General features: G+C 48.4%; 52 protein-coding genes and 1 tRNA gene (2 of these 53 running past the window's edge). 38 read left to right on the plus strand and 15 right to left on the minus strand.

Translation table 11 applies throughout. The features are described 5' to 3' along the window. From tig to ACES2G_RS17235, 3 genes are all read left to right on the plus strand, one after another. Positions 1–221, plus strand: the final stretch of a protein-coding gene (gene tig, locus ACES2G_RS17225; protein WP_374000859.1) for a trigger factor. Its footprint begins 1,093 nt before the window's first position; the window shows 221 of its 1,314 coding nt (coding positions 1,094–1,314); the start codon falls outside the window, past its left edge; it ends in the stop codon at positions 219–221. Positions 222–287: 66 nt separating this feature from the next. Next, positions 288–1,181 carry a DUF72 domain-containing protein gene (locus ACES2G_RS17230; RefSeq protein ID WP_374000860.1) on the plus strand — a complete coding sequence of 298 codons (894 nt, stop codon included), beginning with the start codon at positions 288–290 and terminating at the stop codon, positions 1,179–1,181. 135 nt (positions 1,182–1,316) lie between these two features. Then, positions 1,317–3,053 carry a diguanylate cyclase gene (locus tag ACES2G_RS17235; RefSeq protein ID WP_374000861.1) on the plus strand — a complete coding sequence of 579 codons (1,737 nt, stop codon included), beginning with the start codon at positions 1,317–1,319 and terminating at the stop codon, positions 3,051–3,053. Between the two features lie 11 nt (positions 3,054–3,064). On the opposite strand, the gene ACES2G_RS17240 is transcribed toward ACES2G_RS17235, so the two are convergent. The 7 genes from ACES2G_RS17240 to ACES2G_RS17270 form a co-directional block, all read right to left on the minus strand. Continuing rightward, positions 3,065–3,637, minus strand: a complete 573-nt coding sequence (locus tag ACES2G_RS17240) for a hypothetical protein (RefSeq protein WP_347355918.1) — start codon at positions 3,635–3,637, stop codon at positions 3,065–3,067. A 63-nt stretch (positions 3,638–3,700) separates the two neighbouring features. Beyond that, a complete protein-coding gene (locus ACES2G_RS17245) occupies positions 3,701–5,080 on the minus strand; it encodes a S41 family peptidase (protein ID WP_347355916.1) in 1,380 nt (459 codons plus the stop codon). A gap of 4 nt (positions 5,081–5,084) precedes the next feature. Next, on the minus strand, positions 5,085–5,468 hold the full coding sequence (locus ACES2G_RS17250) for a murein hydrolase activator EnvC (RefSeq protein ID WP_374000862.1): 384 nt from the start codon (positions 5,466–5,468) through the stop codon (positions 5,085–5,087). A 28-nt stretch (positions 5,469–5,496) separates the two neighbouring features. Continuing rightward, positions 5,497–6,201, minus strand: coding sequence for a murein hydrolase activator EnvC (locus tag ACES2G_RS17255; RefSeq protein ID WP_374000863.1), 705 nt, complete (start codon positions 6,199–6,201; stop codon positions 5,497–5,499). 1 nt (position 6,202) lies between these two features. Next, entirely contained in the window at positions 6,203–7,099 is an 897-nt protein-coding gene (locus tag ACES2G_RS17260; protein WP_347355913.1) for a permease-like cell division protein FtsX, read from the minus strand. Next, complete coding sequence (gene ftsE / locus ACES2G_RS17265) at positions 7,096–7,758, minus strand: cell division ATP-binding protein FtsE (protein WP_374000864.1); 663 nt, start codon at positions 7,756–7,758, stop codon at positions 7,096–7,098. The genes ACES2G_RS17260 and ftsE overlap by 4 nt, the downstream gene beginning before the upstream one ends. Before the next feature lie 82 nt (positions 7,759–7,840). Continuing rightward, the gene (locus ACES2G_RS17270; protein WP_347355910.1) at positions 7,841–8,101 is read right to left on the minus strand and encodes a hypothetical protein; all 261 of its coding nucleotides are present in this window, start codon (positions 8,099–8,101) and stop codon (positions 7,841–7,843) included. Positions 8,102–8,214: 113 nt separating this feature from the next. On the opposite strand from ACES2G_RS17270, the gene ACES2G_RS17275 reads away from it, so the two are divergent. The 13 genes from ACES2G_RS17275 to ACES2G_RS17335 all read left to right on the plus strand — a co-directional run bounded on the left by ACES2G_RS17275 (position 8,215) and on the right by ACES2G_RS17335 (position 25,555). Then, positions 8,215–8,928 carry a DUF481 domain-containing protein gene (locus tag ACES2G_RS17275; RefSeq protein WP_347355908.1) on the plus strand — a complete coding sequence of 238 codons (714 nt, stop codon included), beginning with the start codon at positions 8,215–8,217 and terminating at the stop codon, positions 8,926–8,928. A 14-nt stretch (positions 8,929–8,942) separates the two neighbouring features. Then, the gene (gene mscL / locus ACES2G_RS17280) at positions 8,943–9,374 is read left to right on the plus strand and encodes a large conductance mechanosensitive channel protein MscL (RefSeq protein ID WP_347355906.1); all 432 of its coding nucleotides are present in this window, start codon (positions 8,943–8,945) and stop codon (positions 9,372–9,374) included. Between the two features lie 121 nt (positions 9,375–9,495). Further along, positions 9,496–10,893: a hypothetical protein gene (locus tag ACES2G_RS17285; protein ID WP_347355904.1), complete on the plus strand. Its 1,398-nt coding sequence runs from the start codon at positions 9,496–9,498 to the stop codon at positions 10,891–10,893. 74 nt (positions 10,894–10,967) lie between these two features. Next, positions 10,968–11,141, plus strand: a complete 174-nt coding sequence (locus ACES2G_RS17290) for a hypothetical protein (RefSeq protein WP_374000865.1) — start codon at positions 10,968–10,970, stop codon at positions 11,139–11,141. Further along, positions 11,113–13,653, plus strand: a complete 2,541-nt coding sequence (locus ACES2G_RS17295; RefSeq protein ID WP_374000866.1) for a penicillin-binding protein 1A — start codon at positions 11,113–11,115, stop codon at positions 13,651–13,653. The genes ACES2G_RS17290 and ACES2G_RS17295 overlap by 29 nt, the downstream gene beginning before the upstream one ends. Next, complete coding sequence (gene uvrA, locus ACES2G_RS17300) at positions 13,650–16,601, plus strand: excinuclease ABC subunit UvrA (RefSeq protein WP_374000867.1); 2,952 nt, start codon at positions 13,650–13,652, stop codon at positions 16,599–16,601. The genes ACES2G_RS17295 and uvrA overlap by 4 nt, the downstream gene beginning before the upstream one ends. 14 nt (positions 16,602–16,615) lie before the next feature. Further along, positions 16,616–18,334 carry an ABC transporter ATP-binding protein gene (locus ACES2G_RS17305; protein WP_347355899.1) on the plus strand — a complete coding sequence of 573 codons (1,719 nt, stop codon included), beginning with the start codon at positions 16,616–16,618 and terminating at the stop codon, positions 18,332–18,334. 20 nt (positions 18,335–18,354) lie between these two features. Beyond that, entirely contained in the window at positions 18,355–19,545 is a 1,191-nt protein-coding gene (locus ACES2G_RS17310) for a mechanosensitive ion channel family protein (protein ID WP_347355897.1), read from the plus strand. A 127-nt stretch (positions 19,546–19,672) separates the two neighbouring features. Next, complete coding sequence (locus tag ACES2G_RS17315) at positions 19,673–21,229, plus strand: sigma 54-interacting transcriptional regulator (protein WP_374000868.1); 1,557 nt, start codon at positions 19,673–19,675, stop codon at positions 21,227–21,229. A 189-nt stretch (positions 21,230–21,418) separates the two neighbouring features. Continuing rightward, complete coding sequence (locus ACES2G_RS17320; protein ID WP_347355894.1) at positions 21,419–22,288, plus strand: hypothetical protein; 870 nt, start codon at positions 21,419–21,421, stop codon at positions 22,286–22,288. Between the two features lie 40 nt (positions 22,289–22,328). Further along, positions 22,329–23,363 (plus strand): phosphotransferase, encoded by a 1,035-nt coding sequence (locus ACES2G_RS17325; RefSeq protein WP_347355892.1) that lies wholly within the window; start codon positions 22,329–22,331, stop codon positions 23,361–23,363. Beyond that, positions 23,360–24,349 (plus strand): sugar phosphate nucleotidyltransferase, encoded by a 990-nt coding sequence (locus ACES2G_RS17330; RefSeq protein ID WP_347355890.1) that lies wholly within the window; start codon positions 23,360–23,362, stop codon positions 24,347–24,349. Before ACES2G_RS17325 ends, ACES2G_RS17330 begins: the two co-directional genes overlap by 4 nt. Before the next feature lie 12 nt (positions 24,350–24,361). Continuing rightward, positions 24,362–25,555, plus strand: coding sequence for an exo-beta-N-acetylmuramidase NamZ domain-containing protein (locus tag ACES2G_RS17335; RefSeq protein ID WP_374000869.1), 1,194 nt, complete (start codon positions 24,362–24,364; stop codon positions 25,553–25,555). A gap of 45 nt (positions 25,556–25,600) precedes the next feature. Here ACES2G_RS17335 and ACES2G_RS17340 read toward each other — a convergent pair whose 3' ends face one another. From ACES2G_RS17340 to ACES2G_RS17350, 3 genes are all read right to left on the minus strand, one after another. Further along, complete coding sequence (locus tag ACES2G_RS17340; protein ID WP_374000870.1) at positions 25,601–26,605, minus strand: hypothetical protein; 1,005 nt, start codon at positions 26,603–26,605, stop codon at positions 25,601–25,603. An 11-nt stretch (positions 26,606–26,616) separates the two neighbouring features. Next, on the minus strand, positions 26,617–28,206 hold the full coding sequence (locus ACES2G_RS17345) for a hypothetical protein (RefSeq protein ID WP_374000872.1): 1,590 nt from the start codon (positions 28,204–28,206) through the stop codon (positions 26,617–26,619). 93 nt (positions 28,207–28,299) lie between these two features. Further along, entirely contained in the window at positions 28,300–30,483 is a 2,184-nt protein-coding gene (locus ACES2G_RS17350) for a Tad domain-containing protein (RefSeq protein ID WP_374000873.1), read from the minus strand. Positions 30,484–30,605: 122 nt separating this feature from the next. Between ACES2G_RS17350 and ACES2G_RS17355 the strand changes: the two genes are divergently transcribed. The 3 genes from ACES2G_RS17355 (at position 30,606) to ACES2G_RS17365 (ending at position 34,096) form a co-directional block, all read left to right on the plus strand. Further along, positions 30,606–31,487, plus strand: a complete 882-nt coding sequence (locus tag ACES2G_RS17355) for a hypothetical protein (RefSeq protein ID WP_347355883.1) — start codon at positions 30,606–30,608, stop codon at positions 31,485–31,487. 3 nt (positions 31,488–31,490) lie between these two features. Further along, the gene (gene nagZ / locus ACES2G_RS17360; protein ID WP_347355881.1) at positions 31,491–32,603 is read left to right on the plus strand and encodes a beta-N-acetylhexosaminidase; all 1,113 of its coding nucleotides are present in this window, start codon (positions 31,491–31,493) and stop codon (positions 32,601–32,603) included. A gap of 125 nt (positions 32,604–32,728) precedes the next feature. Then, positions 32,729–34,096 (plus strand): energy transducer TonB, encoded by a 1,368-nt coding sequence (locus ACES2G_RS17365; RefSeq protein ID WP_347355879.1) that lies wholly within the window; start codon positions 32,729–32,731, stop codon positions 34,094–34,096. Positions 34,097–34,353: 257 nt separating this feature from the next. On the opposite strand, the gene ACES2G_RS17370 is transcribed toward ACES2G_RS17365, so the two are convergent. Beyond that, positions 34,354–35,163, minus strand: coding sequence for a hypothetical protein (locus ACES2G_RS17370; RefSeq protein WP_374000875.1), 810 nt, complete (start codon positions 35,161–35,163; stop codon positions 34,354–34,356). 10 nt (positions 35,164–35,173) lie between these two features. Here ACES2G_RS17370 and ACES2G_RS17375 point away from each other — a divergent pair, with 10 nt between their 5' ends. Beyond that, positions 35,174–36,280, plus strand: a complete 1,107-nt coding sequence (locus ACES2G_RS17375; RefSeq protein ID WP_374000876.1) for a M23 family metallopeptidase — start codon at positions 35,174–35,176, stop codon at positions 36,278–36,280. On the opposite strand, the gene ACES2G_RS17380 is transcribed toward ACES2G_RS17375, so the two are convergent. After that, a complete protein-coding gene (locus ACES2G_RS17380) occupies positions 36,277–37,533 on the minus strand; it encodes a hypothetical protein (protein ID WP_347355871.1) in 1,257 nt (418 codons plus the stop codon). The genes ACES2G_RS17375 and ACES2G_RS17380 overlap by 4 nt on opposite strands. 130 nt (positions 37,534–37,663) lie before the next feature. On the opposite strand from ACES2G_RS17380, the gene galU reads away from it, so the two are divergent. From galU to ACES2G_RS17405, 5 genes are read left to right on the plus strand one after another with little or no spacing between them, the layout of a single operon-like run. Next, complete coding sequence (gene galU / locus ACES2G_RS17385) at positions 37,664–38,548, plus strand: UTP--glucose-1-phosphate uridylyltransferase GalU (RefSeq protein ID WP_347355869.1); 885 nt, start codon at positions 37,664–37,666, stop codon at positions 38,546–38,548. Positions 38,549–38,557: 9 nt separating this feature from the next. Beyond that, entirely contained in the window at positions 38,558–39,412 is an 855-nt protein-coding gene (locus ACES2G_RS17390) for a hypothetical protein (protein WP_347355867.1), read from the plus strand. Continuing rightward, positions 39,409–41,457, plus strand: a complete 2,049-nt coding sequence (gene priA, locus ACES2G_RS17395) for a primosomal protein N' (protein WP_347355865.1) — start codon at positions 39,409–39,411, stop codon at positions 41,455–41,457. The genes ACES2G_RS17390 and priA overlap by 4 nt, the downstream gene beginning before the upstream one ends. A 41-nt stretch (positions 41,458–41,498) precedes the next feature. Further along, entirely contained in the window at positions 41,499–42,335 is an 837-nt protein-coding gene (locus ACES2G_RS17400; protein WP_347355863.1) for a CFI-box-CTERM domain-containing protein, read from the plus strand. Between the two features lie 54 nt (positions 42,336–42,389). Further along, on the plus strand, positions 42,390–43,532 hold the full coding sequence (locus ACES2G_RS17405) for an FAD/NAD(P)-binding protein (RefSeq protein WP_347355861.1): 1,143 nt from the start codon (positions 42,390–42,392) through the stop codon (positions 43,530–43,532). 53 nt (positions 43,533–43,585) lie between these two features. Here ACES2G_RS17405 and ACES2G_RS17410 read toward each other — a convergent pair whose 3' ends face one another. Beyond that, positions 43,586–44,926 (minus strand): ATP-binding protein, encoded by a 1,341-nt coding sequence (locus tag ACES2G_RS17410; RefSeq protein ID WP_347355860.1) that lies wholly within the window; start codon positions 44,924–44,926, stop codon positions 43,586–43,588. Positions 44,927–45,216: 290 nt separating this feature from the next. Here ACES2G_RS17410 and rpsB point away from each other — a divergent pair, with 290 nt between their 5' ends. The 13 genes from rpsB (at position 45,217) to ACES2G_RS17475 (ending at position 56,567) form a co-directional block, all read left to right on the plus strand. After that, entirely contained in the window at positions 45,217–46,149 is a 933-nt protein-coding gene (gene rpsB / locus ACES2G_RS17415; protein WP_374000878.1) for a 30S ribosomal protein S2, read from the plus strand. Positions 46,150–46,270: 121 nt separating this feature from the next. Continuing rightward, positions 46,271–47,200, plus strand: a complete 930-nt coding sequence (tsf, locus tag ACES2G_RS17420; protein WP_374000879.1) for a translation elongation factor Ts — start codon at positions 46,271–46,273, stop codon at positions 47,198–47,200. 1 nt (position 47,201) lies between these two features. Further along, positions 47,202–47,915: a UMP kinase gene (pyrH, locus tag ACES2G_RS17425; RefSeq protein WP_347355856.1), complete on the plus strand. Its 714-nt coding sequence runs from the start codon at positions 47,202–47,204 to the stop codon at positions 47,913–47,915. Positions 47,916–47,955: 40 nt separating this feature from the next. Then, a complete protein-coding gene (frr, locus tag ACES2G_RS17430; RefSeq protein WP_347355854.1) occupies positions 47,956–48,516 on the plus strand; it encodes a ribosome recycling factor in 561 nt (186 codons plus the stop codon). A gap of 15 nt (positions 48,517–48,531) precedes the next feature. Beyond that, the gene (locus ACES2G_RS17435; RefSeq protein ID WP_347355852.1) at positions 48,532–49,263 is read left to right on the plus strand and encodes an isoprenyl transferase; all 732 of its coding nucleotides are present in this window, start codon (positions 48,532–48,534) and stop codon (positions 49,261–49,263) included. Beyond that, positions 49,235–50,068 carry a phosphatidate cytidylyltransferase gene (locus ACES2G_RS17440; protein WP_374000880.1) on the plus strand — a complete coding sequence of 278 codons (834 nt, stop codon included), beginning with the start codon at positions 49,235–49,237 and terminating at the stop codon, positions 50,066–50,068. Before ACES2G_RS17435 ends, ACES2G_RS17440 begins: the two co-directional genes overlap by 29 nt. A 76-nt stretch (positions 50,069–50,144) precedes the next feature. Then, positions 50,145–51,818, plus strand: a complete 1,674-nt coding sequence (gene rseP, locus ACES2G_RS17445) for an RIP metalloprotease RseP (protein WP_347355848.1) — start codon at positions 50,145–50,147, stop codon at positions 51,816–51,818. Then, positions 51,815–52,519, plus strand: a complete 705-nt coding sequence (gene tsaB / locus ACES2G_RS17450) for a tRNA (adenosine(37)-N6)-threonylcarbamoyltransferase complex dimerization subunit type 1 TsaB (protein WP_347355846.1) — start codon at positions 51,815–51,817, stop codon at positions 52,517–52,519. Before rseP ends, tsaB begins: the two co-directional genes overlap by 4 nt. Before the next feature lie 18 nt (positions 52,520–52,537). After that, positions 52,538–53,491 carry a P-loop NTPase gene (locus tag ACES2G_RS17455; RefSeq protein ID WP_347355844.1) on the plus strand — a complete coding sequence of 318 codons (954 nt, stop codon included), beginning with the start codon at positions 52,538–52,540 and terminating at the stop codon, positions 53,489–53,491. A gap of 8 nt (positions 53,492–53,499) precedes the next feature. Beyond that, on the plus strand, positions 53,500–54,126 hold the full coding sequence (locus tag ACES2G_RS17460; protein WP_347355842.1) for a helix-turn-helix domain-containing protein: 627 nt from the start codon (positions 53,500–53,502) through the stop codon (positions 54,124–54,126). Next, the gene (locus ACES2G_RS17465; RefSeq protein WP_347355840.1) at positions 54,116–55,126 is read left to right on the plus strand and encodes an RluA family pseudouridine synthase; all 1,011 of its coding nucleotides are present in this window, start codon (positions 54,116–54,118) and stop codon (positions 55,124–55,126) included. Before ACES2G_RS17460 ends, ACES2G_RS17465 begins: the two co-directional genes overlap by 11 nt. Beyond that, positions 55,123–55,821: a polyphenol oxidase family protein gene (locus ACES2G_RS17470; protein WP_347355838.1), complete on the plus strand. Its 699-nt coding sequence runs from the start codon at positions 55,123–55,125 to the stop codon at positions 55,819–55,821. Before ACES2G_RS17465 ends, ACES2G_RS17470 begins: the two co-directional genes overlap by 4 nt. A 119-nt stretch (positions 55,822–55,940) precedes the next feature. Then, positions 55,941–56,567, plus strand: a complete 627-nt coding sequence (locus ACES2G_RS17475) for a hemolysin III family protein (RefSeq protein WP_347355836.1) — start codon at positions 55,941–55,943, stop codon at positions 56,565–56,567. Positions 56,568–56,650: 83 nt separating this feature from the next. Here the strand turns inward: ACES2G_RS17475 and ACES2G_RS17480 are convergent. Both ACES2G_RS17480 and ACES2G_RS17485 read right to left on the minus strand, forming a co-directional pair. Further along, positions 56,651–56,726 (minus strand) — tRNA-Phe (locus ACES2G_RS17480). Positions 56,727–56,780: 54 nt separating this feature from the next. Then, positions 56,781–57,671: the 3' portion of a cystathionine gamma-synthase gene (locus ACES2G_RS17485; protein ID WP_347355835.1), read on the minus strand. Its footprint extends 273 nt past the window's final position; only the last 891 of its 1,164 coding nucleotides appear in the window; its start codon lies off the right edge, out of view; it ends in the stop codon at positions 56,781–56,783.

The following is a 57,671-nucleotide window of genomic DNA, read 5'->3' on the forward strand; positions in this document are numbered from 1 at the left end:
ACGATTTGTTCTGCAAAAAAGAAGATTTGGATGCGAAATTTGCTGAGTACGCTCAACAAACTGGTATCGAAGAATCCCGCATCAAGGAATTCTACGGCCGTCCAGAGCAGGCTTCCCGCCTTACTTACATGCTCACTGAAGAGAAAGTGATCGCTTTCCTGAACAAGTCCGTGAAAGTGAAAGAAGTTCCAGCGGGTTCTTTGAAAGAAGAAAACCACTAATTTCTGATTGAACATAGGCCCGTCAGGCATTTGTCTGGCGGGCTTTTTTTTGCCCGGAATTTACTTATGGAGTTTGGAAAGCTTTCCTCTATCGCGAATGTTGATTGGTCCCTGCCACCGGACGATGGCGCATCTCTGGCCTATTTAAATAAGCTTCCACACACTGATACACCCACACGTTTTCTTCTGGGCACCCCGGCCTGGGGGCATAAGGAATGGGTCGGCAAGATCTATCCCGAAAAAACCAAGGCTGCTGATTTCCTGACCCACTACGCACATAACTACGACACCATCGAACTGAACACGTCCCACTATCGCATTCCGACTCATGAACAAGTTCTTAAATGGCGCGAACAAGTCACCCCACAGTTTCAGTTTTGTCCGAAGCTGTTTCAGGGTCTTTCACACTCTGAACAAGGCATGCTCGATAATTCTTTACTCAAAGAATGGCTGCGCTTCGTGGAAAGTCTGCAAGAACATCGTGGGCCGTGCTTTGTGCAGTTTCCTCCGCATTTTGATTATTCCCGCAAAGCTGCTTTGTTTTACTTTCTACAGCAGTGGCCTCAGGAGTTTGAACTGGCCCTGGAGTTCCGCCACCCCAGTTGGTTTAAAGACCGTCAGATTCTTCCCGCATTAACCCAATACCTGCAAGGCCGCGGCTTGGGCCTTGTCATCACTGATGTGGCCGGTCGTCGCGATGTTTTACACACCTCCATCAGCGCGCCTTTTACCATGTTAAGGATCATCGGCAATGATCTGGATCCCAGCGATTACACCCGCTCGCAGGAGTGGTCCCGTCGCCTGAATCACTGGAGTCAGGCCGGCCTGCAACGGGTTTATTATTTCGTGCATGAGCCTGACGACATCAAAAGTCCCGAAATGACTCAAGCCCTGATTCAGTATCTAAACGAAGAGTGCGACGCAGGTCTTTCCCCCTTAAAGTGGTGCGCGACTCTTTAGCAGTTTCACTTTAGTCCATACTCCGTTTTTCCGAAAAGTATCCCAATGCGAGCCTCAGCTATTGCGTGTCTTATTTTGGGAATCTGCTGCCAATCCCCCGTCTTTGCCTCTTCATCGAAGGGACAAGATTTGCTATTGGAAGCACAAGACTTGGCTGGTGCTGATCCTCGCAAAGCTTTTGAGCTGATCCAGAAGATTGAATCCACCGTTCCCGTCACAGAAACCCGCATTCATCTGGAAAAAGATCTTTTGAAATGTGAAATCCTGGTGGACAACAACGATCCGACAGAAGCCATCAAGCTGACGCAGAAATATGCGCATGCCGAAAACCTGAACGAAGAACTGCGACTGAAAATCGAGCTTTGTCACTATGCTGCCCTGGAAGCCACGGGCGAATCCAAAGCCGCACTGGATGGACTGATGAGTGTCCTTGAAGCCAGTCGGCGCGAAAAGCTGCCTGAACCAGAAGCCAAGGCATTATTGAATTTGGGCCAACTGCTGTCTTATCAGAATCAATTTTCGGAAAGTCTGAGAAGTCTTCTGGCCGCGCGGGAAATGTTTGCTGTCCAAAAGAATACCAACATGGAGCGCATCACTTTGAATTCCATTGCGGTTCTTTATGGACGCATGGGCGAGAACAAAAAAGCTCTGGAGTATTTCGAAGAAGTGCTGGCAAAAAACCGGGCCCTGAATAAGCAACGAAACATCGCCGTGGTTCTGAATAATATGGGCCGCCGCTATGAAGATCTGGGTGACTACAAATCCGCTCTTAGCCATCTGCAAGAATCACTGAGCATTCATAAAAGCCTGGGGAACGTAAAGAGTCAGGCGGTCGTAGAGCGCGCCTTGGGCTCCCTTTACAACAACATGGACCAACCCGACAAAGCCCTTTCCCATTTGCAAAGTGCCATCCATACATTGAAAGACATGAATCTTCCAAAGTCCTTGGGACAATCCTATCTGGAGCTGGGCCGAGCGTATCTGAAGCTGGGCAACAATAAGCTGGCTCTTGAAAATCTGAAGAAGGCTGCGGATCTGAACATCGAGCCATCCTCGGTTCAACTGGCCATGGAAATCCGTCAGGAAGAAGCCCGCCTTTATGAGGGCACCGGACTGTGGAAAGAAGCCTATCTTTCAATGCAAGAGTTTAAAAAGCATTCTGATCGCCTTCACAAGATCAAAGCTGACGAACAACTGCGCCAGATGAATTTCAAGTTCGATCTTAGCAAAAAGGAAGAAGACAACCGCATGCTCAAAGCCAAGAACGAGGCTCAGCTTGTCATTCTTCTTCTGATAAGTTTGCTTTTGGGGCTCACAGCACTATTTACAATTCGTCAAATTCGGGCGGCCCGCCACATGCGCGAACTGGCTCTGACCGACGAACTGACTCGCATCCCCAATCGACGTCACATTCTGGATTTCGGAGAACAATCCCTGAGCACCTGCCTGCGCCAGAAGCATTCTTTGGCGGTGATTATCTTTGATATCGATCACTTTAAAAAAATCAACGATACCTATGGGCATGCCGTCGGCGATGAGGTGATCAAACGCGTTGCCAAGATCGGCGCCCAGAGCCTGCGTCGCGGTGATATGATTGGAAGAATCGGTGGCGAAGAGTTTCTGGCCATTCTACCTTTTACAAATCCAGTGGCAGGACGGGACATTGCCGAGCGCATTCGCTTGGAAATTCTGAATTGTGATATGTCGGATCTGGCACCGGGTCTGCGCGTGACAGTCAGTGCGGGCATTGCCTGTAACTCTGGATCGGAATGGACTGGAAACATGGACAGTCTGATTCATCAGGCTGACGAAGCTCTTTACCACGTCAAGAAAAACGGGCGCAACGCCGTCAGCCTGTCCATCGCCTCTTAGGGCTCACTAAATTACTGGCAGTTATTGAATTCGCGGAAGTAACGTTGGCAGACCGAGTACTGAGAGCTGCAATCGTTGATATCCGTGGACTGATAGGTCGTTGGAGGGCACTCTTTCTGTGCACCTTTATTAACGATCGCCGTGAAAGTTCCTTCTGCATAAACAGTATTACTTCCCAACAATCGATAATTCACTTTGTTCACTCCATTTTCCAGAAGTGGCTTTTGGAATAACGTCGAGATCCACAAGTTGAATGCATTATCACTGCGCCCGCGAGAGCCCTGATAGTCTTCTGTTTTACTGCGATTGGATCCATCTTGATGGAATGCTGTCAGCTCCACCTTCGTGGCTCTTCCATCACGAGGCCCGACAAAGTTGTCGTAAGCATTGGGAAACAAAACCAGATCACGACAAGTATAAACTGCGGATCCACTTCCGTTAAATCCACCACACATAACTCGAACTTGTCCTTGAATTGGCGTGGCCGTGAGGACGTTACCCTTTTCAAAACCAACATGCTGAGCTTGAGAAACAGAGCCCACGAGCATGCCTAAGGCTATGATAAATTTGGTCTTTTTAAACATGAAAGGCCCCCTCTGCCTTGCTTGTGGCGGTAGAGTAGGGCCTCTAAATTCCTTAATCAATAACTAGCGCGTCAAAGCTTTCAGGGTGTCCCAAGCCTTCAGATAGCTAAATGCTTGATATGCCTGATAGTCTGTCTTGAACAGTTTGTCGCGTGGCGAAAGCTTGTCTTCTTTTTTTGATCCCACGTCTTTCCACCAAGCTAACGCACCCTCTTCCGCACCTTGTTTTACGTCAAGTTTTTCCGCGGCTTTTTCACGATCACCCTTCAAGTGACCGGCGATATCACCCTCGCGGGTGGTCACAGATTTTACAACCGCTTTAGAGAAGGCATCTGTATCAACATCTTCGATTTCAATATCAGGATGAATACCTTCCGCCTGGATGGAAACCCCGTTTGGCGTGTAGTAGCGGGCCACTGTCAGCTTCAAACCACTGCCGTCACCCAGCTTGATCACAGATTGCACTGAACCTTTTCCGAATGTTCTTTGACCTACAATCAAAGCACGTTTGTTATCTTGCAAAGCCCCGGACACAATTTCGCTGGCGCTGGCTGTGTATTCATTCACCAAAATCACAATAGGGAAATTGGTGTACTGTCCTTTTTTAGTCGCCGTTGCGATTTCTTTTTCATTTTTGTTACGACCAATCGTGCTGACGATCGTGCCATCTTTCAGGAACATATCACTGACTTTGATTGCTTGATCCAGCAAACCACCCGGATTTCTTCTCATGTCGATAAGCAATCCAGACATTTGATTTTTATTGTTCTTCATGTGATTTTCAACAGCCTTCTGCAGATCTTTGGCTGTGTTTTCGATGAAGCTTGTGATTTTCACGTATGCAAAGCCATCGCCCAGATCCGTGTACTTCACAGATTTAATTTTCACACTTCCACGAACAACCGTGATATCACGCGGCTTTTCTTCCCCATCACGAACCACTCGCAACACAATCTTGCTGCCCTTTTTTCCACGCATCATCTGGGATGCTTCCACCAAACTCATACCCTTGGTGCTGGTCCCATCGATACCCACAACTTTATCCCCAGCCTTGATACCCGCTTCCCAAGCCGGTGCATCTTCAATCGGGGATATGATGGTCAGAATGCTGTTTTGGATGGAAATCTCAATCCCCAAGCCGCCGAACTCTCCACTGGTTTCAGTTTCAAAGTCCTTGAACATTTCTGGTGGCATAAAGTTCGTATGTGGATCCAGCTCCCGCAGCATCCCTTTGATGGCGCCGTAAACCAGCTTCTTGGTATTTACTTCTTCCACATAGTACTGCTGAATCAGATTCAAAACTTTACTGAAGTTCTGAAGATCCGCGTACCTTTCCTGTGCGAAGGCTCTAACTTGAAAACCTGTTTCTGCCATGATGAACAAAACCAGCAGAAGGGCACCACCCAGTATATAGGTTTTCCAGTAGCGTTTGAGTGATTGCATAGTGTTAGAGTCCTTTCATCCACTGTTGCGGGTCGTAGGGTTCGGAAAAATGTCTAATTTCAAAGTACAGTCCAGAGGAGCCATCCAATGGAGCCTCGCCCACCTGAGCAAGAACTTGTGATCCAGTGACCTCATCACCGGTATTCACCTTCACATCCTGAGTGTGAGAATAAACGCTGTAGTAGTGATCGCCATGATCCACAATCAACGTCGTCCCAAATCCGGGAATGTGCCCCACATAGGAAATCTTTCCATCAAACACGGCTTTGACATTGCTGCCTTTGGCCGCCGCGATGAAGATACCTTTGTGTGATAAAGTATAGGGGTGTTCCTGACCTTTCATAAGTCCAAATTTATGGATGACCACACCTTCCAAAGGAACCGGCAAATTGCCTTTTTGGTCCGCAAAGGACGGCTTAAAAAAGCAGGTCGAAAAGTCCGGCATCTTCAATATTGTACTGAAGGGACTTTTCCCGAAGGCCATTGATCTTATTCAGGGCAAACATTTTATTCTTGCGGATGCCATCCAGAAGCTTGCCTTTAAGGTCCTGCTCTTTACGCAGAACCTTCTCCTGATTGGCAATCTTAAGCTCAACAGCCTTCAGGCCCTCAAGCTTCTGCGCCAGACTTTTCCTTTTTGATTCCAGCTCCTTAAGGTCCTTGGAGTAGTTCTTGATCAGCTCCAGATCGCGAGCGGCCACCACGCCCAGAATTTTCAAATTTCGTTCTAGGGAAACAGAGCTGTTCGAAGAAAAGAGGAATCGCGCAATCGAAGGTCCGCCCAGTTTGTACATGGCACGCAGACGTTCGGCCAGCATCAGACGTTGCTGCTTGGATTTTCGATCCAGTTCTTCCACTTTAACGGTCAGATTGCGAACACTGACTTCCAAAAAGGCCCGGTCCTGGGACAGCTCCCCTTTTTCCGTCACAATCTTTTTGATTTTCTTATTAAGTTGATAAAGCGCCGATAAAACCTGACGCTGCTTCATCTCTTCATCTTCAAGCTTCTTTTTGGTGGCCTCAAAATCCTTGGCAAGACTGTCCACGTCCGTCGGAGCCGATGCTTTCGCCCCCACAGACAATATCAGACACAATGCCAAAAGAATTCGTGACCAAATCAAACTATGTCCCCTGACTTCCGGCAAATCCGTCGTTAATACTGCGCACGCAAAGATAGGAACCAAAAGCTCCCAAAGCCGTACCGACACAAACAAAAGCCACCAGAACAATAGGCCCTAGGAATTCGATATGCTGCCCTAATTGCAGAAAGCTTAGTTTTGTTGTCAGCAGATTCTTGATCCCCACATAAACCACAAAACACAAAACCATCGCCATCAAAGAAGACAAAACCCCCAGGAAGGCGCCCTCTATCAAAAAGGGTTTGCGAATCATCGACGGGGTCGCGCCGATCATTTCCAAAACAACAATTTCATCTTTACGAGACTGAATCGAGGCGCGAATCGCGTTGGACATAACAAACAAAGAGGCCAGCAGGATCACCAGGCAAAGCGCCCGCAAAGTGATTTCAATGGCACTGACCAGTGCCGCATATTTCTCCACCCAGTCCTGCCCGTAGCTGACCTCTTCGACTCCTTGAAGACCCTTCACCTGCTCGGCGAGCTTTTGCAACACCGGCATTTGATCAGCCGTCGCCACCGAAGAGCTCAACTGCACCTGAAAGCTGGCCGGAATCAGTCGCAACAGCTCTTCATCCTGCGAAATGTCCGGAGCATAACTTGCCATTTGCAAGCGGAAGTCCCCGAGCGCCTTTTCCTGAGAAATAAACTTCACGGCCCCCACTTCGTCGTTTTCCTTAAGGCGAGCCTGAATGTTCTCGCGACCAGAGTCAGAAAGATCCTGCGCCAGATAGACTGTCATCTGCACATCTTCGCCCCACAAGGTCAGGATATTTCGGAAGTTCTGTGAAATAAGAAGGGCGGCCCCCATCACGACAAAGCAAGCCGTCACGACGACCAAGGTGGAAAGCTTTAATGCCCAGTTCTTTCTTGGAGGTCTCACTTGGTGTCCCCCACAATCATTCCATCCTGAAGCTGTAGTGTGCGTTTGTTACGGCGCTTGACCATCTCATGATCATGGGTTGCCACAAAAACTGTTGTGCCTCGCGAACACACCCGCTCCAAAAGATCCATGATCTCTTCACTTAAACGCGGATCGAGATTTCCTGTTGGCTCATCGGCAATCAAGACACCCGGCTGGTGAATGATGGCCCGGGCAATGGCGGTGCGCTGTTGTTCTCCCCCGGATACAAAGTCAGGGTATTGATCATGTTTGTGTGCCAGCCCCACCTGTTCAAGCACCTCATAAACCCGGCGTTGAATGGCAGGGGTTTTGTCCCCGCGAACCTGCAACGGCAAGGCTACATTTTCAAAGATGGTGCGGTCCTTCAGAAGTTTGAAGTCCTGGAAGATCACTCCGATCTTTCTGCGAAAGAAGGGAATCTGAGAATCACGAATTGTCAGCAGATCGTGCCCTGCCACCTTCACATCTCCGGAAGTGGCGACATCATAGGCCGAAATCATTTTGAAAAGAGTGGTCTTCCCCGCCCCACTGGGACCTGTAAGAAATACGAATTCACCCTTGTCGATTCGCAAATCAACATTCTTCAGGGCATGAACCGGGCCGGGGTAAGTCTTATAGACGTGAGAGAATTCAATCATCCCTTCATCTTATGAAAGATGAAGGCTGATGAGTACTCGCCACAAGTCGAGGTTTTAGAGTGAAAACCCCTTTTTTAGGAAGTTAAGGCATGCTCCCCGCCATCAAAGTATCGATGACGGTACTGTGTTGGCGACGCAGCGCCAGCTTAATAGCTTCTTCTGACTGAGTTGATCCCAGCTTCAAGACGGTATCGTAAGGTGTTTTGATGGTCTTAAGAACCGCACCATTGCAGAAAATTCTGCTTACCAAATAGGGATTTTGAACTCCCCAATCCTCTGTCTGAATGTGGTACTTCTGCCCACGCACCGTAATGTCCGAATTAAAACCCTTTTGCACCGTCACAAACCTCGAACAAAAAATAACAGATTTTGCTGTGTTTCTCACCACATTTTTCTTGGATGACTGTCGAAAAAAAATTAGAGTCAAAACCTGTCTAAATAAAAGGAGATTTTGCTATGAAACTGTTCTCATTGTCGGCAAGTGTTTTCGCTTTGCTTTGTTCTCTTTCTGCTGTGGCAGCTGAGCCTTTTACTGGTGAAGCAGAGGCGGGTGCGGTTGTTGTCAGCGGCAACAGTGAGTCCCAAAGTTATGCTGCAAAAGGAAAAGCTGTCTACACACACGAAAAAAACGTTTACTCAGCTTTCGGTCGCTACCTGAAAACTGATTCTAACGGTGTTGAAAGTGCACGCAACTGGGAAGCCGGTGCTCGTTATGAGCGTGAATTGACAGACTATCTGGGCGTGTTTGCCGGTCAAAAAGCGGAAAGTGACGTATTCAATGGATACGTACAAAGGGATTCCACGGATCTTGGTTTGAAGTATTCCTTGATCAAAAGTGATGAAATGAACTGGTTCTTCGAGGTCGGTTATCGCTATCAAAAAACTCTGTCTACAGCAGGGACTGTTGCCAACGACAACATGGGCCGTGTGTATTCTGAGTTCAACAAAGCCCTGGATAAAACTTTGTCCTTCAAGTACTGGGCGGAGTATTTGCCAAACTTCACAGAGAAGGATGCTTACTTGTTCAACACTGAAGCTTCTTTGAACATTATGTTGAATTCCGTCTTCTCTCTGAAATTGGCTTACCTATTACAATATCAGAATGAAGTACCCGTTAATGGCAAGTACACAACAACTACGACTACAATGAACCTTGTTGCGAAGTTCTAAGAAAGGAACCCACTATGGTTAAAGAGTTCAAAACGTTTATTATGCGCGGCAATGTCCTGGACATGGCCGTTGGTATCATTATCGGTGCCGCTTTTGGTAAGATTGTTTCATCATTCGTTGCTGACATCCTGACTCCCGTTTTGAGTTTGGGATTGGGCAAAGTTGATTTCTCCAACTTGTTTGTCGCTTTGAACGGCGAATCTTATGCAACGCTGGATGCAGCCAAGCAAGCCGGTGTGGCGACACTTAACTATGGTATTTTCCTGAACTTCGTTTTGGACTTCTTGATCGTGGCCTTTGCCATCTTCCTGATCGTAAAAGCGGCCAATAAGATGCAAAAAGCTCCTGAAGCTGCTCCGGCATCCACTAAAGAATGTCCGGAATGCTGCTCTCAGATCCCGGTCAAAGCCCGCAAGTGCCCTAACTGCACAAGTGCAGTGGCTTAAAACTTACCAAAGCCCGGTGCCCACCGGGCTTTTCTCATTCTGAGACGTAAACTTTTTGGTCGCCCCTGCCGATAATTGGTACTGCACTTGCATCAGTAACCATCATCGGGGAGGAAATCAAATGAGTACGATTTCAAACTCTAAAAAGAGATCAGCTGTCAAATTAGTCATCAATATTCTGAGTGCGGCATCCCTTGTGGTCCCTGCAGTGTCTTATGCTCAACCAGCGGCACCCGGGGTTTCCGTGCAGATATCTCCAGAAGCCTACGAAAATACGATGAAGAAACAGGAGTGCAACAACGGCCGTGACAAAATTGCCGAAGCCGAGAGAGCCATCGGTGCCGCCTGCCGTAAAGCTGGGCTGGGCGCTGGCTCAAACTGTGTGGCAAAAGCGGAATCCTGTGCCGACACTGTCGGCAGTGAAGAGTTTAGTACTACAGATGCTATCGGGACAGTTCTGGGCCTTCCAATGAATTCAAATTTGGGATCTGCCTGCCCTCAAATGAATGGACGAGACTACTTTGACGAGATCAAACGCCTGAATCAGGAAGTCAAAGACACGGAAAAAGATATCGCTGATCTTGGACAGGAAAAAGCGGATATCGAAAAAGAATTCAACGAAAAGATCGCTGAACTTCAACAGGCATTGACCGATGCGCAGCAGGAGCTGGAAAAATCCAAAGAGGATCTTGATGCTGAAGAGCGTGAAGCCCTTGCCAGCTTTCAGCAGGCTCAAAACTCCAATAAAGAACAACTGCGTGCGAAAGGCAGCGAGTTGATTTCCCTGCGCAGTGCACGCACGACAGCTTTGCGCAACAAGCAAACCAAAATGCTGGAACTGACGGCAGAAACCAGTAAATACACCTGCAATGGCGAGTACCTGAAAGCTGCCAAAGAATATGGTGGCGTCAGCGGCACTTCCAGCAAAAACCATATCACCAAAGCCAAAGCTCAGAAAGCGGCCGCTTTGGATGCCTTCCAAAAGTGCATGAACCGCTTCCAACAAGCACGTCTTAAAGTCGGCGAAGAAACCCAGGCTGAAATTGAAACTCTGGACGATAAAATCCGTTCTGCTGAAGCCAGCATGGATGAGCTGCATGATACGTTGTCTCTGGCTTCAACCCAGCTTCAACAAATGAAAGATTCCACGACAAAAAAGAAAACTGCTGCTGAAAAGAAAGTCACAGATCTGATGACTTTGACCCAGCAAAAGATGACTGCGGCTCAACAGGAGCTGCAAACACGACTTCAGGCTTTGTCCACCCGTCAGGCCAGTTTGCAAAAAGCCCTCACAACTGCTTCCAATGAGCTGATGGTTCTTAAAAGCTCTCCAGCTCCAAAGAAAAGTGCGGAGTACACGGCGGACGAGGCTTCCTCTGAAATATCCGGCGAACTTGCCAAGATCAACGGTGTTATTGCCACGTCAGACCCAGACTGCAATCTGGAAAGCTCAATGGCTTCAGCCAAGTCAAAAAGGTCTGCTCGCGAGAGTAAGAAAACCAAAGGGACACGCAACTAGCCTTCGGGCCAGTGTCCCTAGACCCTACCCTTGCACACTGCTAGAATGGGGGCTTATTAAAGGAGCCCCCCACAGTGTTAAAAAAGATCCTGCTATTCTTCATCGCCCTCGGTCTTATTGGCATCCTCAGTGCGTATCTAATTATCCAATCTGTAAAATCCGGTCTGCCTCAACTGATCACGGTCAAAGACTATCAGCCACTGCTGGTCAGTCAGGTCTATGATCGCAACAACAAAAAAAATCGGTGAGTTCTTCCGCGAACGAAGAACATTGGTTCCTTACGACAAGATTCCCAAAAATCTGATCAACGCCTTTCTGGCGGCCGAAGATGATCAATTCTTCTCGCACAAGGGGATTAATCCTCAGGCTATTTTCCGTGCGGCCTTGGCCAACCTTCGCGCCGGGCGCTCTGTGCAGGGTGGATCCACGATCACTCAGCAGGTGGCTAAAACTTTGTTGCTGTCTTCAGAAAAAACTCTGACTCGTAAGTTGCGCGATATTCTTTTGGCGATGGAGATGGAGCGCAACCTGAGCAAGGAAGATATTCTGTTCCTGTACCTGAATCAGATTTACTTCGGTCAAGGTGCTTATGGTGTTGAACAAGCTGCGCAGACTTACTATCGCAAACCCGTTGCCAAGCTGACACTTTCCGAAATGGCGATTCTGGCGGGGCTTCCTCAGGCGCCTTCCCGCTACAGTCCGGTTAGCAATCCACTGCGCGCTAAAGAAAGACAGATCTATGTTCTGCGCCGCATGGCCGATGTAGGATTTGTCACCAAAGACGAAGCTGAAGCCGCCATTCAAGAGCCGGTCAAAGTTTATGTGCGCGAGAACTATGAAGAGTTTGCGCCCTTCTATCTGGAAACCGTCCGCCAACTTCTTGTTACACAATTAGGTGAAGACCTTGTTTTGGATAAAGGACTTCGTATCTATACAAGCCTTGATCTGACCAAACAACTGGCTGCCCAAGAGTCCGTCAAAGAGGGCTTAAAATCTTTGGACAAGCGCCAGGGCTATCGCGGTCCTCAGAAAAATATCTCAGACAACAGTGATATCGAAGATTTCCTGAAAGAGGCCCAAAAGAAGCTGATCTCTGACTTCACTCCTGAGCGCATCATTATGCCGGACGGGAAGTTTGCAGATATCGTCCCCGTAAAGACGGCTCAAGATGCAAAAGAGCATCCCCTGCTGCCTCCATATATCAAACTGAAAGACACTGTCAGCGGTGTGGTTGAAAAAATCGACGACGCTCAAGGGCTGGTCTATGTACGCCTGCCTGAAACATTTGGTTTGATTGATATCGACACGATGACCTGGGCCCGCAAGCCGGACTCTGATCAGCGCTGGGATTTGGCCTCTATCAAAAAACCATCCGAAGCCTTGAAAAAAGGCGACGTCATTCTTGTTAAAGTCGTCGCTGATCAATTCACATCCAGTCGCCTGCAGGGTGCGGCTAAGAAGAAAGGCGTTGCCACAACCGGACCCGCGGACTTGAGCAAGTTTGTAGGACTGGAACTGGATCAAGAGCCTCTGGTTGAGGGCGCTCTGATTTCCTTTGACCAGCAGAATCAAGACGTTCTTGCGATGGTCGGCGGTTCAAGCTTTGCAAAAAGTGAGTTCAATCGCGCCATTCAAGCCCCTCGCCAGACGGGCTCTGCGTTCAAAGCTATCGTCTATGCTTCCGCTCTGGAAAAAGGCTACAACCCTGCAACACCCGTCATGGATGCTCCGATTGTTTACGAAGAAGGTGGCGCTGCCGCTGACGACTCTGAAGGCCAGGGCGACTTGAAAGTCTGGAAGCCTTCGAATCACTCTAAGAGCTTCGGTGGTGACATTCTGTTCCGCAATGCTTTGGTGAAGTCTTTAAATATCCCAACCGTTAAAATCATTGAAGATGTCGGAGTTCCTTGGGCAACTGATTATGCCCGACGCCTGGGAATCTACAGTCCCTTAAATCCAGACTTCACGCTGGCTCTGGGTTCCAGCAGTGTGACTTTGTATGAAATGACCAAGGTGTTTTCTGAGTTTGGTCGATTGGGAAAAAGGCTTTCACCGCTACTGATTCACAGAGTTGATGATGCCAATGGAAAAAATCTGTTGAAAACAGTGTCCCTGGATACCCGCTTTGATAAAGAGATCAAGTCTATCAATGACGGATTTGAAGAACGTCGCAAAACGTTCCTGGAATCAATCAATGCCGCAAACAAAGAGGAAGAGACACAAAAGAAGGACCCCAAAAAGGCCAAGTTGGATGACAGCATCTTCTTCCAGGACCCGGATCAACTGATCCGCCCGTCCACTGCTTATGTGATGACAACTCTGTTAAAAGGCGTGGTTGAAGACGCTGGTGGTACTGGTGGACGCGCTCGCGCTGTCGGCCGTGAAGTCGCCGGGAAAACAGGCTCCACCAATAATTACTATGACGCGTGGTTTATCGGATACAGCCCTCAGATCTCGACTGGTGTGTGGGTGGGCTTTGACAAGGAAAAGAGTCTTGGCAAAGGCGAAGTCGGCGGACGCTCTGCTTTACCGATCTGGGTAGACTACATGAAAGCGGCTCACGAAGGACTTCCTCAGATGACTTTCCCCGTGCCCGACGGTATTGTGTTTGCTAATATCGATAGCGAAACTGGCAAATTGGCTTCTGCCTCTACCAAAAAAATTATCCGTCAGGCATTCGTCGAAGGCACTGAGCCAACAGCTGCCTCGAACAAGGCTGAAGAAGCCACTGACTTTTACAAACAGGATTTCTCTGAATGAAGGATATTCACCTCTGGGGGGTGAAACAAAACAATCTTAAGAACATTGAGGTCAAGATTCCCGTCGGTTCAATGACAGTGATCTGTGGCCCCAGTGGTTCCGGGAAATCCTCCCTGGCCTTCGAAACGCTTTTCGCCGAAGGACAGCGTCGCTTTATCGAAAGCATGTCGAACTATGCCCGACAGTTTTTGAATAAAGCCCCCAAGCCGGATATCGAGGGGATCAACAACATCCCCCCGGCCATCTCTATCGAACAGAAAAACACTGTTAAAAGCTCGCGCTCGACCGTGGGTACGACGACAGAGATCATCGACTATCTGCGCCTGCTTTATGAAAAGATCGGCAAGTCTTATTGTCCGACCCACCACTGTCCCACCGAAAAAGAAAGTGTGACCGAAGCCACCGACAAGGTCCTAAAGAACTTTGCCGGAAAACGCGGTTATCTGCTGGTGGAAATCAACGCCGAAGGCCGTGTAGCAGAAGGTAAAAAACTTCACTCTCTGCTTTTGCAAGACGGCTATCTGCGCATTTATATTCCCAAGATCACAGAGCAACCTAAAAAAGCGACGCCCGCCAAAGCTGCCGGGAAAAAGAAGGTTGCCAAGAAGGCTTCCAAAAAACTTGAACCTGAAGCTGTCCCAGCTCCAAGTTCACCAAGTGGAACCACAACAGAAGAAATGGGCACCGTCGTGGAAATCGGCGATGCCGCTGCTATCAAAAAAGGACTTCCCAAAGAAACATTCTATCTGGTGATCGACCGCATGAGCTTCAATGAAGACGAACGCGGTCGCATTGCTGATTCTTTGACTCAGGCCTATGATGCCAGCATCAAGTACAATACAAATCTGATCACTCGCAGAGCCACGATCCTTTCCACGGACGGGCAGCGTCTGCAAGTCAGTGAAGAGGCTTCTTGTCCAGTGTGTGGCTACACTCCACCGCCACTGAGTTCCAAACTTTTCAGCTTCAATTCTCCGATTGGCGCGTGCCAAACCTGTAAGGGCTTTGGAAATATTCTTGATATTGATGAAGAAAAAGTGATTCCGAATCCAGCTTTGAGCTTGGCGCAGGGAGCTTTGAGTCCCTTCTGGATGCCCAGTGCGGCTCACGAAAAGAAGCAGCTACTGGCCTATTGCAAGAAAGCCAAGATTGATCCTCACACTCCTTGGAAAGATCTTCCCAAGGTTGAACGTGATGTGATTTGGAATGGAAACAAAGACTTCTTCGGCGTACGTGGTTTGTTTGAGTATCTGGATCAGATCAAATACAAGATGCATGTTCGCGTCTTTATCTCCCGCTTCCGCAGTCCGTTCCAGTGCCCGACTTGCAAAGGGGCCCGATTACGCCCGGAAGCCAATCACGTTTTAATTTCAAGTGCGAACATCAATGAACTGTCCAACCTGACCATCGAAGACCTCAACACCTTCTTCCAAAAGCTGGAGCTGACCGCTTATCAGCAGGAGGTCGCTGGCGAGGTTCTTAAACAAATCCGCTCGCGCTTGGAATTCCTGATGCGCGTGGGGGTTCACTATCTTTCCCTGGGACGTGAAACTCGCACGCTTTCCGGTGGGGAATACCAGCGCCTGATCTTGGCCAATCAATTGGGAATGGGTCTGTCGCAAGCTCTCTATGTTCTGGATGAACCAACTGTCGGCCTTCACCCCCGCGACAATGACCGTCTGATCTCAATTCTGAAAGACCTTAAAGATCTGGGAAATACTCTTGTGATCGTTGAACACGATCACGATGTTATCAAAGCCAGCGAAAACATCATCGAGATGGGGCCCGGTTCGGGCTATCTCGGCGGTGAGGTCGTCTATTCCGGACCAACTGATAAGTTCTATAGCTTTGAAAAGTCCAACACTGTTCCTTATCTGAAGCCCTCGAAAAGTGGTCTGCCACTCAGAGCTGTTCGTCCGGTGGATGTGGATAACTACAAGGTAAAAATAGAACTGAAAGGCGCTAAAGGCCACAACCTTAAAAATCTGGATGTGGTCATTCCACTCAATCGTCTGGTCACTGTCACTGGTGTCAGCGGTTCGGGAAAATCAACGTTGATTTCCAAAACTCTGTACCCGGCTTTGGCGCGCGCACTGGATATCGAATACCTTCCGTCTCAAGAATATTCCGGCCTGGATGGAGTTGAGAACATCAAGAACGTCCTGCTTATTGACCAGTCCCCGATTGGTAAATCCGCACGAAGTTCACCGATCACCTATTTGAAGGCCTTTGATGCAATTCGCTCCATCATGGCGACGACACCTGAATCCCAATCCCGTGGTTACACCGCTGGAACATTCAGCTTGAACGTCGATGGTGGTCGTTGTCCGGCCTGCAAAGGAACGGGCTATGAAGAAATCGATATGATGTTCATGGATAACGTCGTGATTCCATGTGACGTCTGTGATGGGAAAAAGTACCGTCCGGAGATTCTGGAAATTCAGTACAAAAACAAGAATATCTACGAAATTCTTTCAATGACCGTGAATGAGGCCATGAACTTCTTTGTGGCGCATCCGAATATTCGTAAGCCGTTAAGTGTTCTGAAAGAAGTCGGTCTGGATTATCTGCAACTGGGTCAACCTGCCAGCTCCCTGAGTGGTGGTGAGTCTCAGCGTCTTAAAATCGCCAAAGAACTGTCTCAGGTCCAACAGAAATCAACCTTGTACATTCTGGATGAACCGACAACCGGTCTGCACTTCCGCGAAGTCGAACTGCTTATGAAGGTTTTGAGTAAATTGATCGAAACCGGTGGCAGTGTCGTCGTGGTTGAGCATAATTTAGACGTCATTCGTGGGTCTGATTATGTTATTGACCTCGGCCCCGAAGCGGGTAAAAAAGGCGGAAACATCGTGGCAACGGGCACCCCAGATGACCTCATGAAAGTGAAAAAGAGTCTGACAGGGCAATACCTCAAACGTTATATCGAAAGCCACCAAACCTCGTAATCTGGAAACAACGTATGGCACCTGAAATCAAAAAGCTCCTGGGTGAACTTAAGCCGTTTAAAAGCACCCTTTATATCGTCGCCATCACCGGGATTCTAAACGCGCTGGCCACCACTCAGTTGGCCTTTATGATCAAAGGATTGTTTGACGGTCTTTCTGCAAACCAACAACAAGCTATGGCTACTTTAGTGCCGATGGCTCTGGGGCTGGCACTGGTGCAGGCCACTTCTCGTTACTATCATATCTATCTGATGAACTACACCGCAGAACGTGTGGTGCAGGGGCTGCGCCAAAAACTTCAGCAAAAGTTCATGCGCCTGAATCTGTCCTTCCATAACAACTATGCCGCAGGCTCCGGCGGCCTGATCAGTCGTATTCTGAACGATATTCGTATCATTCAGGATGGCTTGCGCGTGGTCGCCGACATTTTCCTTTACCCGTTAATGCTCGTGGGTTTGCTGGTGAATCTGATCCGCATTGACTGGAAGCTGACTTTGGCGACCTTCCTGATCGCGCCAGTGATTGCGCTGATTTTGAAAAACATCGCCCGCAGCATGCGCAAATACATCCCTCAAGAACGCGACGTCATGGAATACATGACCTCCACCATCAAAGAAAGTCTTGATGGCGTTCGCATCATTCAGTCCTTCAATCTGGAAAAGGACATGGGTAACCGCCTGGTGCAGGAATCTGAAAAGTATCTGGATATCCGCAAAACAATCTACAAACGCCAGGAAGCCAGCGGGCCAGTGACCGAATTTTTGGCCACCGCCATTGTTCTGTGTGTGTTCCTTTATGTAAGTTATGAAATCGCTGCCGGTCGCAGCACGCCCGGAACTTTCGTGGGCTTTGTGGCCTCCTTGCTCATGATCAATCAGCCGATCAAGCGTGTGCAGGAAGCCTATGTGCGCATTCAGGAAGTGACCATTTCCCTGCGCCGTATCTTTGAGATCATTGAAAACACCTCAGAAGTGCCTGAAATTGCCGAACCAATTCCGTTCCCGAAAGACTGGAAGAAAATCACTTACAAGAACGTGAGCTTCACCTACGGTAAAGAAATGATCCTGAAGAATCTGAACCTGGAAATCAACCGCGGCGAAGTCGTCGCTTTGGTTGGCGCCAGTGGCAGTGGCAAGTCCACAATCGTGAACCTGTTGGAAAGATTCTTTGATCCCACCTCCGGTGAAATTCTGATTGATGGTGTGAACATTCACCACATCGGACTTAAAGACCTGCGCCGCAATGTCGCGCTGGTGACTCAAGACGTATTCCTATTCAGTGACACCATTGAAAAGAACATCTGGGCTGGCGACTATAACCGCACCCCAGAAGACATCCCAGCCATGGCGAAACTGGCCAATGCCCATGACTTTATCATGAAGACTCCGCAAGGCTATCAAAGCCGTGTCGGGGACCGTGGGAATCTTCTTTCCGGTGGCGAAAAGCAACGTATCAGCATTGCCCGTGCGATGTTCAAGGATGCCCCGGTACTGATCCTGGATGAAGCCACCAGCGCTCTGGACACAGCCAGCGAGATCGAAGTGCAAAAAGGCATCGACCACCTGATGGAAGGCAGAACCGCTTTAGTGATTGCACACCGCCTGTCCACGATTCAGAAAGCCAACAAGATCGTCGTGATGAAAGCTGGCGAAGTTGTCGAGATCGGAACCCACAGGGATCTGATGTCAAATGAAGGTGAATACTTCCGCTTCCACAGTTTACAACACACTTAGTTCTATGATCTAAATAAAGTATGCCTACTTTATTTGAATCAGAATTTAGCACTGCTCTTGTCAATGCCGGCATCGCCACAGTTATTATGATTGTGGCTCTTTCCCTGATGGGCTGGCTTTTTCCGTGGCTACAACTCAAAGTTATCGCCCTTCGTGACGGCCGTATTCGTCCTCTCAAATTTCACAACTTTGAAATCATCACGGCCCAGGCCATGGTGTCCGCTATCTGTGGGCTGCTTAAGGCCCTTCGCGTGGTTGCCACGTTGCTGGTGCTTTATTTCTACTTCTCTCTGGTATTTAGCTTCTTCCCGGAAACCCACTATCTGTCCGAGAACATGCTTCAGTATATCCTGACGCCCCTGAAAGAAGTTTTTAAGACGATTCTGGAGTACATCCCCAAGGCCTTCTACATCATCATTATCATCTTTGTGATGCGCTATCTGCTTAAGGTCATCCGCATGTTCTTCCAGCGTATTGAAAGCGGCTATCTTAAGATTGAAGGCTTTCATGCTGAATGGGCCAAGCCGACTTACAAACTAGTTCGCATTCTGGTCTTTGCTTTTACTTTAATTATAATCTTCCCACATCTGCCGGGCTCCAGCTCTCCGGCGTTCCAAGGGGTCTCGGTCTTTCTGGGTCTTTTGATTTCTTTGGGTTCCAGCTCTGCTATTTCAAATATGGTGGCAGGATTGGTCATCACCTATATGCGGCCCTTTCAGATTGGCGACCGCGTGAAGATCGGCCCCACAATTGGCGACGTTGTTGAAAAAAATCTGCTGGTAACACGCATTCGCACGATCAAGAACGTTGATATCACAATTCCCAATTCAAATATTCTGAGCAGCCATATCATGAACTACAGTGCTGTGGCTGATTCACACGGACTTATTCTAAATCCACGCATTACCATTGGCTACGATACCAACTGGCGTCGGGTTCATCAGCTGATGCTGGATGCCGCAGCCCGCACTGAAGGCCTGATGAAGGATCCCAAGCCTTTCATCTTCCAAACGGATCTTGGAAATTCTTATGTTGAGTACGAGCTGAACGTCCATACTCACCTTGCAAATAAGTTTGACGATGTCTATTCAGATCTTCGCAAGAATTTGCAAGACTGCTTCAACGAAGCCAAAGTCGAGATCATGTCCCCAACTTACCACTCGCTTCGCGATGGCAACGAAGTGCACATTCCGCCGGAATATAAGTCTTAAACTGAGACAGTTTCTCCGGCCCAAGGTCCAGGTTTGCACGCTCTTTAGACAGTCCCGCTAAAGTTCGTCAACTTTCTTGACGATAAAAGTATCGATACTTTTGACAGTCACTGAAAGGACGATACTTATGATTAATTGGGATGAGTTTGAACATATACATGTCATCAACAAGCTCAAACAAATTCTCAGCGCGTGGTGGAACATTGACGTGGTTTTCACGGATGAGCGTGGAATGCTTAAAGGCTATGACTCTGATAAAGTCGTCTTCAGCAATCCCGCAATCACAGCTCTTGTAAGAAAAGAAGCTGGCCAGGCAAGTATCGCAGAGCTTGTCACAAAATCTTTGGATGATCTTCGTACTTCTCAGAACAGATTCTCCTTGCGCAAGTGGGACATGGTTGGTTTTGATGTGGGAGTCTTCCCTATCATGATCGACAATGACTGTGTGGGTACCGTTGTGGCCATGGGCTTCTTCCGTGACTCCAACTTTACTTCTCGTCTGACAGAGATCCGCGAACGCCTTGCCGCCTTCGGCATGTCCGGCGAAGTGATTGAAAAATGTCTTGGCAAATTGAAGTTCCTCGATGACCAGGAGCGCGCGCATTTCAACGAACTGTGTGAGCTTGTGGCTCAGGAAATCGTGACTCTTCACCTGGAAATCTCTTCCCGTGAAGACCGCATCAAAGAGTTGAACAAGGAGCTGGGCAACCGCTTCAAGTACGACAACATGATCGGCAAATCCAAACCAATGCAATCCCTGTATGCTTTGCTTGATAAGATCAAGGGTGCAGATTCCACGGTTTTGGTACAAGGTGAAAACGGTACTGGTAAAGAGTTGATCGCCAAATCAATCCACTACAACTCTCACCGTAAAGACAAACCTTTCATTATCCAGAACTGTTCTGCATTCAATGACAACCTTTTGGAATCCGAATTGTTCGGTCACGTAAAAGGCTCTTTCACGGGCGCCTTGAAAGACAAAAAAGGTCTTTTCGAAATGGCCGACAAAGGGACTTTCTTCCTGGATGAAATCGGGGACACTTCCCCACAGATGCAGGTAAAACTTCTGCGCGTTCTTCAGGAAGGAACATTCATGCCCGTAGGTGCGACAGAGTCCAGAAAAGTGGACGTGCGTATCGTGGCGGCAACAAACAGAAACCTGAAGGAAATGGTTGAGCAAGGTACATTCCGTGAAGACTTGTACTATCGCTTGAATGTTATCAACATCCGCGTTCCGCCTCTTCGTGAAAGAAAAGAAGACATTCCTTTCCTAGTGGACTTCTTCCTTAATAAAATTCACGACCAACAAGGCGGACCAAAACGTCAGATTACCAAACGTGCCCTGGAAAAGCTTTATGACTATCCATGGCCAGGTAACGTGCGTGAATTGCAAAATGAGATCGAAAGACTTTGTGTTCTTTCCGGTGATGAAACAAAGCTGATGGCAGAACTTCTGTCTCCAAAAGTTTTGGAAGCTGGCGAAAAGAACAAAGTTCAAGGCTCTCGCCTGCAAGGCAAGTTGAAGGATGCTTTGGAAGACCTGGAACGCGAAATGATCCGTGAGGGTCTGCGCCGCACAGGTTGGAATAAATCCAAACTGGCAAAAGAGTTGGGTATCAGCCGTGCCGGCCTTATCATGAAGGTCGAAAAGTACGGCCTGGATAAGCGTAAACTTGCACGCTAATTTTGGGCACCGACCCTAAATTAATTACCTAAATGATCGAAACTTAGTGGGCTTTATGAGCAAATCATAAAGCCCACTTTCTATTTCAAATAAGACCTAAATATCTGAATTTACATAGATTTCCACAAACAACCCTCAACTGGCATCAGTCTTGTATTAAAGGGGTCTATGTAAGGGGTACGTGGTTTTATGCTGACAACATTGGATAGTTCTTTTGTAGAAAGACTAAAGCAGATTCTGGCCAACCGCTATGGGAAGGGCTTGCAGATTCGTCAATTGATGGATCTATCTGACATTTCAGACGCTGAAGAGATGTTTACGCGGGGGCGTGATCTTCATATTCCCATCCGAGTGAATGGGAACTTCTTAGGAACAGCTGTGGTACCGTCCGCAGATGATCTGAATAGTGAGAAGCGTTCTGGAGTGGCTCAGTTGGTAAAAATGGTTCTGGAACCAGCCATGTACAAATGGTATCTGGATCAAAAAGAAGCCAATCTGGAAGAGCTCAATAAAATTCAACCCAATCTGGACAATGTTCGTCTTTTTGGTGAATCACTTCCTTCGATTGAGGACATTCTTAACGACGAATCTCCAGACCTGAACGAAAGTCCAGCGAACGAACTCGTGTCGCACTTGATCCACTTTGAAGGTCGCTCTGAAAACAACAATAAAAAGATCGCCTTGCAACTGCACGAGCTGACAGGCCGTTGGGCCTTTGTTCCCTTCAATGACATCAAAGGCCAACTGCATTCCTCCATGGATATCGCACGCATGGGCGGAATGACCATCTTTGTGGAAAATGTCGAGAATCTGAATGCTTCCGAACAGGAACTTCTGATGGAATATATCAGCGAAGATCACCTTGCGGACGAACCATTGATTGTGACCAGTTCCTTGAAGAATCTGGATGAACTTAATGCGGTTTCAACACTGGATTCAAAGTTCGTCGACGAACTTTCCGTCAACTGCTTTGAGGTCGATCGTGCCCCGCTGACCGCACAAGGTCTGAAAGAGGTTCTGGAGCTTTTCTTCCTGAAGGACTCCCCGACAAACGCTTAAGCGTACAAGAGTTTAATCCTTGAAAATACAGTGAGTGTCTGTGAGAATTTTTCTCATGGTCACTCATGATGAATTTTTAGTTCCTTTTCTGACGCAAGCTCTGAAATCCGACAACTACAAGGTGTTTTCCCTTGCCGGAGACGCCTCCAATCGTCGGTATTATCGCGTGGTTCAAGACCATCAATCCTGGGTCCTGATGCGATGGGAGCCATTTGATCCCAATAACTACCCTTTCCTGAGCGTACTGAATCACTTCGCAAAAAATGGCGTGCATGTGCCGACCGTTATTGCCATGTCGCCACAAGAAGGCCTGGTTCTTCTGGAAGACCTGGGGGATCTGACGCTGGAAAGAAAGTTCTGGGAAAACCAAAGCCAAGAGGCTTCACTTGAGTTCTATCAAATGGCGGTGGATGAAATTGTCAAAATTCATCACCCGGCCACACTGGACAAATCCGACTGCACGGCTTTTAAGATCGAATTCAACACCGAAAAGTTTCTTTGGGAAATGAATTACGGAAAAGACAATCTTCTTTCCGGTGTTTTGAAGTTCCCTTTTGGCGAAAGCCTGAATCAGGAGATCTCAGACATCTTCCTGGATATCTGCTCACGCCTGGACAAGGAACCAAAACGTATCGCTCACCGCGACTATCACTCTCGCAATCTGATGATCAAACTGGATCAGATGAGTGTTATTGACTTCCAGGATGCCCGCCTGGGACCCATTCAATATGATCTTGTCAGTTTGATGAGAGATTCCTATGTGGACATGAACGACTCTATGGCCAAATCCTTAATCAACTATTATCTGGATCGTTCCAAAGAATATCTTCCAAAAGATTTCTCACGGGAACAGTTTGATAGGATCTATGAACTTCAGTCCATTCAACGCTGCTTCAAGGCCTGCGGCAGTTTCGCCAGCTTCTATCATCTAAGACAGGATCGTCGCTATTTGAAGTATCTTTCTGGAACTCTTCGCCGGGTTCTAAAAGCCATCAATGAATTTCCAGAGTACAAAGTTTTTGCTGACGTACTGATTGATTCCGGTGCGCTGGAAAGAAAGTACGAAACTTTATGAATGTGATGCTGTTGGCGGCGGGCGAAGGCACAAGACTTCGCCCCTACACTTCTATTTTACCCAAGCCCGCCATTCCATTTCTGACTATTCCCCTGGCCGCCCATGTCCTGAGCTTTCTGGGTGATCTGGAAATCAATAAGCTGGTCGTCAATACTTTCCATCTGCCTCAGGGAATTCACGATCTCTTCCGTACTCTTCCCACGCAAGCTCAGTCCGTTATTTTTTCAGATGAAGTCGGTTTTATTCTGGGTAATGGCGGCGGCTTAGGCAAAGCCGCTTCCCACTTCAGGGGCGGCGGACCGTTTCTTTTGATGAATGCCGATGAGGTCATTCTTCCAAAAGAAGAAGATGTGCTTCAGAAGGCTTTGGCTCATCACAACTCGCGCCAGAATATCGCCACACTGATCGTCAAAGACCATCCCGGTGTCGGAACCAAGTTTGGCGGAGTATGGGTCGACGCCAATAATAAAGTTTTGGGCTTTGGCAAAACGCCCGTTCCGGGCTCTGTTCGTGCGTGGCACTTTGTCGGCGTACAGATTCTGGATGAAAAGATTCTGGATTTCATTCAGCCGGATGTGGAGTCCAATATTCTGTACGATGCTGTGACCGTGGCGATATCTCAGGGACACTCGGTGGAAGCTGTTCCTTTCGAGGGGACGTGGTTTGAAACGGGCAATCCCCAGGATTTCATGGAGGCCTCCAGGGCTTGCCTTGAATTCCTGACGGGGGAAAACTCTTATCAAAAAAAGGCCCTTGAACGCGCGCTCAAAAAATTTTCCCTTGAAAACACAATGGCGACGCAAACGGCGTCTTCTTTGAATCTCGTTGCAGACAGCGCACAGGTAAAGACTTCTGCCATTCAGGGCGTCTTCTGCGCAGGCCCCGGAGCCATCGTCGAAGACGGCTGCGAACTCAGCAATGTCGTTGTCGGCCGTAATGTTCGCGTCCCAGCTGGGACAAAGGCTTCCAACACACTTTTTCTTTAACAAGGATATATCATGAAACTTGGTCTTGAAGTTCTGCTTAGCAACGCAAAAATGCTTAAAAGCCTTAAAGGCAAACGCGTTGGCCTTGTCTGCCATCCCGCCAGCGTTGACGAAAATCTGCAACACAGTCTTGATTTGCTCTCTAAAAAAATAAAACTTTCCTGTGCTTTTGGGCCACAGCACGGAGTCCGCGGCGACAAACAGGATAACATGATTGAAAGCCCGAATTTTATGGACCCTGTTCATAAAATTCCAGTATTCAGCCTGTATGGTGAAGTTCGCAGACCCACCGCAGAGATGATGTCCCACTTCGATGTTGTATTGTTTGATCTTCAGGATTTGGGTTGCCGTATTTACACCTTCATCACAACTTTGCTTTATATGATGGAAGAATGCGCGAAGCTGGGTAAGACCGTTATTATCCTGGATCGCCCCAATCCTGCGGGCCGCCCGGTGGAGGGTTTTCGCATGCTTCCTGGTTGGGAATCTTTTGTCGGGGCTGCACCGATCCCCATGCGTCACGGTCTGACCGTCGGCGAGCTGGCTTTGTATTTTGCTGATTTCTATAACCTGGATCTGGATCTGCAAATCGTAAAAATGAAAGGCTATTCACCCGATAAGGGCCCTGGCTTCGGCTGGGATCTGAAGCGTCCTTGGGTGAATCCTTCTCCGAATGCGGCTTCTTTGAATATGGCTCGTGCTTATTCCGGAACCGTTCTGATCGAAGGAACCACTCTTTCTGAGGCCCGTGGCACTACACGCGCTTTGGAAATCATTGGTGCTTCTGATATTGATTTCCAGGAAGTCCTGGTTCGAATGAAAAAGAAGGCACCTCAATGGATGAAGGGTGTAACACTAAGAGAATGCTTCTTTGAGCCCACTTTCCACAAGCATGTTGGCAAACTCTGTCACGGATTCCAATTCCACACCGATGGCATCAGCTACAAACACGAACAGTTCAAACCATTCCGTCTGACAGCGTTGATGCTAAAAGTGATTCGCGAAATGCATCCAAAATATCCGATCTATCGTGATTTTGCCTATGAATACGTCAAAGATCGTCTGGCTTTTGATGTGATCAATGGCGGCCCAGCCTTGAAGGACTGGCTTGAAAATCCAAAGGCCACACCAAAGAATCTGGATGCGGCCTTAGTCAAAGATGAAAAGTCATGGATTAAGGAAAGAAAAAAGTATCTGTTGTATTAGTCGAAAAAAATAAGAGCCGAGGTTTTAACTCGGCTCTTTTCATTTCTACTTCTGAAGAGCTAGTTCTGCATCTGTGAAGAAAGACTCTTGGCTTTCTTTCACTTTATATCTTCGAGTCATCATCAGGAAGATACTGTCAGCCGCAACCCCGATCGGTTCGCCGTTATAGTTTTTCTGCATACCTGCAAGGTTTGCTGGATCGCGATTGAAAGCACCTGCTCCCAAACCGCCACCACCCAAACCAGCTGAAGAACCCATATCGTCAGAGGAACCTGAGCCTGCGCCGAAACCGCCACCGCCGCCTCCGCCGCCACCTTCCTCGTAGCCGTTAGCAGCCGTCATTGCGCCGAGCTTTAGTTTGTCGTACTTTTCTTTGGCTTTCTTTTCGATGTTACCTGAAAGCTCCATCAAACCGGCAATTGCACCAGGAGGGAGTCCTGCCGCAGCCATGGACTCTTTAGATGCAAAGTCAGATGCTTTATATGTTTTACCGCCCACCTTTGCCGTGCCTGTTTTTGAATCCAGAACACCCATTTGCTCAAGTTTCGAAATATTACCTTTAATCGCTGCAAACTGAGGATCTTTGTTCAAAGGATTATTGGGATCATCCAAGCCGTAGGGCTCATTGCTAGAGTTCCCGCCCAGATCTCCGAACCCGTCCGTATTAAAGCCCGTTGAACCAGCTTGTCCGGCAGCTTTGCCGTGGGCCTTACCCTGCGCCATGGACAACATCCCTAGCATCACTTCGAAGACGCCCTTGGCGATGAGAGCCGAGCATGGGCTTGGTGAACAAGACGTCCCTGTTTTGATATCCTGATACCCCATGGTTAAGAACATGCCCCCAGTAAGGTACGACATCGCCTGTCCCATTGAGTTTGAGTCAGATGTTTTATCAGCAGAGTCATTCACTGAAGGGCCGCTCGGAGACTTACTGGCTCCTGACTCAACGCCTTTATCTCCAGATTCTTTTTTCTCATCAGCGGAATAACCCACGACAGGGGAAAGAGCCAAAGATGCTGCACAGATATACTTAATGAAGTTATTTTTCACAGCATACTCCCTTAGTTATTAAGAAGCGTGTTCTTGTTATCACGATAGCGTTCTTTGATTTTATCCCAGTTCGACTTGCCACCTTGACCTGTCACTTCTTTTGTCCAAGCCTGTTGACCGGCCACACCTTGAGCAGGATCTTTAGCTCCACCAGGAAGATAAGCACGATATTTGGAATCGGAAGCAGCACCACGGTATCCACCGAAGCCACCGCCTCCGCCGCCACCAGAGCCTGACAGAATATCTGTATTCAAACCTTTTTTCGCGGCTTCTTCCTTGCCACCAGCCCCGCCACCGCCGGAACCACCAAAGCCACTCAGGCCACCGCCACCACCCATTGGAGCACCAGCCATACCGCCAGAGTCAGAACCACTGCCAGCACTGTTTTCACCAAGAGCATTACTGTCACTGCCCAATCCCAAGCCACCAGGGCCATCTTTGCCGCCGATAGCTGCCGGATTTATTTCCCCGCCTGAAGCAGTCAGACGAGAATCACCACTTTCATTCGCTTTCTGATAGGAATTCGCACACCCCGGTGTTCTTGGGTTTGCCTTACAAATACATTCTGGGAGTTGAGCATTGGCAGGATCTTCACACTTATCTTTCGCTGCCTCGGCAACCTGTGTTCCCGTACCATCAGTATTGTCTTTACAGTCCTTACCTTGCTTCAAAGAATTGGCTAAAGAAAGAATCCCTGTTCCTGCAGAGGCCAACAACATGGCGTACTTGCCAGTACAAAGCGCTGCCTTACCTGCGACCGCTTTTTTGTCCTTTGCATTCAAATCCTTCGGAATATTAGCCGCCAAATTTTTCAGCCCGGCTCCATAATCCGCAATGAACTTCTTGCAGGACGTTTCTAAACTGGCATAATTGGGACTATTGGGGGGAACTATAGGCTTACATGTCGTGCCGGTCTCAGAGGCCTTCAGACCTTTACCCAAACCCTCAAGACCACCGCGAGTTTGAACACACGACCAACCGCAACCCGCTTTCATAACGCCGCAAGCAGATGTGTACGCAGTCATGGCACCCTTGGCGATGTCCATCGCTTTTGAGAAAGTACTACAAGTATCAGTGACAGCCGCAGACCCTACCGTGGAAAGAAGCATATTAACCGAAGCGATACCACTTTGCAGATCTTCACTGAGATTTTCCAAGCACGCTGTCGCGGCTTTCCCCTGACGAGAAATACAGTTATCGCGGTTATCAATATATTTGTGCCCTGAATTTACGATTGTCTCGTATCCAGGAGTTGTGACAACGACTCCTGGCATATTTCCTGATATGTATTGGTATGCAGATACAACCTGATCCAGGCCCGTGCGAATATTAGTATAAACATCATCAAGGCCCTTATTGGCTTCGTCATCCCCTACAGAGGAACCGCCGCCAGCTGCACCCGCACTCGAAGGTATTTTTTCATTGGAGGCACCGCTGTCCGATGCGCTGTTCTTCGGCAATGAGTTGATAAACTGCATTTCCTTGGAGACCTTATCATCCAAACTTTTCCCTTGAGTGGTTTCAGAGGATTCTTCAAAACTATAAGCTGGAGTTGCTCCAATAAGAATGGATAAGAAAATGGATAATATTCCGTTTTTCATAAAAACTCCCCTATGTCCTCTTTTCGGACAAAGGTCTTATAATCTTAAATTTTTGGCGAACGTCTCAGATTGACACAATCAGATGCAATTGTCTTAGAATTCACTCTCATCAGGTGGAGGATTCAGAAGTGGGCCGCCGCCAGTATTTTCCCCACCCAGCTTCAAATCCTGAGAGCGCAAGTAGCTTGAAGAAACCATCTTCACTGCATATCCAGTGCTGCCGCCCACAACACAATTACCTGTGGTTGGCACTATTTCACCGGAATTATCTGCAGGAACAGGCGCAGCACACTTTCCAAATTTGGATGTATCAAGCGAATAGTCCAACAGTCCCTTTGGAGCCCAGCCTGTCAGAACATTCATCCAATCCAATGAAGTAAAGGTGAACTTCTCTTTCACCGGCACATTAAAGCCAGGCTCCTTCAGAACATTATACTGGCTTATAATATTGTACTCTTCGAAGTTATAGGTACCTCGCTTATAGTCCTTGTGATACCCAAGATCCGGCCGGAAACTTCCCGTAAATGTTGATCCCGGTCCCTTCAGGTATCCATTTTTTATCTTCAGATAATAGTTATGATAGAAGTCCGGCTCGATTGAATAATATGTCATATCGAACAAGTCCGGCAGCATTGCAGAAGTTTCCAGATTTCTCATAGCCGACGGCACATCACGTACGGAATCCCAAGCAAGAAGGTCACCACCATCACTAATTTTATTTGGAATATGATCCCAATGGGCAAAGTTTGGTGCACTATCGCCTTCATAAATACTGTTGCCACCGTATGGGTTCGGATCCGTGGACCACTTCGGATCTAACTTGTAAATGGCTTCACCATAATAAGCCAGCATCCTAAATGTCTTTAATCCATACTTGTCGCCCGGGAAACGACTGAAGTTAGCTGCCCGAATCGCATTATTCTGAGTGTCCGTACTGATTGAAGACAGTAAAGAGGTATCAGTAACTCTTGGAGGAAGCAGAGGGTCAGTCTTCGGGCCGCCCTCAGAGAATCCGGAACCCCGATTCCAGTTCTGATTATACCATGGGCCAATTCTGCCTCCGAAAGGCTTATAGAAAGCTCTCGCTTTCAGCGTAATCGTACCGAATGGCGAAAACGGAATCTTCGGAGAGGTCTGTGCGGAAACACCAACGTAAGCCATGCACCATGGGTTCTTTTCAACACCAAGAGAGAAATTATAGTTATCGTTCAAGTTGCTGCGATAACCGATAAAGTTCGCAAGCTCAGTAATTGGCCCCTTAAGATCATTAACGCTGTCGAGATGATAAGGAAAGCTGGAAGGGTGACCCGTCAATTCTTTGGGATCAGTTTTGATATCAGTGCCGCTGCACTGAGTATCGGTATATCTGAATCCAGGATAGATACGAACAGCGCTGAGCCATTTCGCTGGTTGCTCCGGCGCCTGGCCAGAGGCATTACATGCGTCCGAACCCAATGAATTGAACACTTCCATTTTTGGACTTCCGGCTTTATTTGGAGGTGTCAGATTATTCAGGAAAGTATTTTCTATACCAACACTGGCTTTCTGCCCATCCAAATCATAGAAGTCATTCTTCGCCATGCTGGTTGCCCTGGATAAACTCGCAATCATATTCATGCGATCACGCTGATCCAGATTGAAACTGACAATAAACTTTCCGAGCATAAAGTAGTTGTACGAACCAAACACCCGGCATCGTTCCGTAGCGCTGCTCCTCATAACATTACTGGCATTACTTATCGTCGTGGAAAAAGCCTGGTGGAAAGCAATCTTGGGAACATCCTGCCACAACATAACCTTCGTGTATGAAGCCATATAGCGGCAAGTGTTCTCTCCAGGAGGCATTGGCTTAAACGGAATGTAGGTAATACAAAATGCCGGAGCCTCCTGAAGATTCTGAGCAATAGAGTCTGATGTACTTACAGTATCGTCCGTGGGACCTTGAATAGCTTTAAAAGGCTTCTTAAAAGGATGCCGTTCCCACTCCCCCGCACTTCCCAACATACGATAGCGCCAGGCCAGCAACTTCCAGCTTTGACGAATCTGATAATTGATATGCGCAATGGCGTTCATGTTTTCAGCCTGTCTCATCGCTCCATAATAGGCGGCGAGATCCACTGAGTTCTGCAAATTGACTTTGTGATGCACAAGAAGTCCGACATTGATCACCATTGCAAAGAACAGGAAAAGGATCTGGAAGACCAATGCAACAAACAAGGCGATCTGACCGCGCTTGTTGTTAAGATTCTGAATAAAAGTACTTCGTGCATTTAACATCTGTGTCTCAACATTGTCGCGTAGGTTGGTTCCTGTGGCAATAACTCGACCTCTAAAACTTTGACTTGTTCTATAGTGAGATGACAGACTTTTATCCATAGTTCTAAGAAGGAAACTCGACAATGGTCCTAAGAATATGCCTGACACTTCTGTTTGCGATGGTTTACGCCGGGACTGCCCGTGGGGATGTTCTTTTCGAGGGTTACGCCAAAGTCCTTTCCGGCGAAGAACATATTGGTTACGTCATCAGCCGCTATGAATTCGATCAGAAAAAAAAGCAGTTTGTTTCCACCTATCTTCTTAAAACCGGCAAAGGCCCCAGCGAAACGACCGAAAGTTTGAAAGCCTACGCCGACGCTGAATTGACTCCGATTTCTTACGAATACACCTCTTTAGCCGGCAAAGACTCCAAGCTGATAGACGCAAAGTTTAAAAACGGAAATCTCAGTGCCGTCGTCAAAACCAATGGCAAAGTTTCCCGCATCGAAAAGAAAATACCCAAAGGCACCTTTCTTTCCACCTTTCTTGTGTACCTGATGCTGAAATCCAAAGAGGGCCTGAAATCCGAAACCAATTATGAATATCAAGCCATCGCCGAAGAAGACGCCGCCATCTATAAGGGCCAGGCTTTGGTGGGCAAAGAAGAAACTTACAACGGCTTCAAAGCCTTTAAGATTTTAAACACCTTCAAGGACATCAAATTTCTGAGCTACGTCAATGAACGTGGCGAGGTGCTGGGCACAAATGCAATGGGCCAGGGGATTTTGACTGAGTTGGTCGCGGCCCCGTCAGATGCCATCGGTTCCGTCCCCTACAGCGCTGCCATTCTAAAAACACTTTTTGGAAAAGTGCCTGAGGGCGACAGCAATGTCGTATCCCGACAGAAAAAAATGAAAGCCAGCGAAGCCAATGCCCCTGCTCCGACAAAGCAGCTTGGCGTTCCTCCCGGCCAGGGCATCCTTCTGAAGGGCCAACAAGAAAAGACAGAGAATAAAGGGAACTAGTTCATGAGTATCAGCCACATCATTGGTCAGCATATGTTTATCGGCGTGTCCGGACACGCCCTGACCTCCGACGAAAAGAAATTCATTGTAGAAAACAATATTGGTGGCGTCTGCCTTTTTGGTCGCAATGTCGCTGACCCCAAGCAAGTCCATGAGCTGTGCAGCGAAATCCAGTCCCTGCGTCACAAACAAGTGGACAAGGCCCCACTGTTCATCGGTATCGACATGGAGGGGGGCCGCGTTCACCGCTTGAAGTCCCCATTCACTGTCTGGCCACCGCTGCGCCGCTTGGGTGAACTGGATGCACCGACAGTTTCTTTCCACTTTGCAAATCGCATGGGGCTAGAAATGAAGTCCGTGGGTATCAATCTGGATTTCGCACCTTGTGTGGATATCTTCACCAATCCAGGCAACACCGTCATTGGCGATCGTTCGATCAGCTCTGATCCCGAGATGGTGGCAAAACATGCTTCGGCTTTGGTTCGTGGATATATCAAAGCTGAAGTCATCACCTGCGCAAAACATTTCCCGGGGCATGGAAACACTTTGGTGGACAGTCATGAGGATCTTCCTGTTGAAAATACAGATCTGGCACGCTTGGAATCCTGCGAACTGATTCCTTTCAAAAAGACCTTCAAGTCACGCGTGGACATGGTGATGACCTCGCACATCAAGTTCCCAAAAATTGATCCTGACTGGCCGGTGACATTATCGGAAACATTTGTCAGAAAAATGATCCGTGAAGAAATGCGCTATCGCGGCCTGATCATCACCGATGATCTGGGAATGAAGGCGATGACGAAACATTATGGCATCGAAGAAGTTCCGGTACGCGCACTGAAGGCCGGCGTGGATCTGCTTTTGTACTGCAATGATCCGGAAGTTCCTCCGCAAGCTTATGATGCAATTTTGGGAGCTGTGGCGCAAGGAAGTCTGAAAAAAGAAGATCTTGAAGAAAGCTATCGCAGAATTATGGACTTCAAGAAAGTCAAAATCCCTCATCCGGATCCGATGCCGCTGAATGAAGCGATCAAGATTGTCGGACATGCAGATCATCTCAAGATCGCCGCTGCTATTGCCGCCGGCCAGATTCCAGACGGCCTACTGCCAGAGTAGAAGCTGACAATCGCCCGAACACCCCTGAAATTTATACCCGACCCCTGCTTGTGAGATGCAATCAGGGGCCTTTTTACATGGCCCGGGAATTGATAGTGCATTCTTGGATAGCACTAGGAGTTTCTATGGGTTTCAACCTCGAAAATGACAAGTCCAAGACCGACGACCAATTAAGTCTCTTTGACTTTCAAATGCCCAAAGCTGATTTCGCGAATTCTTCCCAGAAGAGTTCTGCAGTTCAATCAGTGATCGACTATGATGCGTTTCTTCTGGCGCACCGAGAACCCGAGCAAAGCAAAACATCCCGCTTTGTAACTCTGTCAGCGACGCTGCACGCAGCTATCGTGCTGGTTGTTGCCATGATCACAGTTCCCTTGGTGGAAGAAGTAAAAACCGAAACCATCACGATTGAAATCGAAGACGTTCCACAACCAAAATTGGCTCCGCGCGGAGCCCGCGTTCCTCCCACGCAAGGGGGACTGCCCGTCGCTGCGGATACGCCTCTTGTCGAGAAAATGGAAGATGCCGGAAGCCCTGGTGATATCGTTGTTGCGAAGCCTCAAGCTGCGACGAAAACAGCTTCCAAAGCGGCGAAGGCCGCTCCAGCCAAGGCCGCCAAATCCTCTACCAAGGCCAGTGCTGTTGCTGCAAAAGGCGGTCGCAGTATCGCTCCCAAAACAGAATTCAAAGCTGTTCCTATGACCATCGACGACATCGAAGCTCCCGAGCTGGATGAAGGCACTTTGGCGAAACACGCCGTTGCTTCCAACATGAACGCCGACTTCAACGAAGATTTCGACAATATCGACAGTGTTCAGGGTGCTGCTGCTGACAATGAAAGACGCTCGATGGAGGCTTTGGCCGCGGCCATGGCTGCAGAACAAGATGATTCTCTTGCCGCTTTGGATGAAGAAAACAAAGCCGAAGCGGACAAATTGTCAGCTATGCAAAACGAAATGCGCCAAAGAAATGCCAAGGCGATTTCTTCTGCTTTGGCCAATGAACGGGCGGCCGCTTTGGCTGCTGCAGCTGCCAGAGAAAAAGCGGCTAAGGACGCCGCAGCCAAACGAGCTGGCTTGGGCGGCGAAGGTAACGGACGCGGAATGGGTCAAGGCGCTGGCGCCGGAAATTCCGGATCTCCGGGGCAAGGCACCGCACTAGCGGGTGAACCTTCTGGAGTGCGCAGTCTGGATCAACTTCGTCAGATGCCTGGCAATCCTCGCCCACGCTATGATCGGCAGGAACGACTGCGCGGCGATCAAGGGGCCGTTGTGTTCTACGCTTATATCACTCGAGAAGGCTACCCTCAGAAGTTCCGTATGATGCAATCGACTGGATTCAGAAATTTGGACTCTAAAACTCTGACCGCGCTGAAAAAATGGCGCTTCTATCCAGGCCAGGAAGGCTGGGTCGAGCTTCCATTCCGTTGGGACCTTAAAGGTGGTGCGATGGAAGATGGTGGCCTGCTGCGTCGAAACGTCGGTCGCCGCTAATCACGGGGCCGCTTCAGGTGCATGAAATAAAAAAGCCCAGGGACGTCTCCTTGGGCTTTCTTTTTATCTAAGTACTTAAAATCTTAAGGCAATTAGTCTTTGAAAAGAACTTTTGCAGATTTTGTAGTGCCCTTAGTACGAGTAGCAGCTTTACGCTTTTTACCGCTAGTCGCTTTTTTCTTTCGCGAATGTATTCAGTCTTTTGTGTTTTAGATGCCATTTTATTCCCCTAGGTTTTTAACGGAATGAGTTAGTTATCAAAATGGAATCCCCAAGTCAACTGAATGCCGGTAATCCCCAGACTCCTTAGGATTTCCTTCATAGGCATAGTTCAAAGCGAATCTAGGGCCTTTAAAGCCCAATCCAGCCGTAATCAACTGCCTGGAATCGGCCGTATTGTTCATATAACCCAAGCGGCTGATAACAAATCTATTCACATAAGTCTCTAGCCCCGCCATGAATTCGGACTCGGAAGTGGCGTCCGCACGCATTCTGACGGTACCTCTGTAGATATAATTAAAACCCGCCCCCACAGAAGTCTTACGGCGCAGCTCTTTCGGAGCCGACGTGTCTTCGCCGAAAATATTGTAAGCCACCAGACCCCAGCCAATATGCGGCTGAGGTGTATAGATCAAACCAATATCCGCATTCGTCTGACGGTAGCCCTGGTTCGGAAGTTTTTGTTCACGATGATGAGCGGTAATTCCCATTCCCCACTTGTCAGTTGCAAACTCCGCCAGACTCAGTGTCAGATCACTTTCTTCCAGCTGCCCCAAAGACACATCTGATTTTTTCTGAACGAACCCCAACGCCGCTGGCAGCATGCTTTCCGGAGTATTGTCATTCAAACTCACCGCGAACTGATCCTTGGCAAATGAAGAGAAGAGCTGGCGCCCTTTTAAGTGCACCAAAGTTCCCGGATTCAGAAACGACGCATCCCCGGCTTCCACAGCCGCACGTCCAGTTCCACCCGTCGCTGCGGAAATCGAGGAATTATAAACTTGGGCCGAGGCTGCGTTCACGATAAGATAAAAACAGAAGAAAACAGGAAGTTTAACTAAGCTCAAAGGATGGGGCATGACTTTTCACCTCGCAAGTATCGTGAGTGCGTTTGTATTGGCATTCACATCCTATCAATCGGCGAACGCCGGGGCCAACACTTTTACTGCTAAACCTGTGCGTCTTGGCGACAATCTTATCTCTATCATGCGCCAACATGGCTTTTCTCAAAGCGAACGCGAGTCTGTGGTTGGTTCCAGCGCAAAACTGCGCAATCTATTCCTGACCCTGGACACACGCTATCTGGTGCGCGGATCTGGAAAGGATATCGAACTTCGCATGTTCGACTCCCAAACTTCAGATGCTTTCCGAATTATCAAAAGCTCTGGCAAAGTGCAGACTATCCCTTACAATCCACCCTATAAGATCAACTATGCCCGGGTCGAAGGTAAAATCTATGGCTCGGTTCTGGGAAGCATCCTGGGGAAAATCAACAGCAACTGGGTGGCAACACGCTTTTTGGATGCCTATGCCTTTGATATCGCGCCTCGGGCGGTCAGCCGCGGAGCTTCGTTCTGGCTGGAAGTGGAAAAGCTTTATGATGCCGGTCAGTTTGTGAAATATGGAGAAGTTCTCAAGACTTCCCTTAACATCAATGGCATCGCAGTTCAGAAAAAGTTTGTCCGAAATTCCAAAGGTGGCGGCGTTTTCTTTGCGGCGGCAGATCTATTGGAGGAAAAACCATTCTATGCTCCGGTGGACTACATCAAGATTGCCAGTCGCTTTAAGCCCAACCGGGTTCACCCGATCACCAAACGCCTGCAACCACATTTAGGAATTGATTTTGAGCTGCCCGTGGGTGAGCCCGTGTACGCTCCCCGTAAAGGCACTGTTGTTCGTTATGGTCGCAATCACGCCGCGGGAAACTACATCGTGCTTTTGCACAGCAACGGCATGGAAACGGCCTACAACCACCTTCATCGCATCGATAAAAGAATTCGTCAGGGCTTACGGGTTTCTGCAGGGGAACGAATTGGCGAAGTGGGCTGCACAGGCTATTGCACCCGACCGCATCTGCACTTTGCGGTAAAGAAAAAGGGTCGAATGGTCGACCCTATCAAGTACATTAAATCTTATCCGTCGCACATGGAGGCGATGCTGGAAAAACGCGTCGCTCAGAATTAGTCGCGGGTACAGATTGTCACCCAGTGCATACAGCGACTGTTGGGAGTCGCTCCAGCCCCATAGCTTCCCGTTTCACGGAAGCAGGACTTGGTAAGGTCGTACTCAACCACAGGAGCACCGTTCACAGATTCTTCCTTATAGCAGGATACGCCACGAGGAACCACACAGCCATACTGCACATTCACATCCCATTGGTCGGCACGCAAATGGCGGCGGGCAATGGCCAGCTCGCGGACATAAGCAGAATCAGCGGCGATATCACTGTAAGTCTTTCCTGTTGGACACTGGGTTGCCGCATCTTCTTTGCGCACAACTCTATATTTACGATTGCAGTTCCAGGTTCTGATAACCTGAGTTGGTGACTGTAAGTCGTATTCAGTCACACCCGCCAAAACGTTGGTGGGATTGTTGGAAGCAGCCCCAGCGGCTGGAGCCTGGGAATATACAAACGAATAGCCTTTGCCATAGGCGGACTTCACAGGCATCGCCGAACTTGGTGAGCGAACCTCGTGAATTTCACCATTGTTCACCATATAGGTCAGACTCAAAATCGCCGACGTCATAAAGGTCTGGCGATAAACTTCTGCCGTACTTTCGTTGGCATTCATGCTCATCGTGGCTTCCATCACACGCGACTCAGGCGAAAACGGGAAATAGTTCGCAGTCACACCTTTTTGCGAGAAAGCATCCATCACCAAAGAATCCGTCAGCGGCGCCACCAGAGGTATCACATCCGTCCACAGGGTCAACTTGCCGGTGCCTGTATAGACATTCGCAAGATTATTCCTGTCGCGAATCGACATCGTCGCCACAGCGCCGTTGTTTGCCGGAGAGTCCGCCAAATAATCTTTATACTGGTTTTGCGTCAGACTGGTTTCCGGATGAATAGGTTTGAAGTTGGAATCGGCATAATCAAAGAATTCATTCTTCAGCTTGATGCCGCCGGAAGAATACGCCCCCGCCTTAAGAGTGAAGTAGGCAGTATTATTACGAATGCTGGTTTCGGCGCAGGAATTATATGTGATCGTGTCAAAACCAGCATCAAAAGCGAACGGAATGGCAGAGACCTTAGCCCCGTCCGTCACTCCATACTTTGCCGCCAGCTCTGCGTCAGACATTCCCACATCGGCTTCACTATCTAGATCCGAGTCGAAGCCCGCTTTACCGCAGTTTTGAAAGGACACTATCAGCACGAAGGAGGCAAGAATTCCGCCCGCTGCACGCCAGGTTGTCTTTTTAAAACGCACTTTCATGGAATCTCCCCCAATAACTAGACTACCATTGTCTTTTCGGCAGATTGGCGAAAAACAGCAGTCTTTTTCATATTGAGACAGACCTCGTTAAGGCTTGTCTTAAAATGAAACGTTTGAGATTTTATTAGCTATGCAAAAAGTTAAAAAAGCCATTATTCCGGCGGCGGGCTTGGGAACACGCTTTCTTCCAGCCACCAAGACAGTTCCTAAAGAGATGCTTACCATCGTCGATGCCCCTATCATTCTTTACGTCGTCGAGGAAGCCGTCCAAGCCGGCATTGAAGACATCATTCTGATTGCCGGTCGTGGCAAGCATGCCATCGAGGATTTCTTCGATACTTCGTACGAACTGGAAGACAAACTGGTCAAAGACGGGAAAGAAAAACTTCTGGAGCGAGTGACTCGCATTCGCGATTCCGCCAACATCATCAGCATCCGTCAGAAGCAGGCGATGGGCCTGGGGCATGCTGTTCTTTGTGGACTGCCTATTGTCGGCAAAGATCCTTTTGCTGTTCTTCTGGGTGACGAAATCACCATGGGCTTCCATGGCGAAGCCAACGTGACCTCCCAGCTTGTCAGCTCTTTTGAAGAAACCGGCACTTCCACCATTTCTGTTATGAAAGTGGATGAAAAAGATGTTTCCAAATATGGAATCGCGGAGGTGGAGGAAAAATCCACAGGATTCTTCAAGGTCACGTCTTTGGTGGAAAAACCAAAACCGCATGAAACCAACAGCCGATGGGCCTTGCCGGGTCGCTATGTCTTTGACAACGCGATCATGGATATTTTGAAAAATGCCAAGCCCACTTTGAACGGAGAGATCCAACTGACCGACAGCATGAAGGTGCTTTGCTCTTTGCATGGCTTGAATGCCATGACGTTCTCGGCACAACGCTATGATGCTGGTGACAAGCTGGGATACCTGCAAGCCAATATCGAGTTGGCATTGCAGAATCCGGAGCTAAAGAAAGAACTCACATCTTACCTGCTCAATCTTGCAGGCCGTCTGCAATAAGGGGTTTTTATGAAAAAGATCGCTGCCACACTTGGTTTAATCCTTCTGAGTCCCGCTTTGTCTTTGGCCTACATTCTGCCAACGCGCACGATTCTGCAGAAAACCAGCGAAAATGCAGGCTCTGGAATCTACGCCATCGAGCAGGAAGTTCAATTCACCAGCGGTGAAGAAACCATCATGGTCAAAGAAACCTGGCTGGTGGACAGTGATCGCACCATGCGCCTGACGGTAACCGGCGGCAAAGACCTGCAAAGCTCTTTCAAGCTGCAGTTCCTATATAACGGCGGCCAAAAATGGAGCATGATCGACGGCCAAAGAAAGGGTGAAAAACTTCCTGAAGAATTTCTGGAGCGTTTCTTAAACATGAGAAACCCCGAAATCTTCGCCAACACTCTGGCGCATTTCAAAATTGTCCCAACAAATGCTTTCCACAAAAAGCCGATGCCAAAGACTGCCAATGAAATCAAAAATGAACCAGAAAACTGGGTGCGCTTCTCTCGCACCGGCGGCGTGGTCAACTATGCCCTGGGCGTTCCGACTCCTGCAGATCAAGAGGCGGGATCTCCGGGGATCTGGATTCAGCAGGACGAGTTTGTTGTCAGAAAACTGCGTCTTCCATCGCAAGTGGAGATGAGCGCCAACAACTATAACAACTTTGCGCGTGGTCTGTCTTATCCCCGCTCTCGCACAATTCGCTGGGGCAACAACACCGCGACTATTCGTCTGATCAGCGCCTCGGCGCGCCCACAAACTGCGGTGGCCTTGTTCCAGCCATCATCTCTGGATACGAATCTGAAATGGGATGGCATCAATGCTCTTCCTGCCAAAGACGTTGTCACGGAGTTCTACAAGAGGTTTAGATGAGTTCTGCGCAACTGTGGAGAGTGGCGGCCGACGCTCCTCTTCCAGAGGCTCTGACTTACAGTTCGGACCTGCCTTTACAAAGAGGGCAACTTGTCACAGTTCCCCTGGGACGAGGCGGACGCAAGGTTCATGGTCTTATCCTGGGACCCACGACCGAAGTTCCTGAATTTGAAGTCAAAGCAGTTGATTCCATCGTTGAAGAATACGCCCCGCTGCCAGAGCCTTATGTAAAATGGCTGGAGTGGCTGGCACAGTATTATCTTCATCCTGTGGGACAAGTTGTGCCATCAGCCTTTCCTCCATTGCGAAAATCAGAAAAGCAACGACAGTCCAAGCGCCCTCCTGTGATTCCGCAGTTGGAAGCCGACTCGGCACTGGATCTTACTCCAGAGCAAAAATCCTGCTTTGAAAGCATCGCCCAACATTCACAATTTTCCACGCATCTGCTTTTCGGGGTCACGGGCTCGGGAAAAACAGAGGTGTATCTGCGACTTCTGGATAAAGTTCTGACCGAAGGAAAGCGCGGCGTTGTTCTGGTGCCAGAGATCTCCCTGACACCACAACTGATTCAGCGCTTTGCGCGTCGCTTTGGCGACAAGATTGCCGCTCTTCACTCACAACTAACAGATCGCGAACGCACCAATCAATGGTGGGACATTGTCGAGGGCCGAAAGTCCATTCTGATCGGAGCACGCTCTGCTCTGTTCTGCCCTATCGACAATCTTGGTTTGATTATCGTCGACGAGGAACACGAACCCAGCTTCAAACAGGATGAAAAGCTGAAGTACAACGGCCGCGACGCCGCCGTGATGCTGGGGAAACTGATGAATTGTCCGGTGGTCCTGGGCTCGGCAACCCCCAGCCTTGAAACCTGGAAAAACGCGATCGAAGGAAAGTATCACCTGCACCGCCTGACCCGCCGGGTGGCCAATCGTGCGCTTCCCGACATCGAAGTCATTGATCTGCGCCGTCTGAAGGATGATGACGAAGAAAAACAAAAGCTGATCACCAAATATTCTCATCTGCCGTTCTGGCTTAGTCCGACACTTTACGAACGAATGCATGAAGTTCTGGCACGCGGTGATCAGGCGGCCCTATTCCTAAATCGCCGTGGCATTGCACAGATGGTGGTGTGCCCATCCTGTGGTCATACTCGTGAGTGTCCGAACTGTGATATCTCTTTGACGTTGCACGCGCACTCACACCTGATTTGCCACTATTGTGACTATCACGAGAACTTCAAGACCAAGTGTCCCGACTGTCAAGAAGGACAACTGGAAGCCATCGGCCTGGGGACAGAGCTGCTGGAAACAGATCTGACACGCCTGTTCCCAGGAAAGACCATCGCACGAGCCGACCGCGATGAAATTCAAAGTCGTGCGGACCTTGAAGATCTGATTGGCAAAATGGAATCTGGTGAGATCGACATTCTGGTGGGAACACAGATGATCGCCAAGGGACTGGATTTTCCAAAATTGAAACTGGTCGGACTGGTGCTGGCTGATGTGGGCTTTAATCTTCCGGATTTCCGCGCCACCGAACGAAGCTTTCAACTAATCACTCAGATGAGCGGCCGTGCCGGACGACACATACAAGAGGGTGAAAGCCCGGGGCTTGTCATCATTCAAACCTTCAATACTGAACACGACAGCATCACCTATGCAAAGACTCATGACTTCGAGGGCTTTGCCGCGCACGAACTGGAAATTCGTGGCGCACTTAATTACCCCCCGATGGGACGCCTGGTAAGCTTCCGCATTCAAGGAACTAAACTTGGAATTGTGGAAGAGACAGCCCGACTTTTAGCTAGAAGAGCACATGCTTTAAAAGCTCAGTTTCCGCAGCAGTACGGAGCTATTGAGGTCCTGGGTCCAGCAGAGGCTGCGCTCTCAAAATTAAGAGGCCAGTTCCGCTATCATCTGCTTATTAAGAGCACTCAGGCCGCCGCCGCCAATCCCTTTTCAAGACAATTGCTCGGAGATCAAGAGTGGGTCCCGTCCGGGATTAAAATATTAATCGATATTGATCCAATGAGTTTGCTTTAAGACCATGCCTTAACCTAAAATCTTAGGTTAAGGACCGATCAATGATTCAATGCCCTCGATGCGGAATACAAGTTACTGAATTGCACCCCGTGGACCCGGAGCTTATTGGCAAGCTTCAAGCCGCTGGCGAAAGCAATTTGCCTCCGCAGGTGTGCGCAGGTTGTATCTCTGACCTGAAGCGCACTCTAGCCACCAGCAGCGGCGGCGTGCTGATGCAACAAGAACGCGCGCGCGAACAGCATCGTCTGCAACTCTGGAAAAGCCGTGTGATGCTGATTAAAAAAGCCCGCATGTGCATGACCCAAAAGCTTTATTCCGAAGCTGCCATTTCCTATGAAAAGTATCTGAAAATTCTGGATATTGTTTTCGATATCAAAAAAGGCGAAATCCTGAAACCCGAAGCGTTCAAAGAAAGTGCGCGCACTACAGAACTGACTGTGGTGGCTTCAGTCTATTGGGACCTGATGCGTATCTATGATACTCACGAAAAATATCAGGATCGCATGATGAAAGCAGCCAAACAGCTTTCCATGTTCATTCAATTCACTCCGATCTATCCTGATATCATTCGCAAGGCCGAATCCTTCCAGAAAACGGCCAAGAACCCTCAGATCGTAAAACAGTTCCTGAAGATGTCGGACAAGGAGCGCCCCCGTTGCTTTATTGCGACGGCAGCCTTTGAAGATCCGCGCTCCAGTGAGGTGATGACTTTGCGTGCTTTCCGCGACATGAAACTGCGCAATCACACTTGGGGCAGAAAGTTTATTGCCGCTTACTATCGGTACTCTCCTCATATTGCATGCCTACTCGATAAGCATGCTTGGCTCAAACCCTCAGTCAGAGCCGCTCTCCGCGCTTTGATTAAATGCGTTAGCTAATATTTCGTCTGTTTGACGCTTGCAAAGAGTCTTCCTTTTGAGGAAGGTTAATGCATGGCTCATATCTACGATTACGCAATTATTGGCAGTGGACTTACAGGACTTAGCATCGCAGCGGCACTTAGCCGTGAAACAAAGAACATCGCGCTTATCGAAGCCGCCGATGTTCCATTTGGCGTGAACAAGAAGGTGAACTTCCCAACAGGTCCGATGAACAATGGCCTGCGCTTTGCTCCCGACTCTGTTTCTGCTGAAAAAGCCCTGCGCTTTCTGTCCAACCTGATCAATGTTGAAGTTGTTCAGGATGCCTCTGAAGAATCCCCGATCACTTACGAGGGCGGGAACTTCAAAACCTTCCTTGGCTTCGGCGACACTCCACCGGCATTCTATGAAGAGTTCAGCTATTTCACCAACAGCAAGCGCCTGAATCTGGCGGCAGAGCCCTTCCAGTGGACTCAAATGCTGTTTGAAAAATTCCAGGGCGACTTCATGCCCCGTTCTTACGTGACCAAGTTCCACCAGGAAGGCGAGCGCGTCAGTCATATCACCATCAATGGTTCCAAAACTTTGCATGCGCAGAATTTCATTTTTGCCGGCACCGTAAAGGATCTGGCATTGCTTCTTCCGGAAGATGCGATCTCTATCCGCGCACGCACAAAGCTGGCTAAGAACACTTACTGGACGGCTTTGTGTCTGGATATCTGCCACGCCAAAGCTGTGACTGAATCCTCGGCGATGCACGTTCTGAACGGCACAACTCAGGATGAAATCGGTCCTTGCGTCGGTAAGTTCCATGCACCCGTGGAAGTGGAAGGCGAAACTCTTCAAGCGTCCCAGTGGATGACCTTCATCGAACAGGAAGTCACTGAAGACAGCGAGGTTGTGGGTATGGCGTTGAAAAAAATCAAACGCCAGATCAAGCGCGCTTACCCGGAAGCTTTGGAAAATCTGAAATTAGAAAGAATCTTTGTCGCTCCGATCATCGCTGGAAATGGCGATATCAAATTGAGTGCAAACATGACGATGCCAGAGCTGGAAAACCTGTGGATCGCCTCTGCAACAGTCCACGATCAAAAGAACCTGATCGGCTCTTTATTGCAGGCTGAAATGATCGTGGCTTCTTTGGGTTTCAAAGTGGAAGCGACCGAGGAGGTTCCCGCTATGACAGAAGAACCTGTGACAGAAGCCGCCTTGTAAGAAAAATTGAAATGATAAAATCAAAAGCCCGAAGACAAAACTTCGGGCTTTTTTTATACCTCGTCTAAAGGCAGCGTGAAGGAAAAGACCGTACCCTCGCCCAGTTTGCTGTCCACCACGATATTTCCACCCATCAGCTCCACCAGATTTTTACAAATCATCAATCCCAAGCCCGACCCCCCGTGAGTCCGCGACACACTGGCATCTTCCTGAGCAAAGCTTCGGAAAAGCTTACCCATATTTTCTTTTCTGATTCCCCGGCCCGTATCACGAACTGCCCAGTGATAGCGTGATTCCACGACAGGGTCCCGGTGCAAACTGACATGAACGGAGCCCTGATCCGTGAACTTCACAGCATTCCCAACCAGATTCATTAGAACCTGTCGCAGACGATGAGAATCTCCCAGGGCGAAGTGCGGAATGCTCTCATCCACATCGACCCTCAACTGCAGACCTTTTTCCTGGCATTTCGCCGCAAAAATTCTGTGGATATCTTTGTGGAGTTCCTTGATATCGAAGCGATGCCGATCAATCTGCAGCAGACCATTTTCGATCTTTGAAATATCCAGAACATCGTTGATCAGATGTAAAAGAGAATCCGAGCAACGGTGAATGGTTCCGACATAGCCTTGTTGTTCATCATCCAGCGGCGTATCCCGAAGAATGTCGGCAAAGCCAATAATACTGTTTAAAGGAGTGCGGATTTCATGGCTCATGTTGCTGAGGAAAGTGGATTTTATAGAGGATAACTGCAAGGCTTCTTCTCGGGCTTTCATCAACTGAAACTTGGAGTGGGCCACTTCCTGCAGTTCAAATCGAGTGCGTTCGATACCTATGATGAGAATGATGTCAGCAAGGATGATCCACATGGTGTGCTCAATCCACCGCCATTGAGCGTGCTCTTCCTGACCGTAAAGCGACAGAGGCAGCAGGCATCCGCGCAAGATATGGTCGGCAATCACGATAAATGAGGCCAGACCCAAAACCCCTACATCTTTATAAAATGCCAGGGCTGCCAGGGAGACGAACACGTGGAAGTGGGACTCTATCCTCCCCCCGGCCAGGTAAATAAAGAGGACAGAGAAGAACATCTGTGAGGCGGCCACCAAGTAGCGGGTAAACCGCTCTCCGGGAAAGACATGAACACAGTAGACGGCCGGCAAGCTGAACAGTCCCCCGAAAATCAGCCCCACCAGGGCATTTTCAATCGCCCCGCTGAACGACCCGACCCACGTCGAGGGGGTCACCAAGATGCCGACAACTATAGATGCAACCCATTGAATTAAAAGAAGAATCGAAAAACCCCGATCGACTCTGATATTCGTCTCCCGGGATTGCTGCTCGAAGATTTTTTGCACTTCGGGGTGATTGCGTTCACCTTCTGATTGTTTCATTTCCCACCGCTTACGTTCATTATTAGGGATTTCTACCCTAACCTATCGGCATTGATTCAATGCATCTAAACAATATTTAATGACGGCTGGGATTTGTAACAAAAGCGTCTCAAAAAGGTTCTGCAAAGACTGCTTGCGGTCAATGGCGCCCTGTGATATCCCGAGAGTCCAACAATAAGCACTCACAGGCATTAACTGGTCCCCCAAGTACTGAAAAAGGGGGTCTTCCGGCGAAACAAAAAAAGCTGGCTCTACCTGCGAGGACGATTAACCAGAAAGGAAGTACTGCCATGGCACAAGTGACCATGAAAGAAATGTTAGACGCTGGCGTCCACTTCGGACATCAAACTCAGCGTTGGAACCCAAAAATGAAACCTTATGTTTACACAGCTCGCGGAGGTATCCATATCATTGACCTTCAAAAGACTGTTGTACGCGCTAACAAAGCTGCTGAATTCGTAAAAGAAATCGCTGCTAACGGTGGTCGTTTGATCTTCGTTGGAACTAAAAAGCAAGCTATCGAACCAATCCAAGAAGCTGCTGCAAAATGCGGTCAGTACTACGTAACTAAGCGTTGGTTGGGTGGAATGATGACGAACTTCGAAACGATCAAATCTTCTATCGATCGTCTTCGCAAAATCGACACAATGAAAGAAAAAGGCGAATTCAACTACCTTACTAAGAAAGAGCGCGCGAAGCTTGAAAAAGAATACCTTCGCTTGACTGATTTCTTGTCTGGTATCCGTGATATGAAGGAAATGCCTTCTGCGATGTTCGTAGTAGATCTTCCTAAAGAACACATCGCCGTTGCTGAAGCAAAACGCTTGGGCATCCCAGTTGTTGCTATCGCTGATACAAACTCTGATCCAGAGTCTGTTGAGTACGCTATCCCAGGAAACGACGATGCGATCCGTTCTATCAAATTGTTCGCTAACTTGATCGCTGAAGCTTACCTTGAAGGTGCTAAAGAGTGGGAAGGTAAACTTCGCACAATGACTGACAAACAATCTGACATTGCTAAAGAAGCAAAATCAGAAGGTAAAGAAGAAGCTCCTAAACGTCGTGGCGCTCCAAAAGCTGGCGCAAAAGAAGCTCCTAAAAAAGCTGCTGGCCCAGCAGTTGTTAAAGCTACTAAATCTCGTAAACTTGTTGCTGCTGGTACAGCAGAAGAAGTTGAGATCCAAGCTGAGCTTGAGCAAAACACGGACGAGTCTGCAGAGTAATCTCAGACCTCGCGAAGAAGGGTGGCCCAGCCACCCTTTCTTTTGTCCTTCATGTATTAAAACTTAATTTATCTTGTTGATCCCGGCCACCGGGAAACAAAAAAACTAAGGAGTCTTCCTAATGTCTATTTCCGCTACTCTTGTAAAAGAACTTAGAGAAAAAACCAGCGCCGGTATGATGGATTGCAAAAAAGCGCTTGAAGCAACTGCAGGTGATTTCGAAGCCGCTGTTGAATGGTTGCGCGTAAAAGGTCTTTCCTCTGCCGCTAAAAAAGCTGACCGTGTTGCTGCTGAAGGTACTGTCTTCGCTCAAACATCTGGCGATACTGCAGTTATCCTTGAAATCAACTCTGAAACTGACTTCGTTGCTCGTAACGAAGGCTTCAAAGGTTTGGTTCTTGATGTTGCTCACCACATGTTGAATGCAGTAAACGCTGCCGGCGACATCCTGGAGCAAGCTTTCCACAAAAACCCGACTAAAAAAGTTGGCGACATGTTGAAAGAAGCTATCGCGACTATCGGTGAAAACCTGGTTATCCGCCGTTTTGAGAAGTACGTAGCTACTGCGAACACAGTGGTTCACACTTACATCCACGGCGAAGGCAAAATCGGCGTTATGATCGAAGTTGCTGCTTCCAAACCAGAAGCAACAAACAACCCAGCGTTGAAAACTTTCGCTCAAGACGTTGCATTGCACATCGCTGCGATGAACCCAATGGCTATTTCTTCTGCTGAAATCCCAGCTGAAGTTGTAGCTAAGGAAAAAGAAATCCTGACAGCGAAAAACCTTGAGTCCGGCAAAAAACCAGAAATGATCGAAAAGATCGTTGAAGGTCAAATCCGCAAGTTCTTGGCTGAAAACTGCTTGGTTGATCAACCATTCGTTAAAAACCCAGACTTGAAAATCTCTGACCTGGCTAAAGAAGTTGGCAAACAAGTTGGTGCCGATGTGTCCGTGAAGCGTTTCGCACGTTTCGAATTGGGCGCTGGTATCGAAAAGAAATCCAACGACTTCGCAGCTGAAGTTGCTGCTCAGATGAAAGGACACTAGTTTGAAAGAGCCTGTTTATAAGCGTATTTTGCTAAAACTAAGTGGTGAAGCCCTGGCTGGAAAGCAAGGGACTGGTATCAATACTGCGACAATCACACAGATTGCGCAGGACGTGGCAGAGGCTTACAAAGCAGGCGTTCAAATCGGTCTGGTAATCGGTGGCGGTAACATCTATCGTGGTGTTGCCGCTTCTGCTGAGGGCATGGATCGCGCAAGTGCTGACTACATGGGTATGCTTGCGACATGTATCAATGCTCTGGCTCTTCAGGACGCTTTGGAAAAACAAGGCGTTCCCACCCGCGTTCAGACTGCCATCGAAATGGCTGAAATCGCGGAACCTTATATTCGTCGTAAAGCCATCCGCCACCTTGAAAAAGGCCGTCTCGTGATCTTCGGCGCAGGCACCGGAAATCCGTTCTTCACTACTGATACAGCGGCTTCCCTTCGTGCCATGGAGATCAATGCTCAGGTGATCATGAAGGCAACTAAAGTGGACGGTATCTACGACAAAGACCCTGCTAAACACGCTGACGCGAAGAAATTCGACAAGATCAGCTACATCGACGTGTTGAACCGCGGACTTCAGGTGATGGACTCCACGGCGATCAGCATGTGTATGGACAACAAACTTCCTATTATCACGTTTGACCTGACTCAGCCTGGAAACATTCTGAAAGCAGTTCAAGGTGAAGTCATCGGTACACTGGTACATTAATCGCGCCCACAAGACGTGAAAACGGATTAAGGAGACAACTATGGCAATCGCTGATGTTAAAAAGAACGCACAAGCTAAAATGGAAAAAAGTCTGAATGCTTTGTCTGAAGAACTTAAAAAAGTTCGCACAGGCCGTGCTCAGGTTTCCATGTTGGACGGCATCCGTGTAAATTACTACGGAACTCCATCCCCACTGTCACAGGTGGCATCTATTTCCACTCCAGATGCAAAATCTTTCCTAATTGCACCTTGGGAAGTGGCTATTCTTAAAGATATTGAACAAGCTATCATCAAGTCTGAATTGGGCATGGCTCCAATGAACGACGGTAAAGTGATCCGCTTGAAAGTTCCTGATTTGACTGAAGAGCGCCGTAAAGACCTGGCAAAACAAGTTAAAAAGATTGCTGAAGAAGCACGCGTGGCAGTTCGTATGGCTCGTCGTGATGCCAACGATGAAGTTAAAAAACTTCAAAAAGACAAAGCTGTCAGCGAAGACGAAGGCAAAAAAGCCGAAGCAGACATCCAAAAAGTAACTGACGATTTCATTAAAAAAGTGGATCAAGTTGCTGACGAAAAAGAAAAAGCGATCTTGACGATCTAATCTTCAGGACCCTACGTGAGTTTACCAAAGCATGTTGCTATTATTATGGACGGAAACGGGCGCTGGGCTCAGCTCAAGCGTCGTCCGCGCACGTTCGGCCACATCAAGGGAACTCGCGTTGCCAAAAAGATCATCACGGCGTGTTCACGCCGTGGGATCAAGAATCTGACCCTTTACGCCTTCAGCACTGAAAACTGGTTCCGCCCTCAGGATGAAGTCAGCCTGCTGATGCTGATCCTGCGCCGCTATCTAAAGCGTGAAACTGACAATCTGGTGAAAGAAAACATCCGCTTCTCAGTGATCGGGGATTTGTCCCGCATTCCTCTGGATGTTGCCAATGCCATTGAAAAATCCATCGAAGCCACAGCTCAATGCACAGGTTTAAATCTTGTCTTTGCATTGAGCTATGGCTCTCGCCAGGAAATCACTCAGGCTGTCCGCGAATTGGCGGAAAAAGTCGCTGCCGGGGAATTGTCTCCGTCAGAAATCGACGAATCCATGATCAATTCATCCCTGAGCACTTTCCCGACACCAGATCCGGATCTCATTATTCGTACCAGTGGCGAACAACGACTTTCGAACTTCCTGTTGTGGCAAGCTGCCTACTCAGAGTTTTATTTTACCGAAACTCTGTGGCCTAACTTCACCGAGTCTCACCTTGACGAAGCTTTGCAAGCCTTCGCAATGAGACAACGCCGTTTCGGCAAGGTCTCAGCAAATGACAACGTGGAAAAGCTTTCTAACTAGAGCCGTCTCGGCCCTTATTGCCCTGGCCCTTATTGTCGGACTTTATGTTTCGATGGGAATCAATGGCCTAAAAATCGCTGTCGGCTTTATCGTCGTTGTCGGCACCTGGGAACTGATGGGTATTCTTTTCCACCGTGAAAAATCCGTGTTTCTGAAGTTTCTTTTCATGGCGATGACCTTACTGGTCTTCGCAGCCTCCATCACATCACTGAGCACTGGCTCCATCATCTATGCAATCGCCACTATCGTTATGATCATTGCCGTGCTTTTGACTTCCCATAAAGAAGGCAATCTGGAGTTCATGGCGTCCTTCCACGCGAAGTCCGCTTTGGGGCTGTTCTATATGGGACTTTTGCCGTCGTTTGCTTTCCGCTTGCTGGATCAGTCCTATGGTCTTTCCTGGTTTATTTTTCTGTTGGCTGTTGTTTTTGCAGGCGACACGATGGCTTATGTATTTGGTGTGCTGTTTGGCAAAACCAAAATCATGCCGTCTGTTTCTCCTAAAAAATCCTGGCAGGGTTCTATCGGTGGCATCATTGGTTCCGTGGTCGCCGGTTTGATTTGCTGGTTGTTCCTGTTCCCAGAACACAGACTTCCTATGTTCCTGGTCTTGGGCGGCCTTTCCGGTTTTGTTGGCCAGTTCGGAGACTTCTTCGAATCTTTGCTTAAACGTGTCGCCGACGTGAAGGATTCCGGCAAAATCATGCCGGGTCATGGTGGCGTCTTAGATCGAGTCGATGGCGTCCTGTTCGCAAGTCCTGTTGTTTTGGCAGGAGTTCTGATTCTCTCTCATCTTTTGTCCTAAGAGAAACGTCGAGCCGCGGGGAAGAAAACCCTTAATTTTCTACCCCTTATTCCCGGCCTCCCTTTAGAATGGGGGAATGGATATTTTCTCTTACTTACAGTCAGGCCTTTCCGCAATCGTTCCCTTTGTCATCCTACTCGGAATCCTTATTTTTGTTCACGAGTTAGGTCACTTCCTGGTCGCGCGTTGGTGCGGTGTACGTGTTGAAGTTTTCAGTCTGGGTTTTGGTAAAAAACTTCTGACTTACAAACGCGGAGACACCACTTACGCCCTTTCTCTGATCCCACTGGGTGGGTATGTGAAAATGTTCGGCGAACAAAACGGCGAAGGCATTTCTGAAGAAGACAAAAAAGTGTCTTTCACGCACAAAAACGTATGGCAGCGTATTGCTATCGTTCTGGCCGGTCCTTTGATGAACTTCTTCTTTGCGATTCTGGTCTTCTTTGTCGTTGCCCTGATTGGCGAGGATGCAAAAACTCCGGTCTTGGGTGATGTGGCTGCGAACTCTCCGGCTTACGCAGCAGGTTTCCGTTCTGGGGACCAGATTGTCACTATCAATCAAAAACCCATCACAACTTGGGAAGATGTTCAGCGCGCGCTCAGCCTGAAAGAAAGTCACGATCTGCATCTGGATGTGGATGTAAAACGTGAAAATACAGGCGAATCGGCAGCGATTTCCGTCACAGCAAAACCGGAAGCCAATCCCAATGTGCTTTCCAGCTATGATTATATCGCCAACGTGGAAGGGATCTCTCCTTATTCTACGGGCACAACTGTGGGGGTCTTTGAAACTTCTCCCCTGCATGCTTTGGGGCTGCGCACAGGTGACAGCATCACCAGCATCAACGGCGCGAAGGTTTCCTACTGGAGACAGTTGGATTCCACTCTAGCCAAAGTGAATGCGCAAGAGCCTTTGACCTTGGAAGTATTGGGTCAACGTGAAGGTGATAAGACAGCAAAAGCAATCACGATCACAATGGCGCCTTTGGCTTCCATTAAAACATTCTCTTTGCAAAGTCTGGGGCTGGAAAGTTCTGAACTTTATCTGGCACGCGTACTGGAAGGCTCCCCCGCGCAAGCTGCGGGTCTTCGCCCTGGTGATCGTTTGGTGAAAATCAATCAGGTGACTTTGCAAAAGTGGGAAGATGTTCTGAACAACATCAAATCCTTCGACGGCCAAAAGCCTGTCGCATTGTCTGTCGTACGTGATGGAAAGACCATTGATCTGGAAATCACTCCGAAAATGACCAAACAGATGACCGCGGCGGGCGCGGAAGAAAAGCGCTACACCATCGGCATTTCACCCATGGCCAATATCGCCATGCCCGAACTGATGACGTTGCGTTCTTCCAATCCGGTGGATGCGTTGATTCGCGGCACGGAAAAAACCTGGGAAGTCTCTGTCATGACAGTGATGAGCTTCGTGCGTTTGTTCCAGGCTAAGATTTCTCCAAAAAATATTGGTGGTGTGATCTCCATCGGCCAGGCTGCGAGCGAAACATTCAAAATTGGCATTACTCAGTTCCTGCAAATGATGGCGATTATCTCTGTGAATCTGTTCATTCTGAATTTGCTTCCGGTTCCGGTGCTGGATGGTGGTCATCTGGTGTTCTATGTGATCGAACTGGTCAAAGGAGCGCCGTTAAGCATCAGAAAAATGGAGATCGCACAGCAAGTGGGTCTGGCCATCTTGATGAGTCTTATGATATTTGCTCTGTTTAACGACTTCACACGTTTACTGGGATTATGAAAATACTAGCTATGGAAACCAGCACCGCTGTCGGCGGTGTTGCGGTTATTGTTGATGGAAAAGTGATTGCAGAAGAAACAACTCTGCGCCAGAAAACCCATAGCGAAATCATCAGTCCTTTCACCGAACATTGTCTGACCAAAGCTGGTCTTCGCCTTGAAGACATCGACGCTTTTGCCGTGGGACAAGGCCCGGGCAGTTTTACTGGTATTCGTGTCGCCGCCAATGCCGGGAAAACTTTTGCCTACAGCTTCAATAAGCCCATGGTGACAATTGATTCTTTGGTGCTTTTGGCAGAAAAGGCCCGCGGATCTGACAAGCCCGTCTTATCCATCATCAATGCTTACAAAAACATGGTGTACCTGGGACTTTTCGATATGAGTGGTCCAGAGCCTCGTTACCTGAAAGGTCCGGCCGCCATCCCAGTTCGCGATTTGTCCCAGCATATCCAGCAGGAGGTCCTGGTCGTCGGCGATGGCTGGGAGGCTTACAACGAGTACTTCCCCGAAGCCTTGCGCAGTCTGATGCACAGAAATCCCGATATTCCAGACTATCCATTAGCTTCCACATTGGGACTGATGGCGGAAAAAAGAGTACAAAGTGGTCAAACTTTGGACTGGAAATCGTTTATTCCTCTTTATATTCGCGCCTCTGAAGCCGAAGAGACAAAAAAAGGGATTCTTATCACCCCACTGAAATAGCAATAAGAGGATGCATCCATGGATCAGGCTGTATTGGACTTTAAAACTTCTCGCGCAAACAAAGAACAAGACACAAAGCTATGGGTTGTTGCCTCTGGTAAAGGCGGAGTGGGAAAAACCTTTGTTTCAACCAGCTTGGGCATCACTCTTTCGAAACTTGGACATTCAGTGGCGATTGTGGACCTGGATCTTAGCGGTTCCAACGTTCATACGGTGTTGGGCCTGCCGCCTTCTCACATGAACATTCGTCATTACTTTGAAGGTGCTAAAACTCTGCAAGAGCTGGTGATCCCGACTCCATTCCCACATCTTTCTTACGTTCAAGGTTTCTGGGATTCCTGGACTCCGACTGACTTTTCATACAATCAAATTCAGAATCTGATTCCGGAACTGAAAAATCTGCGCGCTGACTATGTCATTGTTGATATGGGCGCTGGCGCTTTAGAGGCTCACTTGGAGCTTTTCAAAGCCGCAGACGAAAAATTCCTGATCACAACTCCGGAACCAACCAGCATCGAGAAAACCTATCGTTTTATTGAATCCTTCGTTTGCTATTCCCTAAAAGCCAGCGCAACCCCGGATGCCTATGGCAGCATGATCTCCACTTTGCGCAATCATCGCCAAAGAACATTGGAAAAACCATTTTCTTTCCGCTCTTATCTGAAGGATGCCTCGGGTATTCATTACGATTTCTTTGAGGCACTTTCATCAACGCCTGTGCGTTTGATCGTGAACTCTTCCCGTAATCAGGCCAATGAAGAGCTTGGTTTCTCAATGAAAAGTGTTTGTAACAAGTACTATGATTTGGGCATCGACTACGCGGGCTCCATCGATTATGACAATGCAGTGTGGCAGTCCGTGCGTGTGAGAGAACACGTTCTTGTGGCCCAACCCTTTACTCCGCTTGCAGGACAATTTTTGGCAACCTGCAAACAACTTATTGCACCTGAGGAGCTTCGCGCCGTAGTATAATAGCTACGATGCAAGCGACGTCTCGATACAATTATTATGAAGTTCTAGAGCTAACGGCCAACGCTCCTCAACACGAGGTGACGACGGCGTATGAGCGTGCTCGTGCCACTTATTCTGGCGACAATCCTGCGATCTACACTATTTTCTCTGAACAAGAGGCTCGTGAGCTTCTTGTGGTGATCGAAGAAGCTTATCAAGTTCTGGGTAACAAGATCCTTAGAACCATTTATGACCAACGCCTTTTGAGCGGCAGATCTTCTTTGAATGATCTGACCTATGCCTCCATCCTGGAAGCCAGCAAACAAGTCTTCCCTGAGCCCAAAGTTGAAAAAACAACTCCGGTCTATCAGAAAGACGAAGCCTTTGAAAAAGAAGTGGCCGCCCGCACTGAGTGGGATGGCGAATTCATCAAAAAGGTTCGCGAATACAAGCAAATCACTGTCTCCAAAATGAGTGAGATCACAAAGATCAATTCCTACTACGTCACTGCTGTGGAAAATATGGATGCCGGAAATCTGCCCGTCATCGTTTTTGTACGCGGTTATGTGGTTCAAATTGCCAAAGCCCTGGGTCTTGACGAGAAAAAAGTCGCAGACTCTTACATGAAGAGCTTCAAGAACAATCTTGGAAAATAAGACCGCGACAACGACCATTAAAGTCACTGCCACTGCAGAGATGAATGGGCTGCGCCTTGATAAAGCAATGGCCCTTATTGAAGAAGTGGGCACTCGCTCCCGTGCAGCTCATCTTTTGGAGTCTTCCGCAGTTCTACTGAATGGCAAACCAGCCAAAGCCTCTGTTGCTGTCAAAGAAAACGACCTGATTGAAATTCAACTTCCCGAACCAGCGCCCACGGAACTTCAGCCTTATGATTTGAAGCTTGATGTTCTGTTTGAGGACGAGGATCTGATCGTTATTAATAAGCCCGCAGGCCTGGTGGTTCACCCGGCAGCCGGTCACGCCCATGACACCTTGGTAAATGCGCTGATCGCCCACACTGATGATCTATCCATGAAGTTTGGTGAAGAACGCCCGGGCATTGTTCATCGCCTGGACAAAGAAACCAGCGGCGTGATTGTCATCGCGAAAAATGACAAGGCCCATGAATCTCTGACCTCCCAGTTTAAAGAGCGCAGTACACATAGAATCTATTACGCCGTCTGCCTGGGAACTGCCCGTGTCTTAAGCGGGAATGTAAAAAGCTTCCTGGCTCGCCATCCAGTGGATCGCAAAAGATATGCATCTGTTTTGGGTGAAGACCGCAAGCCGATCACCAATCAGGACGAGGCTCCTGAAATCGGTAAATGGGCCGTCACTCACTATGAAGTTCTGCAAAGAAAAGGCGGCTTCAGTTATATGAAGCTGAAACTTGAGACCGGCCGCACCCATCAGATCCGTGTGCATATGTCTGAAAGCGGATTGCCTATTGCTGGAGATGTTCTTTACGGTGCAGATCGCAAGATCAAGGGCATCGAAGCGCGCGGATCACAAGAAGACGTCCGACAACTTTCCCGCTTCCTGCTTCATGCCGCCGAACTGGGTTTCACACATCCCCGCACCGGCGAAAGAATGTTCTTCCAAAAAGACTGGCCGGAAGAAATTCAAATCCTTCTTAAAAAGTGGGGTTTGATATGAATCTGACTCAAACTCCACTGGGTTATGAGTTACGAACACCCTATATCACCGCTTTCTTTGGAAATGCCTCGGCCACTTACGCAGATATTCAAAAAGCCTATCCTCAATTTCACACTGTTCGCCTGAAACAAATCCACAGCGATGCCGTAGTGGAAAGTCCGGACAATTCTCAAGACTATCAAATAATTGCAGATTCCCACTTCAGCACGACTAAGGATCTAGCCCTGTGTGTGATCACTGCTGATTGTGTGCCGGTGCTTTTCTATCACCACACGACAGGATTGATCGCCGGGGCCCACGCTGGGTGGCGCGGGGTTGCCAACAGAATTATCCCCAAGACAGTGCAAGCACTTGTCGAAAAAGGAGCTGTCGCTTCCGAGCTGGACGTGATCATCGGTCCACATATTCAAAAGAACAGTTTTGAAGTGGGCAACGATGTTCGCGATCAGATTCTGACAAGTCTGGGACCACTCAGTCCGCAAGAAAGAGCTCTTTATTTCTCTTCTTTGGAAAACAATAAATCTCTGGTGGATTTAAACAGCATCGTCCGAACACAGTTGCAGCAAGAGGAAGTTTCTTTAGAACGCCTTTTTGATCTGCACATTGATACGGTCACAAATCAGGACTTCCATTCCTATCGCCGTGACAAAGAAAAATCCGGAAGACAAGTCAGCTTCATCTGCCGAACATCGTAAAGATGAATATCCGTTTGTCTTAAAAAATTGAACAGTATTACTGGACCGCTTTCATTTTTACTGCAGCCCTGCAGATCTCTTAAGCTAAACTAAAAGCTCTAAGAGAAAGTTTTGCAGCAATGATTCAGAAAATTGAACACGGAGAAAAGCTCAATGTCGTCACCCACGCCATCGGAGCATTACTAGCGCTGATCGGGTGTGCTCTGCTGCTGGGGCTTGCCGCCACCAAACACGACACCTGGAAGATCTTCAGCTTCGGCGTGTATGCAGTCTGTACCGTGGGTCTTTACTGCATTTCCACCATCTATCATGGCACTCGCGGCGAGCGCAAAAAACTGTATCGCCGTCTGGACTATATCGGCATCTATCTGAAGATCGCCGGGGGTTATACTCCGTATGCCCTGCTGGCATTGCGCGGAACTTTGGGTTGGGTGATTCTGGGAGTCGTCTGGTCTCTGGCATTGGTGGGAATTTTTTGGGAGCTTTTAAATCCAAAAAACCGCCTGCCTTCGCTCTTGTTGTATTCAACCATGGCGGTGACGATCTTCCCATTTATCAAGTATCTGATGGATGCGATTCCCCCAATAGGTTTTGCGATGATTATCGCAGGCTTCATCAGCTATGGCATCGGCATGATCTTCTTCCTGAATGATGAACGCATCAAACACGGCCACGGCGTATGGCACGTTTGCGTGATGGGCGGAACCGCCCTGCAGTATCTGTGTCTGCTGATTTATTTCACTTAAAAAAACGCCTGGGAAATCAGGCTTCAGAAACGAAAAAACCCGCTTTATGAGCGGGTTTTGTTGCTTCGAACTTTTTAGAAAAATGGTGGCTTGAGACGGAATTGAACCGCCGACACAAGGATTTTCAGTCCTCTGCTCTACCAACTGAGCTACCAAGCCACTGGAATTCAAAGAGACCAAAGGTTTATCTATTGGCCCCCTGCATGTCAACAGTTATGCCTTATCAAAAGCAGTTTTAAGATCGGCAATCAGGTCGTTCAGATCCTCAACCCCTACAGAAAGGCGGATCAGGGAGTCGTCGATCCCCAAAGCCTTGCGGTTTTCAGGCGGAACGGAGGCGTGCGTCATAATCGCCGGATGCTCGATCAGGGACTCGACCCCACCCAAACTCTCTGCCAACGAAAAGACATTCACGTTTTCCAGGAACTTACGAGCCGAATCCAGGCCCCCTTTGATGTAGAAAGTGATCATTCCACCGAAACCATGCATTTGTTCTTTCGCCAAAGCATGCTGAGGATGACTTTCCAGACCCGGATAGATGACCTTGTCCACTTTTGGATGTCCTTCCAAGAACTTCGCAATCGCCATGGCATTTTCCTGATGGGCCTTCATACGAAGTGGCAATGTTTTCAAACTTCTCAGGAACATGAAGGAATCAAACGCCCCTTGAGTCGCACCGATACCGTTGCTTAGGAACGCCATTCTTTCTGCCAGATCCGCGCGGGATACAACGACCATACCACCGACAGTATCACTGTGGCCGCCGATGTATTTCGTCGCAGAATGAACCACGATATCCGCACCCAGCTCCAAAGGTCTTTGGAAGTACGGGCTCATGAAGGTGTTATCAACCGCCACCAGAATACCTTTGGCCTTTGCGATGGCTGCGATTTTTTTGATATCAACCAATTTCAAAGTCGGATTGGTCGGAGTTTCCAGCCATACCAGTTTGGTGTTTGGTTTTACGGCTTTTTCAAAGTTTTCAACCTTCGTCAGATCAACGAATGAAAACTCCATACCGTCATGCTTAAGAATTTTGTCAAACAGACGGAAAGTGCCGCCGTACATGTCATCCATGGCAATCACATGATCGCCACCTTTGAG

Origin of the sequence: Bdellovibrio bacteriovorus, assembly GCF_041888015.1 — a bacterium.
Lineage (GTDB): Bacteria > Bdellovibrionota > Bdellovibrionia > Bdellovibrionales > Bdellovibrionaceae > Bdellovibrio.

Excerpts from the sequence above, each read along its gene's own strand:
- ACES2G_RS17230 (WP_374000860.1), top strand. The coding sequence starts at position 288 with ATGGAGTTTGGAAAGCTTTCCTCTATCGCGAATGTTGATTGGTCCCTG.
- ACES2G_RS17240 (WP_347355918.1), bottom strand. The coding sequence starts at position 3,637 with ATGTTTAAAAAGACCAAATTTATCATAGCCTTAGGCATGCTCGTGGGC.
- ACES2G_RS17245 (WP_347355916.1), bottom strand. The coding sequence starts at position 5,080 with ATGCAATCACTCAAACGCTACTGGAAAACCTATATACTGGGTGGTGCC.
- ftsE (WP_374000864.1), bottom strand. The coding sequence starts at position 7,758 with ATGATTGAATTCTCTCACGTCTATAAGACTTACCCCGGCCCGGTTCAT.
- ACES2G_RS17275 (WP_347355908.1), top strand. The coding sequence starts at position 8,215 with ATGAAACTGTTCTCATTGTCGGCAAGTGTTTTCGCTTTGCTTTGTTCT.
- mscL (WP_347355906.1), top strand. The coding sequence starts at position 8,943 with ATGGTTAAAGAGTTCAAAACGTTTATTATGCGCGGCAATGTCCTGGAC.
- ACES2G_RS17285 (WP_347355904.1), top strand. The coding sequence starts at position 9,496 with ATGAGTACGATTTCAAACTCTAAAAAGAGATCAGCTGTCAAATTAGTC.
- ACES2G_RS17295 (WP_374000866.1), top strand. The coding sequence starts at position 11,113 with ATGATCGCAACAACAAAAAAAATCGGTGAGTTCTTCCGCGAACGAAGA.
- uvrA (WP_374000867.1), top strand. The coding sequence starts at position 13,650 with ATGAAGGATATTCACCTCTGGGGGGTGAAACAAAACAATCTTAAGAAC.
- ACES2G_RS17305 (WP_347355899.1), top strand. The coding sequence starts at position 16,616 with ATGGCACCTGAAATCAAAAAGCTCCTGGGTGAACTTAAGCCGTTTAAA.
- ACES2G_RS17310 (WP_347355897.1), top strand. The coding sequence starts at position 18,355 with ATGCCTACTTTATTTGAATCAGAATTTAGCACTGCTCTTGTCAATGCC.
- ACES2G_RS17315 (WP_374000868.1), top strand. The coding sequence starts at position 19,673 with ATGATTAATTGGGATGAGTTTGAACATATACATGTCATCAACAAGCTC.
- ACES2G_RS17320 (WP_347355894.1), top strand. The coding sequence starts at position 21,419 with ATGCTGACAACATTGGATAGTTCTTTTGTAGAAAGACTAAAGCAGATT.
- ACES2G_RS17330 (WP_347355890.1), top strand. The coding sequence starts at position 23,360 with ATGAATGTGATGCTGTTGGCGGCGGGCGAAGGCACAAGACTTCGCCCC.
- ACES2G_RS17335 (WP_374000869.1), top strand. The coding sequence starts at position 24,362 with ATGAAACTTGGTCTTGAAGTTCTGCTTAGCAACGCAAAAATGCTTAAA.
- ACES2G_RS17345 (WP_374000872.1), bottom strand. The coding sequence starts at position 28,206 with ATGAAAAACGGAATATTATCCATTTTCTTATCCATTCTTATTGGAGCA.
- ACES2G_RS17350 (WP_374000873.1), bottom strand. The coding sequence starts at position 30,483 with ATGTTAAATGCACGAAGTACTTTTATTCAGAATCTTAACAACAAGCGC.
- ACES2G_RS17355 (WP_347355883.1), top strand. The coding sequence starts at position 30,606 with ATGGTCCTAAGAATATGCCTGACACTTCTGTTTGCGATGGTTTACGCC.
- nagZ (WP_347355881.1), top strand. The coding sequence starts at position 31,491 with ATGAGTATCAGCCACATCATTGGTCAGCATATGTTTATCGGCGTGTCC.
- ACES2G_RS17365 (WP_347355879.1), top strand. The coding sequence starts at position 32,729 with ATGGGTTTCAACCTCGAAAATGACAAGTCCAAGACCGACGACCAATTA.
- ACES2G_RS17375 (WP_374000876.1), top strand. The coding sequence starts at position 35,174 with ATGACTTTTCACCTCGCAAGTATCGTGAGTGCGTTTGTATTGGCATTC.
- ACES2G_RS17380 (WP_347355871.1), bottom strand. The coding sequence starts at position 37,533 with ATGAAAGTGCGTTTTAAAAAGACAACCTGGCGTGCAGCGGGCGGAATT.
- galU (WP_347355869.1), top strand. The coding sequence starts at position 37,664 with ATGCAAAAAGTTAAAAAAGCCATTATTCCGGCGGCGGGCTTGGGAACA.
- ACES2G_RS17390 (WP_347355867.1), top strand. The coding sequence starts at position 38,558 with ATGAAAAAGATCGCTGCCACACTTGGTTTAATCCTTCTGAGTCCCGCT.
- priA (WP_347355865.1), top strand. The coding sequence starts at position 39,409 with ATGAGTTCTGCGCAACTGTGGAGAGTGGCGGCCGACGCTCCTCTTCCA.
- ACES2G_RS17400 (WP_347355863.1), top strand. The coding sequence starts at position 41,499 with ATGATTCAATGCCCTCGATGCGGAATACAAGTTACTGAATTGCACCCC.
- ACES2G_RS17405 (WP_347355861.1), top strand. The coding sequence starts at position 42,390 with ATGGCTCATATCTACGATTACGCAATTATTGGCAGTGGACTTACAGGA.
- ACES2G_RS17410 (WP_347355860.1), bottom strand. The coding sequence starts at position 44,926 with ATGAAACAATCAGAAGGTGAACGCAATCACCCCGAAGTGCAAAAAATC.
- rpsB (WP_374000878.1), top strand. The coding sequence starts at position 45,217 with ATGGCACAAGTGACCATGAAAGAAATGTTAGACGCTGGCGTCCACTTC.
- tsf (WP_374000879.1), top strand. The coding sequence starts at position 46,271 with ATGTCTATTTCCGCTACTCTTGTAAAAGAACTTAGAGAAAAAACCAGC.
- frr (WP_347355854.1), top strand. The coding sequence starts at position 47,956 with ATGGCAATCGCTGATGTTAAAAAGAACGCACAAGCTAAAATGGAAAAA.
- ACES2G_RS17440 (WP_374000880.1), top strand. The coding sequence starts at position 49,235 with ATGACAACGTGGAAAAGCTTTCTAACTAGAGCCGTCTCGGCCCTTATT.
- rseP (WP_347355848.1), top strand. The coding sequence starts at position 50,145 with ATGGATATTTTCTCTTACTTACAGTCAGGCCTTTCCGCAATCGTTCCC.
- tsaB (WP_347355846.1), top strand. The coding sequence starts at position 51,815 with ATGAAAATACTAGCTATGGAAACCAGCACCGCTGTCGGCGGTGTTGCG.
- ACES2G_RS17455 (WP_347355844.1), top strand. The coding sequence starts at position 52,538 with ATGGATCAGGCTGTATTGGACTTTAAAACTTCTCGCGCAAACAAAGAA.
- ACES2G_RS17460 (WP_347355842.1), top strand. The coding sequence starts at position 53,500 with ATGCAAGCGACGTCTCGATACAATTATTATGAAGTTCTAGAGCTAACG.
- ACES2G_RS17470 (WP_347355838.1), top strand. The coding sequence starts at position 55,123 with ATGAATCTGACTCAAACTCCACTGGGTTATGAGTTACGAACACCCTAT.
- ACES2G_RS17475 (WP_347355836.1), top strand. The coding sequence starts at position 55,941 with ATGATTCAGAAAATTGAACACGGAGAAAAGCTCAATGTCGTCACCCAC.